Origin of the sequence: Thalassospira sp. CH_XMU1448-2 (genome assembly GCF_037027285.1) — a bacterium.
In the GTDB taxonomy this organism is placed as follows: Bacteria; Pseudomonadota; Alphaproteobacteria; order Rhodospirillales; family Thalassospiraceae; genus Thalassospira; species Thalassospira profundimaris_C.
Window position 1 is genome coordinate 57,672 of record NZ_JAYMEA010000005.1, and the last position, 57,671, is coordinate 115,342.

54 protein-coding genes and 1 riboswitch (2 of these 55 cut by a window edge) are annotated in these 57,671 nt (G+C 54.7%); of the genes, 32 read left to right on the plus strand and 22 right to left on the minus strand.

What is annotated here, in order from left to right; all coding sequences use genetic code 11:
* Positions 1 to 601: the final stretch of a hypothetical protein gene (locus tag WA318_RS16845; RefSeq protein ID WP_336082995.1), read on the plus strand. It extends 1,475 nt beyond the left edge of the window; the window shows 601 of its 2,076 coding nt (coding positions 1,476-2,076); its start codon lies off the left edge, out of view; its stop codon occupies positions 599 to 601.
* A 51-nt stretch (positions 602 to 652) separates the two neighbouring features.
* Here WA318_RS16845 and WA318_RS16850 read toward each other — a convergent pair whose 3' ends face one another.
* Positions 653 to 1,618, minus strand: coding sequence for a LysR family transcriptional regulator (locus tag WA318_RS16850; protein WP_114097130.1), 966 nt, complete (start codon positions 1,616 to 1,618; stop codon positions 653 to 655).
* 175 nt (positions 1,619 to 1,793) lie between these two features.
* Between WA318_RS16850 and WA318_RS16855 the strand changes: the two genes are divergently transcribed.
* Positions 1,794 to 2,756, plus strand: a complete 963-nt coding sequence (locus WA318_RS16855; protein WP_336082998.1) for a glutathione S-transferase family protein — start codon at positions 1,794 to 1,796, stop codon at positions 2,754 to 2,756.
* A gap of 114 nt (positions 2,757 to 2,870) precedes the next feature.
* Here WA318_RS16855 and WA318_RS16860 read toward each other — a convergent pair whose 3' ends face one another.
* From WA318_RS16860 to WA318_RS16900, 9 genes are all read right to left on the minus strand, one after another.
* Positions 2,871 to 3,374, minus strand: coding sequence for a F0F1 ATP synthase subunit B family protein (locus WA318_RS16860; protein ID WP_114097128.1), 504 nt, complete (start codon positions 3,372 to 3,374; stop codon positions 2,871 to 2,873).
* Positions 3,375 to 3,378: 4 nt separating this feature from the next.
* The gene (locus WA318_RS16865; RefSeq protein ID WP_114097127.1) at positions 3,379 to 3,864 is read right to left on the minus strand and encodes a F0F1 ATP synthase subunit B family protein; all 486 of its coding nucleotides are present in this window, start codon (positions 3,862 to 3,864) and stop codon (positions 3,379 to 3,381) included.
* 74 nt (positions 3,865 to 3,938) lie between these two features.
* Positions 3,939 to 4,163: an ATP synthase subunit C family protein gene (locus WA318_RS16870; RefSeq protein ID WP_033068123.1), complete on the minus strand. Its 225-nt coding sequence runs from the start codon at positions 4,161 to 4,163 to the stop codon at positions 3,939 to 3,941.
* A gap of 60 nt (positions 4,164 to 4,223) precedes the next feature.
* Positions 4,224 to 4,946, minus strand: a complete 723-nt coding sequence (locus WA318_RS16875) for a F0F1 ATP synthase subunit A (protein WP_114097126.1) — start codon at positions 4,944 to 4,946, stop codon at positions 4,224 to 4,226.
* Positions 4,947 to 4,980: 34 nt separating this feature from the next.
* Positions 4,981 to 5,334: an AtpZ/AtpI family protein gene (locus tag WA318_RS16880; protein ID WP_258548622.1), complete on the minus strand. Its 354-nt coding sequence runs from the start codon at positions 5,332 to 5,334 to the stop codon at positions 4,981 to 4,983.
* Positions 5,335 to 5,788: 454 nt separating this feature from the next.
* On the minus strand, positions 5,789 to 7,120 hold the full coding sequence (locus WA318_RS16885; RefSeq protein ID WP_147251939.1) for a class I SAM-dependent methyltransferase: 1,332 nt from the start codon (positions 7,118 to 7,120) through the stop codon (positions 5,789 to 5,791).
* Positions 7,121 to 7,225: 105 nt separating this feature from the next.
* Positions 7,226 to 10,759 carry a chromosome segregation protein SMC gene (smc, locus tag WA318_RS16890; protein ID WP_336083007.1) on the minus strand — a complete coding sequence of 1,178 codons (3,534 nt, stop codon included), beginning with the start codon at positions 10,757 to 10,759 and terminating at the stop codon, positions 7,226 to 7,228.
* A 73-nt stretch (positions 10,760 to 10,832) separates the two neighbouring features.
* Positions 10,833 to 11,429, minus strand: a complete 597-nt coding sequence (locus tag WA318_RS16895) for a thioredoxin domain-containing protein (RefSeq protein WP_114097123.1) — start codon at positions 11,427 to 11,429, stop codon at positions 10,833 to 10,835.
* Positions 11,430 to 11,672: 243 nt separating this feature from the next.
* Positions 11,673 to 12,296 carry a DUF721 domain-containing protein gene (locus WA318_RS16900; protein WP_336083010.1) on the minus strand — a complete coding sequence of 208 codons (624 nt, stop codon included), beginning with the start codon at positions 12,294 to 12,296 and terminating at the stop codon, positions 11,673 to 11,675.
* A gap of 70 nt (positions 12,297 to 12,366) precedes the next feature.
* Here WA318_RS16900 and mutY point away from each other — a divergent pair, with 70 nt between their 5' ends.
* The gene (gene mutY, locus WA318_RS16905) at positions 12,367 to 13,440 is read left to right on the plus strand and encodes an A/G-specific adenine glycosylase (RefSeq protein ID WP_114097121.1); all 1,074 of its coding nucleotides are present in this window, start codon (positions 12,367 to 12,369) and stop codon (positions 13,438 to 13,440) included.
* Between the two features lie 84 nt (positions 13,441 to 13,524).
* On the opposite strand, the gene WA318_RS16910 is transcribed toward mutY, so the two are convergent.
* Both WA318_RS16910 and WA318_RS16915 read right to left on the minus strand, forming a co-directional pair.
* Positions 13,525 to 13,734, minus strand: coding sequence for a hypothetical protein (locus WA318_RS16910; RefSeq protein ID WP_114097120.1), 210 nt, complete (start codon positions 13,732 to 13,734; stop codon positions 13,525 to 13,527).
* Positions 13,735 to 13,875: 141 nt separating this feature from the next.
* Entirely contained in the window at positions 13,876 to 14,976 is a 1,101-nt protein-coding gene (locus WA318_RS16915) for a site-specific DNA-methyltransferase (protein WP_336083015.1), read from the minus strand.
* A gap of 509 nt (positions 14,977 to 15,485) precedes the next feature.
* Between WA318_RS16915 and WA318_RS16920 the strand changes: the two genes are divergently transcribed.
* From WA318_RS16920 to WA318_RS16955, 8 genes are all read left to right on the plus strand, one after another.
* On the plus strand, positions 15,486 to 16,490 hold the full coding sequence (locus WA318_RS16920) for a BMP family protein (protein ID WP_336083018.1): 1,005 nt from the start codon (positions 15,486 to 15,488) through the stop codon (positions 16,488 to 16,490).
* Between the two features lie 230 nt (positions 16,491 to 16,720).
* Complete coding sequence (locus WA318_RS16925; protein WP_336083020.1) at positions 16,721 to 18,319, plus strand: ABC transporter ATP-binding protein; 1,599 nt, start codon at positions 16,721 to 16,723, stop codon at positions 18,317 to 18,319.
* Positions 18,316 to 19,383 carry an ABC transporter permease gene (locus WA318_RS16930; protein WP_114097115.1) on the plus strand — a complete coding sequence of 356 codons (1,068 nt, stop codon included), beginning with the start codon at positions 18,316 to 18,318 and terminating at the stop codon, positions 19,381 to 19,383. Before WA318_RS16925 ends, WA318_RS16930 begins: the two co-directional genes overlap by 4 nt.
* Positions 19,384 to 19,394: 11 nt before the next feature.
* Positions 19,395 to 20,336 carry an ABC transporter permease gene (locus WA318_RS16935; RefSeq protein ID WP_114097114.1) on the plus strand — a complete coding sequence of 314 codons (942 nt, stop codon included), beginning with the start codon at positions 19,395 to 19,397 and terminating at the stop codon, positions 20,334 to 20,336.
* A 53-nt stretch (positions 20,337 to 20,389) separates the two neighbouring features.
* Complete coding sequence (locus WA318_RS16940) at positions 20,390 to 21,679, plus strand: amidohydrolase family protein (RefSeq protein ID WP_336083024.1); 1,290 nt, start codon at positions 20,390 to 20,392, stop codon at positions 21,677 to 21,679.
* 47 nt (positions 21,680 to 21,726) lie between these two features.
* A complete protein-coding gene (locus WA318_RS16945) occupies positions 21,727 to 22,332 on the plus strand; it encodes a flavin reductase family protein (protein ID WP_336083026.1) in 606 nt (201 codons plus the stop codon).
* Between the two features lie 168 nt (positions 22,333 to 22,500).
* A complete protein-coding gene (locus WA318_RS16950; protein ID WP_336083028.1) occupies positions 22,501 to 23,802 on the plus strand; it encodes an esterase-like activity of phytase family protein in 1,302 nt (433 codons plus the stop codon).
* A 94-nt stretch (positions 23,803 to 23,896) separates the two neighbouring features.
* Positions 23,897 to 24,871 (plus strand): SAM-dependent methyltransferase, encoded by a 975-nt coding sequence (locus tag WA318_RS16955; RefSeq protein ID WP_336083029.1) that lies wholly within the window; start codon positions 23,897 to 23,899, stop codon positions 24,869 to 24,871.
* Here WA318_RS16955 and WA318_RS16960 read toward each other — a convergent pair.
* Entirely contained in the window at positions 24,862 to 25,272 is a 411-nt protein-coding gene (locus tag WA318_RS16960) for a GFA family protein (RefSeq protein ID WP_336083031.1), read from the minus strand. The two genes, WA318_RS16955 and WA318_RS16960, sit on opposite strands and share 10 nt — an antisense overlap.
* Before the next feature lie 246 nt (positions 25,273 to 25,518).
* On the opposite strand from WA318_RS16960, the gene nadB reads away from it, so the two are divergent.
* Entirely contained in the window at positions 25,519 to 27,165 is a 1,647-nt protein-coding gene (gene nadB, locus WA318_RS16965) for an L-aspartate oxidase (protein WP_114097110.1), read from the plus strand.
* Positions 27,166 to 27,190: 25 nt separating this feature from the next.
* A complete protein-coding gene (locus WA318_RS16970; protein ID WP_336083034.1) occupies positions 27,191 to 27,649 on the plus strand; it encodes an MOSC domain-containing protein in 459 nt (152 codons plus the stop codon).
* Between the two features lie 5 nt (positions 27,650 to 27,654).
* Here the strand turns inward: WA318_RS16970 and WA318_RS16975 are convergent, their stop codons facing one another.
* Positions 27,655 to 28,254, minus strand: coding sequence for a DUF4269 domain-containing protein (locus tag WA318_RS16975; RefSeq protein WP_336083036.1), 600 nt, complete (start codon positions 28,252 to 28,254; stop codon positions 27,655 to 27,657).
* A 153-nt stretch (positions 28,255 to 28,407) separates the two neighbouring features.
* Between WA318_RS16975 and WA318_RS16980 the strand changes: the two genes are divergently transcribed.
* Positions 28,408 to 29,364 carry an AEC family transporter gene (locus WA318_RS16980; RefSeq protein WP_336083038.1) on the plus strand — a complete coding sequence of 319 codons (957 nt, stop codon included), beginning with the start codon at positions 28,408 to 28,410 and terminating at the stop codon, positions 29,362 to 29,364.
* A 76-nt stretch (positions 29,365 to 29,440) separates the two neighbouring features.
* Here the strand turns inward: WA318_RS16980 and WA318_RS16985 are convergent, their stop codons facing one another.
* Both WA318_RS16985 and WA318_RS16990 read right to left on the minus strand, forming a co-directional pair.
* Positions 29,441 to 30,544 carry a YHYH protein gene (locus WA318_RS16985; RefSeq protein ID WP_336083040.1) on the minus strand — a complete coding sequence of 368 codons (1,104 nt, stop codon included), beginning with the start codon at positions 30,542 to 30,544 and terminating at the stop codon, positions 29,441 to 29,443.
* 99 nt (positions 30,545 to 30,643) lie between these two features.
* Complete coding sequence (locus WA318_RS16990) at positions 30,644 to 32,506, minus strand: ABCB family ABC transporter ATP-binding protein/permease (RefSeq protein ID WP_114097208.1); 1,863 nt, start codon at positions 32,504 to 32,506, stop codon at positions 30,644 to 30,646.
* 251 nt (positions 32,507 to 32,757) lie between these two features.
* Between WA318_RS16990 and WA318_RS16995 the strand changes: the two genes are divergently transcribed.
* From WA318_RS16995 to WA318_RS17020, 6 genes are all read left to right on the plus strand, one after another.
* Positions 32,758 to 34,044: a glutamate-5-semialdehyde dehydrogenase gene (locus WA318_RS16995; protein WP_336083042.1), complete on the plus strand. Its 1,287-nt coding sequence runs from the start codon at positions 32,758 to 32,760 to the stop codon at positions 34,042 to 34,044.
* Positions 34,045 to 34,067: 23 nt separating this feature from the next.
* Positions 34,068 to 34,649, plus strand: a complete 582-nt coding sequence (locus tag WA318_RS17000; protein ID WP_443082646.1) for a nicotinate-nucleotide adenylyltransferase — start codon at positions 34,068 to 34,070, stop codon at positions 34,647 to 34,649.
* Between the two features lie 55 nt (positions 34,650 to 34,704).
* The gene (rsfS, locus tag WA318_RS17005) at positions 34,705 to 35,094 is read left to right on the plus strand and encodes a ribosome silencing factor (protein WP_309471199.1); all 390 of its coding nucleotides are present in this window, start codon (positions 34,705 to 34,707) and stop codon (positions 35,092 to 35,094) included.
* A 90-nt stretch (positions 35,095 to 35,184) separates the two neighbouring features.
* The gene (rlmH, locus tag WA318_RS17010) at positions 35,185 to 35,643 is read left to right on the plus strand and encodes a 23S rRNA (pseudouridine(1915)-N(3))-methyltransferase RlmH (protein WP_114097103.1); all 459 of its coding nucleotides are present in this window, start codon (positions 35,185 to 35,187) and stop codon (positions 35,641 to 35,643) included.
* 199 nt (positions 35,644 to 35,842) lie between these two features.
* Entirely contained in the window at positions 35,843 to 37,624 is a 1,782-nt protein-coding gene (locus tag WA318_RS17015; RefSeq protein ID WP_336083051.1) for a methyl-accepting chemotaxis protein, read from the plus strand.
* Positions 37,625 to 37,672: 48 nt separating this feature from the next.
* Positions 37,673 to 38,446, plus strand: coding sequence for a DeoR/GlpR family DNA-binding transcription regulator (locus WA318_RS17020; protein WP_114097101.1), 774 nt, complete (start codon positions 37,673 to 37,675; stop codon positions 38,444 to 38,446).
* An 8-nt stretch (positions 38,447 to 38,454) separates the two neighbouring features.
* On the opposite strand, the gene WA318_RS17025 is transcribed toward WA318_RS17020, so the two are convergent.
* Positions 38,455 to 39,789, minus strand: coding sequence for an aspartate aminotransferase family protein (locus WA318_RS17025; protein ID WP_336083054.1), 1,335 nt, complete (start codon positions 39,787 to 39,789; stop codon positions 38,455 to 38,457).
* A complete protein-coding gene (locus WA318_RS17030; RefSeq protein WP_336083057.1) occupies positions 39,786 to 40,787 on the minus strand; it encodes a phosphotransferase enzyme family protein in 1,002 nt (333 codons plus the stop codon). The genes WA318_RS17025 and WA318_RS17030 overlap by 4 nt, the downstream gene beginning before the upstream one ends.
* A gap of 313 nt (positions 40,788 to 41,100) precedes the next feature.
* Between WA318_RS17030 and fabG the strand changes: the two genes are divergently transcribed.
* Together fabG and WA318_RS17040 are read left to right on the plus strand one after the other, a co-directional pair.
* The gene (gene fabG / locus WA318_RS17035) at positions 41,101 to 41,880 is read left to right on the plus strand and encodes a 3-oxoacyl-ACP reductase FabG (RefSeq protein WP_114097207.1); all 780 of its coding nucleotides are present in this window, start codon (positions 41,101 to 41,103) and stop codon (positions 41,878 to 41,880) included.
* 39 nt (positions 41,881 to 41,919) lie between these two features.
* Positions 41,920 to 42,639: a YajG family lipoprotein gene (locus tag WA318_RS17040; protein ID WP_336083060.1), complete on the plus strand. Its 720-nt coding sequence runs from the start codon at positions 41,920 to 41,922 to the stop codon at positions 42,637 to 42,639.
* A gap of 63 nt (positions 42,640 to 42,702) precedes the next feature.
* On the opposite strand, the gene WA318_RS17045 is transcribed toward WA318_RS17040, so the two are convergent.
* Together WA318_RS17045 and WA318_RS17050 are read right to left on the minus strand one after the other, a co-directional pair.
* Entirely contained in the window at positions 42,703 to 43,242 is a 540-nt protein-coding gene (locus WA318_RS17045) for a dihydrofolate reductase family protein (RefSeq protein ID WP_336083063.1), read from the minus strand.
* Positions 43,243 to 43,404: 162 nt separating this feature from the next.
* Positions 43,405 to 44,847 carry an L-serine ammonia-lyase gene (locus tag WA318_RS17050; RefSeq protein WP_336083066.1) on the minus strand — a complete coding sequence of 481 codons (1,443 nt, stop codon included), beginning with the start codon at positions 44,845 to 44,847 and terminating at the stop codon, positions 43,405 to 43,407.
* 201 nt (positions 44,848 to 45,048) lie between these two features.
* Positions 45,049 to 45,143, minus strand: a riboswitch (glycine riboswitch).
* 287 nt (positions 45,144 to 45,430) lie between these two features.
* Here WA318_RS17050 and gpmI point away from each other — a divergent pair.
* The 10 genes from gpmI (at position 45,431) to WA318_RS17100 (ending at position 55,825) form a co-directional block, all read left to right on the plus strand.
* Positions 45,431 to 47,023, plus strand: coding sequence for a 2,3-bisphosphoglycerate-independent phosphoglycerate mutase (gpmI, locus tag WA318_RS17055; RefSeq protein WP_336083068.1), 1,593 nt, complete (start codon positions 45,431 to 45,433; stop codon positions 47,021 to 47,023).
* Entirely contained in the window at positions 47,004 to 48,362 is a 1,359-nt protein-coding gene (locus WA318_RS17060; RefSeq protein WP_258548632.1) for a murein hydrolase activator EnvC family protein, read from the plus strand. Before gpmI ends, WA318_RS17060 begins: the two co-directional genes overlap by 20 nt.
* Positions 48,359 to 49,660, plus strand: a complete 1,302-nt coding sequence (locus tag WA318_RS17065; protein WP_336083071.1) for a S41 family peptidase — start codon at positions 48,359 to 48,361, stop codon at positions 49,658 to 49,660. Before WA318_RS17060 ends, WA318_RS17065 begins: the two co-directional genes overlap by 4 nt.
* A gap of 58 nt (positions 49,661 to 49,718) precedes the next feature.
* Positions 49,719 to 51,236, plus strand: a complete 1,518-nt coding sequence (locus WA318_RS17070; protein ID WP_336083073.1) for a divergent polysaccharide deacetylase family protein — start codon at positions 49,719 to 49,721, stop codon at positions 51,234 to 51,236.
* A 42-nt stretch (positions 51,237 to 51,278) separates the two neighbouring features.
* Positions 51,279 to 51,812 carry an RNA pyrophosphohydrolase gene (locus tag WA318_RS17075; protein ID WP_114097091.1) on the plus strand — a complete coding sequence of 178 codons (534 nt, stop codon included), beginning with the start codon at positions 51,279 to 51,281 and terminating at the stop codon, positions 51,810 to 51,812.
* Positions 51,813 to 51,894: 82 nt separating this feature from the next.
* Positions 51,895 to 52,083: a hypothetical protein gene (locus tag WA318_RS17080; RefSeq protein WP_114097090.1), complete on the plus strand. Its 189-nt coding sequence runs from the start codon at positions 51,895 to 51,897 to the stop codon at positions 52,081 to 52,083.
* Between the two features lie 76 nt (positions 52,084 to 52,159).
* Entirely contained in the window at positions 52,160 to 52,966 is an 807-nt protein-coding gene (locus tag WA318_RS17085; protein ID WP_336083077.1) for a methyltransferase domain-containing protein, read from the plus strand.
* A gap of 33 nt (positions 52,967 to 52,999) precedes the next feature.
* On the plus strand, positions 53,000 to 53,845 hold the full coding sequence (locus tag WA318_RS17090) for an alpha/beta fold hydrolase (protein WP_336083079.1): 846 nt from the start codon (positions 53,000 to 53,002) through the stop codon (positions 53,843 to 53,845).
* Positions 53,846 to 54,062: 217 nt separating this feature from the next.
* Entirely contained in the window at positions 54,063 to 54,725 is a 663-nt protein-coding gene (locus WA318_RS17095) for a hypothetical protein (protein ID WP_336083081.1), read from the plus strand.
* A 113-nt stretch (positions 54,726 to 54,838) separates the two neighbouring features.
* Positions 54,839 to 55,825, plus strand: coding sequence for a squalene/phytoene synthase family protein (locus tag WA318_RS17100; protein WP_336083083.1), 987 nt, complete (start codon positions 54,839 to 54,841; stop codon positions 55,823 to 55,825).
* 90 nt (positions 55,826 to 55,915) lie between these two features.
* On the opposite strand, the gene WA318_RS17105 is transcribed toward WA318_RS17100, so the two are convergent.
* On the minus strand, positions 55,916 to 57,112 hold the full coding sequence (locus WA318_RS17105; RefSeq protein WP_336083085.1) for a phosphoglycerate kinase: 1,197 nt from the start codon (positions 57,110 to 57,112) through the stop codon (positions 55,916 to 55,918).
* 189 nt (positions 57,113 to 57,301) lie between these two features.
* On the minus strand, positions 57,302 to 57,671 hold the 3' portion of the coding sequence (gene dapF / locus WA318_RS17110; protein ID WP_336083087.1) for a diaminopimelate epimerase. 512 nt of this gene lie beyond the right edge of the window; only the last 370 of its 882 coding nucleotides appear in the window; its start codon lies beyond the right edge, outside the window — the gene reads right to left on this strand; it ends in the stop codon at positions 57,302 to 57,304.

A 57,671-nucleotide genomic window follows, 5' to 3' on the forward strand; every position in this document is an offset into this window, starting at 1 on the left:
TGGTGGTCCGGTTGCCGAACTGTTGCGCCGCCTGTCACATTGGCTGATGAAGGAGCCTGCTCTTGACGAAAACACGGTTACGACGTCGCGCAGTGCCGACGGACAAAGCCTTATCCTGAACTGGCGCAAGATCGGAGCAGCACCGGATAGGGCAAGCGCCATCAATCCGGAAACCGGCGAGCAGATCAATGCCAGTTTCGAACAATTGCCCGACCAGTCGTGGCAGGCCGTCGTGCCGATTGCGGAACGCGGGCTGATCCGGGTCAGCGTTCTTGATCGCAATGAACGCCAGCAAACAGCCCTGCATGTCGATCGGGATGTTTTGACTGCAGAAACCCAGAACACCAACTCCACACCGGAACTTCTGGCCGGACTGGTGGCAGAAAATGGCGGTTATATAGGGCGGATCGAGGACGGTCTTCCGGATTTGCGCCATGTTCCCGATGATCGCATCTGGCATGGTGGCAATTGGGCAGGTTTCATTGAAACCGACAGCTACAAGACCGTGATTGGCGGTATCACCAACCTGCTGCCGATCCCGATCATTGCCCTGCTGATCGGGGCGATTTGCCTTCTTGGCTGGCGGGTGGAAAGCAAATAGCTTCTCTGTTGCGATGGACCAAAAACGCTAACAACCCTGTGCGAACACATATCAGGGGGCCAGACGCTGCCGCCCCCGACCTTCCTTGTATTCCTTGCAGGCAGCTTCGTGGAAATTGCAAAGCCCGCCACGGAATTTTTCGGCCAGAAAATCGATAAACACACGTACCTTGCTCGGCAGGTGGCGACGTTCCGGATATACCGCATAGATACCGCCATTATTGAGCGGATCATAATCCTTGAGAATGCGGACAAGCCTGCCTTCGCTGAGCGCCTCGGCAACGATGAATTCCGGCTCGCGCGCGATACCCAGCCCCCGGATGGCTGCAATTGATGTGAACTCACCGTTATTGCACGACATGACCGGATTGACCCGGACCGTGACCGGGCCGTCGGGACCTTCGAAATCCCAGATATTCGGGCTGGCAACGTTGGTATAGGCAAGCGTCTTGTGATCGGCCAGTTCCTGGGGTGTTTTCGGCTCGCCATGCTGTTCGAGATAAGCCGGTGCAGCAACGACGTGACCGGTAAAATCGGCCAGCTTGCGCGCAATCATGCTTGAATCCTTGAGACGGGTAATGCGGATCGCCATGTCGAACCCTTCGGCGACCAGATCAACCATATGATCGGCCAGATGAATATCGACATGCAGCCCCGGATACATTGCCATGAATTCCGTGACCAGTTGCGGCAAATACATTTGCCCGAACGTCAGGGGTGCCGAAATCCGAAGGGTACCACGCGGCGTCCCGCGCAAATCCGTCAGGGCATGTTCGGCTGTTTCGATCTCTTCGACGACACGTGCACAATGCTGATAAAAGGTCGACCCGGCATCGGTCAGACTAAGACGACGTGTCGTGCGGTTCAGGAGCCGGATGCCAAGACTGTCTTCAAGCTTGGTGACATGCTTGCTGACAGCGGATTTCGACATGCCGAGTTTGCGTGCAGCACCGGAAAAACTGGCTTCCTCAACCACGCGGGCAAAAACGGTCATACCGTCCAGATTACCGATCAACATCGTCGTTCTCCTGATCGCTTCGCAACACGACTGTTGCGCATTGGGAAACAAATAAATCTCACATCACCGGATTGTCTTCAACGCGGAAATCGCGACAATGAAAGAAACAGCATAATTACCGACCTGCCATGATCATCGTTAGGCGTGACGCGCAGGTCCGTGACGGAGGAACAAGATGGGTCAACTGGTAAATGGCGTATGGCAGACCGAAGCGCTGCTGGCCAAGAACAAAAACGGCAAGTTCAACCGGCAGGACTCGGTCTTTCGGCAATGGCTTTCTGCTGACCCCGATGCCGAATTCCCGGCCGAATCAGGTCGTTACCATCTTTATGTTTCCTATGCCTGCCCCTGGGCGCATCGCACCCTGATCTTCCGCTCCCTCAAAGGCCTTGAAGACATGATTTCGGTATCGGTCGTACATTGGCACATGGGTGACGATGGATGGCAATTCTCGCCCGATGAGGGGCTTGTTGATGACTTGGGCGGTCATGCCTTGCTGCATCAGGTCTATAGCGCGGCCAAATCCGATTACACCGGTCGCGTCACGGTTCCGGTCCTGTGGGACAAGAAAACAAGCCGGATCGTCAGCAACGAATCTTCTGACATCATCAGAATGTTAAATACCGCCTTTGACAGAGTTGGCGCCAAAGCGGGCGACTACTATCCCGAACATTTGCGTAGTGAAATTGATGCCGTTAACGAGCGTGTTTATCATGATGTGAATAACGGCGTTTACAAATCCGGGTTTGCCACCAGCCAGGAGGCCTATGAAGAGGCCGTTACGACCCTTTTTGACGCGCTGGACTGGCTTGAACACCGTTTGAGCAAACAGGCCTACCTGATTGGCGACACACTGACAGAAGCCGACTGGCGCCTGTTCCCGACCCTGTTGCGCTTTGATGCGGTCTATCACGGTCATTTCAAATGTAACCGCAAGATGATCCACGAATATCCCAATCTGTGGAACTACACCAAGGCGCTTTATCAGCATCCCGGTGTCAAACAGACCGTGCATTTCGATCACATCAAGAAACACTATTACCAAAGCCACCCGTCAGTGAACCCGTCGGGCGTTGTGCCGGTCGGGCCGGGCCTTGATTTTGACGGTGCCCATGATCGGGATCGTTTTTTACGTTAAGGCACGCCGGTTTGTCAGCCCCGACGAAATGACGAAGCAGGTTCCTGGCTGAACACAAACAAAAACCCCGCAAGCGATGCTTGCGGGGTTTTCAATTTCCGAAACCGGAAAATCTTAGTTCAGGCGAACTTTGATTTCCGCGATCGCGCCGTTCACCAACTCGTCTGCCTTGGCACCCGCGACCTTGTCAGTGACAAGGGCAGTGGTTGCCTTTGCTGCGATTTCGGCGACATGCGCACGAACTTCAGCAACAGCCTGGCTTTCCAGGTTGGAGATACGTTCCAGAGCCTGCTGCTCGCGGCGTTTAAGTGCCGCTTTCAGCTCAGCCTGGGCGCTTTCAAGCATACGATCGGCTTCCACCTTCGCATGTGCGCGGATCTCGTCAGCTTCCTTCAGGGCTTCGCGTTGTTTGGCCTGATAATTGGCCAGAAGCTCTTGAGCTTCTTCGCGAAGACGCTGAGCTTCGTCCAGCTCGTCAGAGATCTTCTGCGCACGTTTATCAAGTGCGCTCGAGATGCCTTTAACGGCCTTGAAACCGCCAAAACCGGCGACCAGGACGAAAGAAAGCGTAGTCCAGGTGTATGGATCGGTAAGGAAAGTAACCTCTTGGGTTGCCATTATCTTACTCTCCTACAATCGCCGAAACGGCCTTGTCGGCAGTTTTGGCCTGAACCTTGACACCGATAAGTTTTTCGGTTGCTTCGCGGGCAATTTCCGATGCTGCTTCTGCAACACCGCTCAGTGCATCCGTTTTGGCATCCGCAATTGCCTTCTCGGCATCAGATGTCTTTTTAGACAGCTTCTTGACCAGCGCTTCGGTTTTCTTGGCCTGCTCTGCAGCAGCCTTTTCCGAAGCTTCGCGAATGTCAGCCTGCGCGGCATCACGAGCTTCTGCCAGAGCAGCCTCGTATTTCGCGATGGCGGCATCGGTTTCGTCTTTCAACGCCCGGGCCTTGCCAAGGTTGTCTTCGATGGTTTTCTGACGGCGTTCAAGCACTTCACCAACTTTCGGCAGCGCGATTTTCGACATCAAGAAATACAAGACGGCGAAAATAACGAACAGCCAGAAGATCTGTGCTGAGAACGTCGCAATATCAAACTGCGGCATAGCCTACTCCCGAATTCAACGACACCGGCGAGGGTCTTCCTCGCCGGGCCGTGTATTCGCTCAAAAGGCGCCGATTAGACGAACAGAACGATCAGCGCAACGACGAGTGCGAACAGTGCAATAGCTTCGGTAACAGCAAAGCCGATCCAGCCATACAGTTCAACGTCGCCTTTTGCAGCCGGGTTACGGCCAACAGTCGCAATCAGGCTCGACCAGATGTTACCAACACCAATACCGGCACCAATCATGCCAATAGCAGCCAGGCCAGCACCGATCATCTTAGCAGCATCGAGTTCCATAACTTCACCCTTTCGAATTTCTTAAAGGCAATCAGAAGAGATCACACCAAACCACACACATTAGTGCATGTGGATTGCATCATGGAGATAGATGCAGGTGAGAATTGTGAACACATAAGCCTGAAGCGCAGCAATGCCGAACTCCAGAACAGTAATCCCCGTCAGCAGAGCGAACGGAAGCACGCCGAGAATGCCAATCAGGCCGACGAACCCACCGATAACTTTCAGCATGATGTGGCCGACGGTCATGTTTGCAAACAGTCGGATAGCCAGGCTGAACGGACGAGAGAAATAGGAGATGATTTCAATCGGGACCAGAATGATCGCAGTCGCAATCGGCGCACCTTCAGGGAAGAACATCCGAAGGTAATGCGTACCATGACGCATAAAGCCGATGACCGTCACACCGATGAAGATCACCAGAGCCAGCGCGAAGTTAACCGCGATGTGGCTCGTAAATGTAAAGCTGTGCGGGATCATGCCAAGCAGGTTCCCGAACATAACGAACATGAACAACGTAAAAATGAACGGGAAGTACTTGCGACCCGCGCTTCCAACGTTATCTTTGAGCATATTGGCGACGAATTCGTACATCACCTCGGCAGCACCCTGCCAGCGACCCGGGACCAATGCACCGCGACGCATGGACAGCGTCATGAAGCACGTTACGAGAACGGCTGCGATTACCATCCAAAGGGCGGAGTTGGTGAAGGAAATATCAATGCCACCAAGCGAAAGCTCGGCCAAGGGCTTGATTTCAAACTGCTCTAGCGGTCCAGCCACCGTAATCCTCGCTCAATATTATAAGGCTTCGGGGTTATTCCCCGTCCCCCTGCTTGTGCTCCCTTATCGCGCGACCAAGACCGACAGCACTGTCATAGCCTTTGGCAACACGATAAGCGTTCAAGCCTCCGGCACCTGCCCCGAGAAAAACGAACAGGACAAGAAGCCAAGGCGTCGTATCAAGCACCCGATCCAGCGCCCAGCCAATCAACAAGCCAACAAGAACAGCAGCGATCATTTCCGCCGAAATTCTCATGCCTAGTGCCATCCCTTGGGACGGTTTGCCAGTCGCCCGGTTCGGGCCGCGCGTCTCTTCGCGTTTGCCTGCTACAGCTGCCAGCTTGCTTTCCAGCTCTTCTAATGAAGCGCGATCTTTATCATCGCTCATTGTCGTGAACCCCGCTTTGGCAACCTCGCAAACGTCGCAAGGAAATGCGCGGGCAACATACTTAGCACCCCATGGGCTGTCAAGCTGTAAAACCCCGCCTCGCAAGCGGGATCAAAACAGGCATAAGTCTTTTTATAACAATATCTTATATTGAATAATGTGAAGGAAAACACTTTTACACTTAGGCAATAGTCGCAGACGATTAAGCTGCCATTTTTAGAAGCAGGTCGGCTGCAACCGGCAGTTTCCCTTGGTTATCATGGATTTGGCAGCAAAGAGAGCAACATATTACAATGTGATCTAATTTCACATGCACCTGCGATTTTCAGTGATTCTGGTCGATATTTTACGGTGTTGGCGTAGTTTTTCCCGACCAGTTGCACCACAGGTTGGTCGATTCACCCCGGGTCGCTCAAAACACAATTCACAAACGAGAATCTCGACGATCACAGCGTCAAAGTTTGCGGATGCTCAATCGACGTTCGCTTTCGGATTTTTGCCAGCCATCGGGACGGCTTGCCAGCATCCAGTCAAACTTGTGGAACAACGCCCAGACAGCTCCAAGCGTGTTGATGGCAATCGAATTCATATCGATGGGCTGTTTGACCAGAATCTCGTCACGCAGAATCCGGACCAGATCGGCCACCGTGTTCTTGCCATCAAACACCGATAACAATCGCGCCAGATCAGGACCGCCTGTCAGGTCAACGGCATTGCCACTGCCATCTTCGATCAGGACCGGCTTGCCTGCCAGGGCAACCAGATCATCAAAGAATGTGTCATCCGGTTTGACAAAGAAATATGGTGCAAGTTCCCCATCCGGCAGCATTTCTGCCACCTGCGCACGGTCTTCACGGGTCAGATAAAACGCATGGAGCGGCATGGCCCCGCTGTAACGTTCGCAAAATGCCTGCTGATCGCGGAGTGGCTTGGCCGAAAGTTCCCGCAACAAGACCGGATCTCGTACCAGATTACCAACCGCGTAATGCGCCTTGCCCGTCCCACCGAACCCGAAAAATCCGGTAAAGGCTGCAACATGCAAACCCGCTGATGCGGCAAAGTCATAGACCCCGTGAACGTCATAGGCACATTCGACAGGATGAAGCAGCAAATCAACAATTTCAGGATCGTTTTCAAGCAATCCTTTGATGAACCCCGGACCACCGCCCATCTTGAGCAGCATATTGTCGTCGGGCAGATTGCCCAGCAACGTGCGCGTCATGGCAAGTTGTTCGGACAAACTTTTGTTGACGAGAAGCGGTTCGATCATCTTGCGCCATTCGGTCACCGCAAGACGACCATGTTCGCCATACACCATAACGCCCATCGCCCCGTCAGGCTTCAAAACCGAAGTCAGATCACGAAGCCCTTCTGGCGGGTTTTCAAGATGGTGCAAAACGCCGGCGCAATTGATGTAGTCGAACGGTTCGGGCTTTGATCGCGCAAATTCGGCAATCGTCGCCTTAACATAGGTAACATTCGCAAGACCGCGCGCCTCGGCACGTGCACGTGCCACCCTGGTGCTGGCTTCGGACGGTTCAAGATATGTCACCGAGCCACCGACATCGCGGAGCTGTTCGGCAAGCCAGACCATGGCATCACCCGTACCGCCTCCGGCAACGAGGGCACGGAATGATCCGTCGATCCCCCCGGCTCCCCCAAAACAGTAGTGATTAACCCGGGACAGATTGTCGAGCGGCGGCATCAACAAACGGTCTTTTTCGTCCTGCGGGTCTCGCAGGGGATAAGGAAACTGTTCGTAAAGCTCACGCACTTTCTGGGACATCAATTCTTCACCGTCATTGAATTTCAATCTCGGTTTAACATTGAGCACCCTATCAGTTTATTAACTTCGGATAATCTAATCGCACCTGAAAACGCGACGGCGACCCTAGCTTGTAAAATCGAGCTCGGTCTGTTCTTTTTTGGAATAGACTTCGGCCTGATGAAGGTCGACCGATACCAGCGACGACACGCCACGTTCTGCCATTGTCACACCAAACAGACGGTTCATGCGGGCCATGGTCATACGGTGGTGGGTGATGACAAGGAAACGGGTATTGGCATGGCGCCCGATCGCTTCAAGCAGCTTGCAGAAGCGGTCAACGTTGGCGTCATCAAGCGGTGCATCGACCTCGTCAAGCACGCAGATCGGGGCTGGGTTGGTCAGGAACACTGCAAACAGCAGTGCGACCGCCGTCAAAGCCTGCTCCCCACCGGAAAGCAGGGAAAGATGCTGAAGCTTCTTGCCCGGCGGGGACGCCATGATTTCAAGTCCGGCTTCAAGCGGATCATCTGCATCGGTCAGCATAAGATGCGCGCCACCGCCACCAAACAGGCGCACAAACAGTTGCTGGAAATGTTTGTCGACCTCGTCAAACGCGGTTTTAAGGCGCGCACGAGCTTCGCGGTTGAGCTGATTGATGCCATTGCGCAGCTTGTCGATGGCAGCAATCAAATCATCGCGTTCAGACACCATCGTGTCTTTCTGTTCCTGCAATTCCGCCAGTTCGACTTCGGCACGCAAGTTAACCGCGCCAAGATTTTCGCGTTCGCGTGACTGGCGTTGCAGGCGCGCTTCGATATCGGTTTCGGACGGCAATTCCTTGGTCAGGTCAATCTGACCAAGTTCGACCAGTTGATCGGGCGTGGCATTGACGCGTTCGCGGATACGCTCGATCAAATCGCGGCGATGCTGTTCGGCCTGTTCGAGCAATGCTTCACACCGCACACGGCCTTCGCGGGCTTCGGCCAGCTTCTGTTCAGCTTCCTTAAGGTTCTGATCCGCTTCACGCTGGGCGTTTTCGGCCTTTTGCAGCTCATCTGCCGCGTCCTTGCGGGTCTGGTCAGACAGCTCGATCCGGTCAGACAGGATCGCCCTGCGTTCTTCGATTTCGTCGGGCTTAAGCTCAAGCTCCTCGATCTCCATGCGGGCTTCTTCCTGACGGTCGCGCAATTCGGCAACACGTTCACCCGCACCCGATGCACGTTCGTTCCAGGTGGCAATTTCGTTTTCAACAAACTCAAGCCGCTTGCGACGGCCTGACATCGCACTTTGCATGCGTTCAAGCAGACTTCTTGCTTCCATCTGATCTGCGCGCGCATCGGAAAGATTGGCACGCTGTTCGATCAGTTCGGCCTTGATTTCCATAAGGCCTTCGCTGCTTTCCTCAGGCAGGGCAGAGAGCTCTTCCTGTTCGGCGATGACTTCATCAAGGTCCTGTTTGGCGCGTTTTTCGGCCTCTTCGGCGTTTTGCAGACGGCTTTCGATGGCACTGGCATCGCGCTTGATATTGGCGATTTCCTCGCGGGCCCGCGACAGGGTGCCTTCTGCCTCACGCACAGCACGATGGGCTTCCTGTTCGGCAGTGCGCGCAGCTTCGATTTCTTCATCAAGCCGTTCGACATTTCCGCTGGCAATTTCGGACTGCTCAAGGGCAGCTTCGACAACGCCGTCGGCTTCTTCAAGTTCACCGCGCAGCTCATCAAGCCGGTTACGCTGACGCAAACGCACAGCCGCCGGAAGTTCGGCACCGGCCAGAATGCGATAGCCATCCCAACGCCAAAGCGCACCTTCGCGTGACACCAGTCGCTGACCGACTTTCAAATTCTTCGACAGGAAATTACCGGTCGCCTCGTCATCGACAATACCGATCTGCCACAGGCGACGGTTCAGAAGTGCCGGTGCCTCGACAAATTTGGCAAGGGCACTTACCCCGTCAGGCAAGGCCGGATCGTCGGTCGCCGGATCAATGGCCGACCAATGCATCGCGGCATCAGGTGCATCAGGCGCATCAAGGTCTTCGCCAAGGGCCGCTGCCATTGCCAGTTCAAGACCGCTTTGCACGGTGATGTCTTCGATCACGCCGGGATATTTATCGTCATCCCCGCCCTTAAGCAGACTTTCAAGCGCCTCGATCTCGGCCACCAGGCGCGCCTTGCGGCTTTCGGCATCACGCAGGGCATCGCGGGCGTCGCTTTCGGCGGTTTTCAGGCCGTCCTCGCGGTCGCGCATTTCTGCCAGACGCATCTCGGCTTCTTCGACCGCCATTTTGCGTTGCTCGCAAAGCTCTTCGCATTCTTCAAGATGCATGTTTGCTTCTTCAAGGGCCTCGGTAAAGTCGGCCTCGATGCGAATATCATCAAGCTTTGCAACCGCCTCGTCGTGACGTTCGGTCAACCGGTTGCGGCGGGTATTAAGCTCGCTTAAGCGCTGCTGGACGGATTTAAGACGGGCTTCTTCCTCGGCGACCTTGTTGGTCAGGGCATCGACCGCACCTTCAAGCTCTTCAACCCGGATGGCCTTTTCGGCGACCCTTTCCTTGGCTTCATCAAGCTCGTCATCCTCGCCACCCTGGGCTTCGCTGAGTTCTTCACGTTCACGTTTCAGCTTTTCAAGCGCACCCTGTGCATCGCTTGCCAGTTCAGCTTCACGCGCAAGGTCGGCATCAATCTGCTGGATGCGGGCGCGAAGCTGGCTCATCTGGGTTTCGATCTGGGCCTTGTCTTTATCAAGGCCTTCGCGTTCGATCAAAAGACGTTGTAGCGCTGCTGCGGCGTCGGCTTCTTTTTTGCGCAAATCCGGAAGGCTTGCCGCAATATGAGCCTGAACCGTTGTCGCCTCGGTCACCGAGGATGTCAGATCACGGACCGCACTTTCACCCGCCACCAGCAATTCACGCGCATCATTCTGACGTTTCTGCGCCTCGGTCCAGCGGATATGGAACAGTAATGCCTCGGTCTCGCGGATGCTGTCGGAAAGCTTGCGATACCGTTCGGCCTGACGGGCCTGTTTTTGTAAACTCGCAAGCTGCGCATCAAGCTGCACAAGAACGTCTTCAAGACGTTCCATATTCTGTTCTGCGTTTTTCAGGCGCAGCTCGGCCTCATGACGACGCGAATGCAGACCGGTAATGCCCGCGGCCTCTTCAAGAATCAGACGACGCTGGATCGGTTTGGCCCCGATCAGTGCACCAATCTTGCCCTGTGAGACCATGGCATTGGATCGTGCACCGGTCGCCGCATCGGCAAACAGCAACTGGACATCGCGCGCACGGACATCCTTGCCATTGACCTTGTAATTCGATCCGCCACCGCGCTCGATACGACGGGTAACTTCAAGAAGCTCGAAATCGTTGAACATGGCCGGGGCCTTGCGTTCGCTGTTATCGAGCGTCACAGAAACTTCGGCCACATTTCGGGCAGGACGGGACGATGTCCCGCCAAAGATAACGTCGGACATGTCAGAACCGCGCATCTGTTTGGCGGACGTTTCGCCCATCACCCAGCGCAGTGCTTCAACAAGATTGGATTTGCCACAGCCATTCGGGCCGACAACACCTGTCAGCCCGTCTTCAACCAGTAAGTCTGTTGAATCGACGAAGGATTTGAACCCCGTCAGCTTTAGCGATTTAAACTGGACCAATCATGTCCCCCGGTCCGACCTCTGCCCCTGATGCCGGACACCGTGACCACGGTATCCGGCAGATTTGTTTTATTTAGTCGATAAGGTCTTCGACTTTTTCGATGAAGAATTCAGCGTCACGCGAACCGGCAATGGTTTCACCATCAAGGACGAAACTCGGCGTCGAGGAAACATTGTATTCCTGTTCGCCTTTCATGCGCGAAGCAACGATTGCATCAATCATGTCCTGATCAGCCAGACACGCATCAACGGCATCCCCATTCATGCCACCGAAACGGACAACCTGCTTGATCCCGTCTATCGGGTCTTGTGAACGGGCCCAGGTCAGCTGCGATTTGAACAGCATGCTCAGCACACCGAAATAACGGTCATCGCCCGCACATTGCGCAACAGCTGCTGCACGCAGGGCAACCGCATCAAGCGGATAATCACGGAAAACCAGTTTAAGTTTTCCGGTATCAATCAGCTTTTCCTTGAGTTCGGGCAGAACTTCATTGTGAAAGGTCGCACAATGAGGGCAGGTCAAAGATGCATATTCAATCATCGTGACCGGTGCATTCTCATCACCCAGCACATGTTCTTTCCATTCTGTTGCATGTGCCTGTTGCGTACCAGCGACACCGATCGCAATCAGAAACGCACCTGCAAGAAACTTAACCGCCTTTAGCAAGGAAACCTCCGTTAAAACAAAGTTTTGTGATTACAAGCCTGTTGCAGCGCAGGAGTCAACACGCCCCCCAAAACTGCTATTGCACCAACGAGTCGCCAAGCTGCCGGGAAAATGCGGCAAGACCGTGTTCGTTCATTTCAGGAAACTGATTCGATAATCGCCCCCCAAAACAGGTGGCAATCAACGTCCGTCAGCAACACCAAAACACCGTGATTTGACGGACTTGCCCATATCCCCGGGGGACTATTTTTTGCCAGTGCCCGGCTTTGCAGCACCGTTGGCACCGGCGATGTGACGCCCCAGTCGGGTCAGGACTTCGCGCAGATGCGGGTCTTCGATCTTGTCGATATTGATCTGGCTGGCTTGGGTGATGTCGCCTTCGGGCACAATAGTCGGACGGTGAACGGTGCGTTCAGGACGGGAAATATCGCCCTGCATCATCTTGATCCGGTCAACCGCCCGATACCCGAAATAGGTATTCACCCGATCAATGATCTGGGGCATCCGGTGTTGCAGCTCGATTGCGACAGGTCCGGTTACGCGGATGACAAGCGTCCCGCCCCCGGCATTTTCGCCGCGTGGCGGGGAATATTTCACCGGCATCGTGAATTGTTCAAGATCACGTCCGACGATTTCCGCCCAATGCAGGATGATTTCCGTCTGGAAAAAGCCGCGCTTGCGCACCAGTGGACGCGTCAGGTTGCCAACCAAGGGGGCAACATTGCGCAAGCCCATCCGGCGTTCAGAACTGCCCATCGGGGTAATTTTCTGGCGCTTTTTGACCGCGTTTTTGGCGTCAACCGACGAGGATGTCTGATCCATCGCAGCAGCAGTTTTCGTACCAGTCATATCTTTTTGCTTGCTCACGCCCGGTTCTTTCGTAGGGTCGGTCTGACTTTACCCGTAAATCGTAATCACAACATAACACGGGAACGCCGTGCATTTCACCACTGACGATATCGCCCGCCTCGGTCAGACCATGCTTGAATGGTATGACCGACATCACCGCACATTACCGTGGCGCTCGGAACCGGGCGAAACGCCTAATCCCTATCACGTCTGGCTCAGCGAAATCATGCTGCAACAAACCACGGTACAAACCGTCGGTCCGTATTTCGCGGCCTTTCTGAAACGCTGGCCGACTGTGACCGATCTTGCCAGTGCCGAACTTGATGACGTGCTTCATGCCTGGCAAGGCCTAGGATATTACGCGCGAGCGCGCAATCTGCACAAATGCGCCAAAGTGGTCGCTAGCGACTATGCTGGCATTTTCCCCGATACCGAGGAAGGATTGCTGAAACTGCCCGGCATTGGTCCCTATACCGCCTGCGCGGTCGCAGCCATTGCCTTTAACCGGCATGCAAGTCCGGTGGATGGCAATATCGAACGGGTGATTTCACGCCTGTTTGCACTTGAAACGCCACTTCCTGACGTCAAACCGGAAATCAAGGAAAAGTCGGCAGCCCTGACACCGGCCAATCGGCCCGGTGACTATGCCCAGGCCCTGATGGATCTGGGCGCCACAGTGTGCACACCGCGCAATCCGGCTTGCGGCATCTGTCCCTGGCAGGCTGATTGCGAAGGCCGCAAATCGGGCATCGCACCAGATCTTCCGAAGAAGCGGAAGAAGGAAGCCAAGCCGACCCGTGTCGGATATGCCTTCTGGATCCGGCGCGAGGATGATGGACGTATTCTGATACGTCGACGCCCCGAAACGGGACTGCTGGGCGGCCTTTATGAAGTACCGGGGAGTGACTGGCGCGCAATCGAAACCCCCGATGACGTCATGTTGTCCGAAGCACCGATCTCGGCAAAATGGTCCGAACTTGACGGAACGGTCGGGCATACCTTTACCCACTTCCATCTCAATGTCAGTGTTCTTGCGACCACCGTTCCCGCCGATCAGGCAGACCGGATGAATGGCAGTTGGACCACCATTGACGGACTTGCCGATTTTGCCTTGCCGACAATCATGAAGAAAATTGTCCGCCACGCCCTGAAATACCGCTAAACCAGCGTTGACGTATTGCCCGCACGTGAAAAGGCCCGTGATTGCTCACGGGCCCTTTTTGTTTTTAACCTTGCTACGGTGCGATCAGGCGTAAATATCGATTACCTGTCCACGTCCCCCGGTCGGGGCCGGCGCTGCCTGCTGCGAGGTTTCTGTTTCTGCTGTTTGCTCAACCCGCTGTGTCGGCGGCGAATTCAGGTCATTGTTGCCCGCTTCAGCAATCGGGGCGGTCGCCTGCTGAATCTGAACCGGGTTGGGTGCGTATCCTGCACCGCCTACTGCGCCTGCTTGCATGGCCTACTCCATCTATCCTTGCGGATAATATTTGGTCTGCAAGTCATAGCAAGTTTTTGGGCAAAAAGCAAAAGCCGGTGCAATTTTTCAATCGCACCGGCCTATGGGCATCAATGATTTAATCGGTTTTTCCGATCAGAATCAGGCGGGGACCGGACCCATTTCCTTGCGCAGCTGGCTGCGCAAATTATCGATCGAAACCAGACGTCCGTCACACTTGTAATGCCAATAAGTCCAACCATTACAAGCCTGTGCGCCCTGGACATGTGCGCCGATCTGATGGATCGAACCCGCATTGTCCTTGTGGCTGATCGAGCCATCGGCACGGACCATCGCAGCCACATTGCCACGGTTGTCATAGATTTTGTCGCCCGGCGACAGCAGACCGCGTTCGATTACCGCACCGAACGGAATCCGCGGCAAAGAGCGTTTCGATTCGGTCAGTTCAAGGCTGTCGCCATCAAGCATCTGGACCTTGGCAATACGATCACGCGCGGCTTCGGCATAGGTTTCTTCGCGCTCAAGCCCGATGAAGTGACGGCCCAGACGACGTGCCGCAGCACCGGTCGTACCCGTCCCGAAGAACGGGTCAAGAACCACATCCCCCTGACGGGTGGTTGCCATCAGCACGCGCTGAAGAAGGGCTTCGGGTTTCTGGGTCGGGTGGACCTTTTTACCCTTTTCATCCTTGAGACGTTCCGAACCCGAGCAAATCGGCATCAGCCAGTCAGAACGCATCTGAAGGCCTTCATTCAGCTGTTTCATCGCTTCATAATTGAAGGTGATGGCTTTCTGCTCTTCGCTTTTCGAACACCACAGAAGCGTTTCATGCGCATTGCAGAAACGTTTGCCGCGGAAATTCGGCATCGGGTTGGTTTTACGCCAGACAATGTCGTTGAGGATCCAGTAACCGATGTCCTGGAGCATGTTACCAACGCGGTAAATGTTGTGATACGAACCGATCACCCAGATCGCGCCGGTATCCTTCAACACCCGGCGCGCAGCCGTCAGCCAGTCGCGGGTGAATTCGTCATAATGGCGGAAACTGTCAAACTGGTCCCAATGGTCGTCAACAGCGTCGACCTTGGAGTTGTTCGGACGCAGAAGATCGCCGCCAAGCTGAAGGTTATAGGGCGGATCGGCAAAAATCAGATCAACCGATTTTTCCGGCAAGCTGTTCATCAGCTCGATGCAATCGCCGACCAGAACCTGATCAAGTGGTAAAGTTGCTTTTTTAGTCATGATGCCTTCTAGGTTCCCCCTTGAAATCTTGAGGAAAGCATCAACCGAAATAGTTAATGAAAGGGTTAACCAGCTTCGAAATTTTTCTTTGGCGACTCCGAAATTTTTCAAGGATTCGCATTGTGTTAGAAAGTGTGTGATCTGTTTAGACAATATTAACCGGTCTGCTCCAAAAACCGGAAGATTTTGGGTCGGTAATCCACCCCGCCCCCAATTGCCCGATCACGCGGTCAGACCGGCCGGACTCCGCAGGGCTGCTTTCTGTTTGATCCCCCGAATGTCACACATCAAAAGCGCAAAATCACCTTTTGGGTGAATAAACAATAACTTATACACGCCAAAAGCCGGTTTTATTGCGCCAAAGGTCCGGTTTTCCGGGTAAAATAACAAAAACTGACCATTTGGACAGAACACCCTTTGCCTCATTTCTGATCGTGTATACAATCTGCCCACAATCTATGCACAAAAGTTGAACTTCGCATAACGGCAATAACCTTCAGGGGGACAAAATGAAGTCAGGCACTTTTAGCCTTTCCCGCCGTGCATTGCTTTCGGCCATGGCGGCCGCAGCAGCAGTGGTTTCCTTTGGCTTTGGCACGCCCGCACAGGCAGACCCGCTTAAAGTTTCGGCCATTTACACCGTTCCGGTCGAACAGCAATGGGTTTCGCGCATTCACAAGGCGCTGAATGCAGCCAAGGAACGTGGCGATATTTCCTATGAGTTTTCTGAAAACGTCGCCAATACCGACTATGAGCGCGTCATGCGCGAATATGCCGAAAACGAATCTGACCTGATTGTTGGTGAAGTCTTTGGCGTTGAACGCGCAGCCCGCAAGGTTGCTGCTGATTATCCGAAAACGGCCTTCCTGATGGGATCAAGCTTTGCCCCGGATGGCGACAATTTCTCGGTCTTTGACAACTTCATTCACGAACCGAGCTATCTTGTCGGCATGGCTGCCGGTGCGGCGACCAAATCGAACAAAATCGGCATGGTTGGCGGTTTTGCCATCCCGGAAGTCAACCGCCTGATGCATGCCTTCATGGAAGGTGCAAAATCGGTCAATCCGGATGTTGAATTCATGGTGACCTTCATCAACAGCTGGTACGACCCGCCCAAGGCCAAGGAAGCATCCTTTGCGATGATCGACAAGGGTGCGGACGTCATGTATGCGGAACGTTTCGGCGTATCTGATGCAGCCAAGGAACGCGGCATTCTGGCAGTTGGCAACGTAATCGACACGGCTGCTGATTATCCGGGCACCATTCTTGGTTCGGCGCTCTGGCACATGGAAGCAACCATTGATCACGCCATCGAAGCGGTCAAAGCTGGCAACTTCAAAGCCGAAGATTACGGCAAGTTCAGCTACATGGAATTTGGCGGCGGCAGCGTCGTTCTTGACGCAAGCCTCCTTCCGGAAGGCACTGTTGCCAAGGTCGAAGCCAAACAGGCTGAAATCCTTGGTGGCAAGTTCACCGTCACCGTGAATGACGAAGAACCGAAATCTTCGATGTAAGATTTGCTTAAAATGCGGGGGCAGTTCGGTGTAGAAGCCGGACTGCCCTTTGCCGTTTGACCCTGTTTCCCGGGTTTGAACCAATCGGGGCCGTCACCGCACCCCATCATGCCAGTGCTGTAAATCCGATGCAGACATCTTGTCGCCAAGCTTGCTCTTTGCGTTCGGGTCCCGCACCATCGGCACTTCGCCCTACAGCGTGACGCATAAAAACAAAACGGATTACCCGGATGTCATCTGCTGCGCAAACATCACCTGAAATATCCCAAGACCTGCTGCTTGCGCTTGCAGGCATTACCAAAAGATTTGGCCCGCTTATCGCCAATGACGCCATCGACCTGACGGTCCACAAGGGCGAAATTGTTGCCTTGCTTGGCGAAAATGGCGCGGGCAAGACCACGCTCATGAACATCCTGTTCGGTCACTATGTCGCAGACGAAGGCACCGTCACGGTTGCTGCGCGCGATGGAAACCTTGAACAGCTTGAACCGGGCGCCCCGCAGGCTGCCCTTGATGCCGGGATCGGCATGGTTCATCAGCATTTCACCCTGGCCGAAAACCTGACCGGTCTTGATAACATCGTTCTTGGCACCGAGCCGATTTTCCGGCTGCGCCGCGACCGCACCAAGGCACGCGCCAAACTGGCCGAATTGATGGCCGGTTCGGGCCTTAATGTTGACCTTGATCAGCCGGTTCACAAGCTGACCGTTGGTGAAAAGCAGCGCGTTGAGATCCTTAAGGCGCTTTATCGCGACGCACGACTTCTGGTTCTTGATGAACCAACTGCGGTTCTGACTCCGCAAGAAGCCGACAGCCTGTTTGCCATCCTGCGCAAACTGGCCCAGAACGGGCTGGCCGTCATCATTATCGCCCACAAACTGGCTGAAGTTCTGGCCGTATCGCACCGTATTGCTGTTCTGCGCGGCGGTAAAAAGGTCGGTGAAATGATGACAAGCGATGCTGATCATCGCTCGATTGCGGAACTGATGGTTGGTCGTGAAGTTCCGGTCAGCCGCCGCGTCGCGCACGAGCCGGGCAAACCAGTCATTACGCTAACCGATATCACGATTGATCGCGGGGATTCACGGCGGTCGCTTCATGGCGTTTCCATCATGGCCCGCGAAGGGGAAATTCTTGGGATTGCCGGCGTCTCGGGCAATGGGCAGGCTGCCCTTGCGCAACTGATTGCGGGCCTTGATAAACCCGATCAGGGTTCGGTCGAGATTTTCGGTGAAAAGGTCGAAAAATTCGACGCCCACAAATTTGCGCAAAACGGCATCGCCCGCATCCCCGAAGACCGCCATCATGATGGCATGGTCGGATCGATGACGGTGGCTGAAAACATCGCCATCGAAGATGTCCGTAATGCCGGTTACCAGAAATTCGGCTTCCTTGATTTCGACGCTATTCGCAAACGCGCTGAACACGCGATCAAGGATTATGATGTCCGCTGTCCCGGCCCGGATGCGCCAGCGCGCCTTTTGTCGGGCGGTAATATCCAGAAACTTATTCTGGCGCGTGTTCTGGAAAAATCACCCAAACTTATTCTGGCCAATCAGCCGTCGCGTGGCCTTGACGTTGGCGCGCAATCCGAAGTCCATCGCCGCCTGCTTGAAGCGCGTCAGAATGGTTCTGCCGTAATTCTGATTTCCGAAGATCTTGATGAACTTCTGACCATTTCAGATCAGATTGCCGTTATCCATGCCGGTCACGTCACACCGGCAATGGCAACCGACACCATTGATCGATCCGAACTGGGATTGATGATGGCCGGCCAAAAGAAAGTCCATCATGCCTCTACCAACGCACATTCGGGAGAAACGGCATGATCCGCTTTGAACCCCGCACCAATCCAGGCCCGGTTCTGACCTATGGCGTGCCGGTCATTGCGGCTGCCATTGCCATTTTGCTTGCCGCCATCCCGCTTGCCCTTGCCGATGCCCCGATTATCAAGGCCTATGGTCTTATGATCACGGGTGCCTATGGTTCGGTTTTCTCGATTTCGGAAATGCTGACACGCGCTACGCCCCTGATCCTGACGGGCCTTGCTGCTGCCATCGCATTTCGCGCCAAGCTTTGGAATATCGGTGCTGAAGGACAGCTTTACATGGGGGCCATGGCCGCCGTTGCCATCGGATCGGGTGCGATTGATGGCCCAAGCTGGGTCATGATCCCGATTATCATGATTGCCGGTGCAGTTGCCGGTGCGCTGATGCTGATCGGGCCGACATTGATGAAAACCCGTCTGGGTGTCGATGAAGTCGTCACCACGCTGCTTTTGAACTTCATCGTTCTGTTGTTTGTGCAAATGATGCTTGAAGGCGCGCTTAAAGATCCGATGTCGATGGGCTGGCCGCAGTCCGAACCGATCATTGACAGTGCCGTGTTCCCGCCACTTCTGGAACGGATGCGTGTTCACTTGGGTCTGATCATTGCACTGATTTCGGCGATTGCGCTTGCGATCTTTGTCAAACGCACCGTCTGGGGGTTTGAAATCCGTGCCGTGGGTGAAAACGCCGCCGCCGCCAGGTTTGCAGGCATCTCTGTCACCAAAACCATGATCCTTGTTGCCGCCCTTTCGGGGGGGCTGGCCGGACTTGCAGGTGTTGCCGAAGTTGCCGGAACGCGTGGGTATCTCGCAACCGATCTTTCGCCCGGATATGGCTATGCCGGAATTGTGGTTGCCATGCTTGCCCGTTTGTCGCCGGTTGGCGTCATTGCATCGGCGCTGTTTGTGGCATCGGTCTTTGTCGGTGCTGATTCCATGAGCCGTGCCATTGGTGTTTCAAGCTATCTCGCGGATCTGATCGTCGCGATGGCGTTGCTTTGTGTTTTGATTGGCGGCTTCTTGACCCGGTTTACGGTTCATTTTGATCGCAAGACGGCCGGTTAAGGGGAAAAGACATGGAAATCATTGATATTCTTCTTGCCGCCAGCTTCTGGGAAGCCGCCATTCGTATCGCGACCCCGCTGATATTCGGGGTTCTGGGCGCACTTGTGTGCGAACGCGCCGGGGTTCTTAACCTTGGCATCGAGGGTATTTTTACCGCCGGTGCCATGGCGGGCTGGATGGCGGTATGGCTAGGTGCCGGACTTTGGGGCGGTGTTCTTGTCGCAGCCCTTGCCGGGGGCTTCTTTGGCCTGATCCATGCGATCCTGACTGTGCCGTTGGGGCTAAGCCAGCATGTGTCGGGCATCGGGGTGACGTTGCTTGCGACCAGCCTTTCCTATTTCACCTATCGCACAGCCTTGCCTGATGTATCTTCGCCACCGCGCATCGAACCGTTCCGGCCGCTTGATATTCCGTTCCTGTCAGACTTGCCTTTCATCGGCCAGGCGCTGTTTTCGCAAACCGCAATGACGATGCTGGCCCTTGTTCTGGTGTTTGTCACCGGCTGGGTTCTGTATCGCACCCCGCTAGGTCTTGCCATCCGTGCAGTTGGCGACAATCCGTCCTCGGTCGAGGCACAGGGACTTTCGGTTTATGGTTTGCGCATCGGCGCCGTTGTTGTTGGATCATCGCTGATGGCCTTGGGCGGGGCTTTCCTGACCATGTCGGCCTTTGACGCTTTCTTCTTTGGCATGATCAATGGCCGTGGCTGGGTTTGCATTGCGCTGACCGTCTTTGCAAGCTGGCGCCCCGGAAAGGCATTGATCGGCGCCCTGTTGTTCGGGGCCTTTGATGCGTTTCAGGTTCGCCTGCAAACCGAAGTCGGGGCATTCCTGCCCTCACAGGTCTTCCTGATGATGCCCTATATCCTGTCGATCATCGCCCTGATTGTTGTTGCCCGTAAGGCCGATTACCCCAAGGCACTTCTGGTGCCATGGTTCAAGGGCCAGCGTTAAGTATCACTTCCAAACGTCTCTGATTTTGCGACCACCACACCAAGGATGACGCCATGCAAGCCGATCTGATTTTGAAAAATGCCAATATCGCCAATGGACAGGCGGGCGTTGATATCGCTTGTAGCAATGGAAAGATCGTCGAGATTGGCGAAAACCTGAACATCCCCGCGACCGAGGAAATCGATTGCGGCGGCATGCTGGTCAGCCCACCCTTTGTCGACAGTCACTTCCACATGGATGCGACCTTGTCCCTTGGTCTACCGCGCATGAATGAGTCGGGCACTCTGCTTGAAGGCATCGCCCTTTGGGGGGAGCTCAAACCACTTCTGACGCCGGAAGCCGTAATTGAACGTGCCCTTAAATATTGCGATCTCGCTGTGTCCAAGGGCCTGCTTGCAATCCGCAGTCACGTCGATGTTTGCGATGACCGTTTGCTGGCCGTTGATGCGTTGCTGGAAGTCAAGAAACAGGTCGCACCCTATATCGACCTGCAACTGGTTGCCTTCCCGCAAGATGGCTATTTCCGCAGTGCCACGGCCAAGGAAAACACCATTCGTGCGCTCGACAAGGGTGTCGATGTTGTTGGCGGTATTCCGCATTTCGAACGCACCATGGCCGATGGTGCACAAAGCATCAAGGAGCTTTGCGAAATGGCTGCGAACCGCGGCCTGATGGTTGATATGCATTGCGATGAATCGGATGATCCACTGTCGCGGCATATCGAAATGCTGACCTATGAGACCCAGCGTCTGGGTCTTCAGGGTCGCGTTGCCGGATCGCACCTGACATCCATGCATTCGATGGATAACTATTACGTCTCCAAGCTGATCGCCCTGATGGCCGAGGCCGAGGTTTCCGCCATCGCCAACCCGCTGATCAACATAACCCTTCAGGGCCGTCACGACACCTATCCGAAACGTCGCGGCATGACCCGTGTGCCGGAACTGCGCAAGGCGGGACTGACGATTGCCTTTGGTCATGATTGCGTTATGGATCCTTGGTATTCGATGGGATCGGGCGACATGCTTGAAGTCGCATCGATGGGACTTCATGTTGCACAAATGACCTCGCGTGATGATATCCGGGCCTGCTTTGACGCCGTAACGGTCGAACCTGCCAAAATCATGGGACTTGAAGGGTACGGGATCGAAATCGGTAACAATGCCGATTTTGTCATCCTGCAAGCCAGCGATACAATTGAAGCCATTCGCATGCGGGCAAACCGTCTGTTTGTCATTCGGCGCGGTAAAATCATTGCCGAAACCCCGATGACCCAGACCCGCCTGCATCTGGCTGATCGCCCGGACCATGTCCGCGAACATGAATACGCCCCCGGTCAGTAATCAACCTGACCGGGCATTGGATACATCACTACTGAACGGACGCTGCCATGTTCTATGAACCCGGAAAAACGCCACATAACCTGCCGCATGATCCGTTCAAGGCCTGTGTGGCGCCGCGTCCGATTGGCTGGGTTTCCACGCTGGATAAAAACGGGCGTCCGAACCTGGCGCCCTATTCGTTTTTCAATGCCGTGCATGGCAATCCGCCAATGGTGATGTTTTCATCCGGCGGATCCATCGACAGCCTCAGAAACGCGCGTGATACCGGCGAATTCGTTGTCGGTGTCGCTCCCAGGGCCATGCTGAAAGAGTTGAATTTCAGTTCGGCCCCGCTGCCGCCCGAAGACGATGAATTTGAGTATGCCGGTCTGGAAAAGCTCCCCGCCAAATGCGTGAAACCATACCTGATCAAAGGCGTTCCGATCCATATGGAATGTGAAGTGTTCCAGATTGTCGACCTGCCCAGTTCCAATCCGGAACGTCCGTGTGCCATGGTGATCGGAACCGTAATCGGGCTGCATATTGATGACGCCATCATTCGCGATGGTATGGTCGATATCACCCTGTTTGAACCGCTCGCGCGGCTCGGTTATCAGGAATATACCAGCGTATCGGAGACCTTTACGGTACGACGCGAAGATTTCTGGAAATAGAAAACCGTTAACCAACAGATCGGTTTCATCAAAACGACGCCCAAGCGCAAACAAACTGTCACAGAGACTCTCTAATGTGATCAGGAACACAGTTCGATCGAACATTTCCGGGCTTGAGCTGTGCCTTTTTTTACATTTTTCAGATTTTTCTGTGGGGGGAATCATTCCATGAAACGGACGTTTGCAGCGGGCGTCGCCGGCTTTGCGGCATTGCTGCTTGCCAGCTCGGCAATGGCTGGAGAAGCCAAGGTTTTCGAAACCAAAAGTGCGATCAACAATCTTTCGACCGTGATGGTTGAGGGTGGCAAGGCCCGTGACCTGACCGTTGGGCTGGGATCTGGTGCCTATCGCCGTCCGGGCGACCCCGCCAATATGTTCTATGCGGTTTCCGACCGTGGTCCGAACTTCGTTTGCGGTGACGTTCAGGATGTCCTTGGTGTATCCGAAGACGTCGTCTGCAAAGGCAAGAAAGTCCGTATCTATCCGACCCCGGATTATTCCCCGTCGATCTACACCATTTTCCTCAATGGCGATGGCAGCTTTGACATCAAGGATGTCATCACCATCAAGGATCAGAAAGGCGTTCCACTGAGCGGCCTGACCAACAAGCTGACCGTTGCCAAAACCGAAAAACCGGTTGATGCCAACGGCAATGCGCTTGAACAGTCAGTATCCTCGATTGACGCCGAAGGCATCATTCGCCTTTCGGATGGCTCCTACTGGATTGGTGAAGAAAACGGTCCGTCCGTACTTCATGTTGCTGCCGATGGTACCGTGATCGAACGCATCGTTCCGGCCGGTTCGGAAAAAGACTTCGAAGGCGCTGCATACAAAATCACCGGCGGTCTTCCGGCAATTCTGGTTACCCGTCAGACCAACCGTGGCATTGAATCCATGGCGGTTTCCCCTGATGAAACCAAACTGTATTTCATGGTTCAGAACCCGCTGGCCAACCCGAATGCCGATGCCTACAAGGCGGCCAAGAACACCCGCCTGTTCGTTTATGACCGCGTAGCCCAGAAGCTTGCCGGTGAATATATCTATCAGCTTGATGATCCGCAGACCTTCCGTAACGATCCGTCCAAAAAGCAGAATGCCCCGCGCATTTCCGAAGTTCTTGCTCTTGGCAATGATCGTCTTCTGGTTCTCGAACGCACCGACAAAACCACCAAGCTTCACGAAGTCAAGCTGGATGGCGCAACCAATATCCTCGCATCGCGCTGGGATGACATGTCCACCAGCCCGACACTTGAACAGGAAAACGATCTTTCCAGAATTGATCTGGTTGCTGTTTCCAAAACCCTGCGTTTTGACAGTGCTGATTATCCGGAGGCACCAAACAAGCTCGAAGGGCTTGCCATCATGGGTGACGGCGCGCTTGCGATGATCAATGACAATGACTTTGGCATCAAGGGCGACCCGACCAAGGTGATCCTGATCGATGGTCTGGTTCAGGCCGATAAATTCTGATTTGCCTTTTCCCGGATTGGCACATCAAAGCAGGAAAGCTGTTATGCAGCTTTCCTGCTTTTTTATTGCCTGAAATGGGCGTAAAAGCAGGCCCATGATGACAAACACACAGACATTCGACACCCCGGACGGCATTACCGCCGTCATCGAGCCCATGGATGCAACCGGCTATCTCGCCCCTGTCGGGTTCGAGGAGCAGTTGTATAACGAACTGGGCGACGTCATTGAGCGCCACGACCGGTTGATGTTCGCACCCGGTCCCGAACGGCGTGTTTTCTGGGCACAGAATGTCTGGCGCAATCCGGTTCGGATCGCCATTCCGTCGATCAAGGGTGCTGCCAAAATCCTGAAATTCAATCAGCGTAACTGGGCTCTGTTCAAGTTCGATCATTTTTCCCGCGCCAAACTGATCGAGGGGCATTTGCCCCATGTATCGGCGAAGCGTCAGGTATTTGGTGAACCGGCCCCGACCGCACCGCTCGGGTCCTGGACCCTGATTGATCCTGATACGATCATCGCATCGGCAGATTGCTCAAGCCCCTGGAAAAACGGCGAAATCGAGTTTGAGGAAGACAAGGTTACCCCGCCAAACCGCGCCTATCTGAAACTGTGGGAAGCCTTTACCCGTCTTGGTGCCGCGCCGCAGGCCGGTGATCGTACCATGGATCTGGGTGGCAGCCCCGGCGGCTGGACATGGGTGCTTCATGAGTTCGGCACCGATGTCATTTCCATCGACAAGGCGCGCCTTGACGCCAAGATCGCCAGTCTGCCACGTGTTGATTTCCGACAGGAAAGCGCCTTTGGCCTCAATCCGGAAGAAATCGGCTATATCGACTGGCTGTGCTCGGATGTGATCTGCTATCCGGATCGCCTGTTTACACTGGTCAATCAGTGGATGGATGCAGGCATGGCGACCAACTTTATCTGCACCATCAAATTGCAGGGCGATACAGATTATTCGGCGATCACCCAGTTTTCCGATATCCCCGGATCAAAGGTCGTGCATCTCTATAACAACAAGCACGAACTGACCTGGATGAAGGTGCCGGGCGTTACCGATCAGGATTGATCCAGCTGCCTGATCGTAGGATCAATCGGATAGTAATCGCCTTTGTCGGCACAGAAAATCTGCCCGGCTGTCCTGATTCCTCCGGTCTGGTCAAGCGTGCCGGGCATGACCGCCATATGCTCGGTACGCACAGGACGCCAGAACAGCCCGGTCCCGCATTCCTTGCAGAAGCCCCGGTCCGTCTTTTCAGACAGACGATACCAGCGTAATCCGTCATCACGCACCAGTTCGAGATCCTGCCGATCAAACCGCGCATAGGAACTGACATGACCGTGCAGCTTGCGACACAGATTGCAATGACACATCACGGTATCATTGATCGCTCCGTTGATTTCAAATCGAACCGAACCGCAATGACAACCGCCTTGATAGGTCGGTTTCTGTGTAGAATTTTGGGCCACCCTGACCTCCCCTGACCGGTGATGTGTGGTTCATCTTAATCTGTCTTGCCTTGCCCAAATTGCAAGCACAGCCGCAAACACGACCATCCGGACACCTGTTCAGCACGAATTCATCACACCATTTCAGACAAATATGTTTGAGATTGCCGAAAAGCAGTCCTATTCTGCGCGTCTGTTCGGAGCCAGATGATGACGCCACCGCGCCAGTTCCTGCCATCTGGCACCGCCCGAAAGTGATGGGATAAAATGTCCGAAAATTCTTTCCATTATGATGTGCTTGTCATCGGTAGTGGTGCTGCCGGTCTGTCCACCGCCCTTAAACTTGCCCCGCATGTAAAGGTCGCAGTCCTGTCCAAGGGCAAGATTGATGACGGCTCCACCAACTGGGCGCAGGGCGGGATTGCCGCCGTTCTTGATGCCACTGACAGCATTGAAAACCATGTCCGCGACACCCTGATTGCCGGGGCGGACCTGTGTAAACGCGAAACCGTCGAATTCGTCGCGGCCAATGCACCACGCGCGATTGCATGGCTTGATGAACTCGGGATTCAACTGACCCGCGATCCTGACGGGGATAACAGCCAGCCATTCCATCTGACACGCGAAGGCGGACACAGCCACCGACGCATCGTCCATGCCGCAGACGCCACCGGGCGCGCTGTGCAGACCACCTTGCAAAGTCAGGCGGTCAATCATCCCAACATCAAGATTTTTGAAAACTACCTTGCGATTGATCTGGTGACGGATCGCAAGTTTGGCGGCGAAGGTCGTCGCTGTATCGGTGCCTATGCCCTTGATCTCGATACCGGCACCGTCAAATCATTCAATGCCCGCACGGTCGTTCTGGCTACCGGTGGCGCAAGCAAGGTTTACCGTTTCACATCCAATCCGGATGGCTCCACCGGGGATGGCATCGCCATGGCATGGCGTGCAGGTTGCCGCGTAATGAATATGGAATTCAGCCAGTTCCACCCGACTTGCCTTTATCACCCGCAAGCCAAATCATTCCTGATTACCGAAGCCGTACGCGGCGAAGGTGGCAAGCTTTTGCTGCCTGATGGCACACGTTTCATGGACCGGTTTGATGAACGTGGCGAACTGGCACCGCGCGATATTGTTGCGCGCGCGATTGACCATGAAATGAAACGTCTGGGGGCCGATTGCGTTTATCTTGATATCACCCATAAGGGTGCGGATTTCATCAAGGAACATTTCCCGACCATTCATGAAACCTGTCTTGGTTATGGCATCGACATGACCAAACAGCCGATCCCGGTTGTCCCGGCGGCCCATTACACCTGTGGCGGGGTTCTGACCGATCTGCGCGGCCGGACTGACCTGACCGGGCTTTATGCCATCGGCGAATGTGCCGGTACCGGTTTGCACGGGGCAAACCGCCTTGCATCGAACTCGCTTCTTGAATGTCTGGTATTTGGCGAATCTGCCGCAAATGACATTATTGAAGCCCTCCCGGTCGAGGATCACTTCAAGCCGATCCCCGACTGGGATGAAACCGGCATCACCGATTCCGACGAGGAAGTCATTGTTGCCCATAACTGGGAACAGTTGCGCAACGTTATGTGGGACTTTGTCGGGATTGTCCGCACCACCAAGCGTGTTCAGCGCGCGCAACATCGCGTTGACTTGCTGCTGTCCGAAATCGATGAATATTACGGCAATTTCCGCGTCACCAATGACCTTCTTGAACTTCGCAACCTGTCCGTGGTTGCCAAGCTGATCATTCAATCCGCCTTGTGGCGTCGCGAAAGCCGTGGCCTGCATTACACCACGGACTATCCGGACCTTGATCAAAGCGGCTCGCCGCGCCAGACCATTCTGGTGCCTGAAAACTTTGCCGGTCGCTGGGTGATTTCCGGCCAGTGGAAGACCTGATCTGTCACAGCATTCGGGAAGAACCATGACTGTCAAAGCAGAACTGATCGGCATTGCCCGCAAGTCAAAATCGCGCGCGCCAATGGAATCACTTGATCAGGTTACGGCAAGCACAGATCTTGGCATTGACGGCGATTACCGGGGAAAGCTGCGTCGTCGTCAGGTGACAATATTGGCAGAAGAAGGCTGGCAGGCAGCCATCAATGAAATCAACAGACCTGATCTGTCATGGACAACCCGCCGGGCAAACCTTTTGGTGCGCGGAATTGATCTGCCACGTGAAAAGGGCAGTAAACTTGTGATTGGTACCGTAACTTTTGAAATCACCGGGGAAACCGATCCTTGCAGCCGGATGGATGACGCCGCTTCCGGGCTCATGGATGCCATGACGCCGGATTGGCGTGGCGGGGTGACCTGCCGGGTGATTGAAGGGGGGGAACTTCGCCTTGGCGACAGCGCCTTTGTTATTGAAACTACGGGCTAACTCACCTATCGCGGCTTTGCCGAAAGATACGTCGCAAGTTCGACCGGATTAAGCTCCACAAGGTTAGCCAGCGCGATATAGGGATCACCATCGATCTCCAGCAATTTTGCAAAGGCTGGTTCGGTTTTGACCCCGGTTTCCTTTAACGCACGCACGTCATCGGCAAACCCATCGCCCATCAGATGAAGAATACGCGCCTCCACCAGCATATGGACAAAGCCATATTGCAAGGTCGCCGGGCAGTCGGTTGCAAAGATCTCGACAGGCAAATCATCACATGTAAAGCGCACAACCAGCGCCGGCCGGACATTCCGCGTCGCTTGGCGTTCATAACATGTAAAGCCCGACATCGCCCCGAATGCGCGCAAGGCAAACTGTTCGAACGCAGTTAAATCAGATGCATGGCAAAGAATATCGATATCTGATTGCGCGGTATCAATGCTGATCGGCAATGTCCCCGCGATGACCGGATCAAATTCAGCCAATGTCTCCAGAATGCGATAATCGCGCAGAATTCCGGCGGCGGAGAGCCCCCGTGACGACGCCTGTTCCAGACCATCAAGACCACGGAAATGATCGATACACAGTTGGTCTGGCCAATTCATTACTGTTTGGTTCATTTACAAAACCATTCTGTTTCTTGACCCGATTGAACATTGCGGGGATATCTGATTGTTGCAGCCATTCCAACAAGATGGTTCTGACCCGCCACCTGCGCACTTCCTTGATCGCGCCAAACCCGAAAGCCCGTACGCCCCATGATTGATATTCTGGCGATCACGTCACCGATCTTCATGATTATCGCAATCGGATATTTCGCCGTCTATCGCAACATCGTTCCGCAAAGCATTACCCGCGGTATGGGGGCGTTTGTAATGAATTTTGCGTTGCCTTGCCTTCTGATTCGGGCATTGGCGCAACGCGATCTGACCGAAGTCATTGAACCGGTTTATCTTCTGGCTTATGGCGGTGGATCGCTTTTGGTTTTTGCCTTTGGATATCTTTATGCGCTTAAGGTCGCCGGGAAAGGACAGGCGAATGCCACCTTGCAGGGACTTGGCATGTCGATGTGCAACAGCGGCTTTGTCGGTTATCCCGTCGCGTCGCAGGTCTTTGGCCCGACCGCCGAAATTGCACTCGCCCTGTGCGTTATTATTGAAAACCTTGTGATGATGCCGCTTGTTCTGGTGTTGGGCGACAGTTCACAGAATAACGGCCAGACCCGCATGCAGGTTCTGGGCAAGGCATTCCTCAATCTTGGCCGTAATCCGATCATTATCGGTATCATGATCGGATTGGTAATTTCGCTTTCCGGGATCACGTTACCAACGCCGGTCTTCAAGGTTGTTGATATGCTGGCATCTGCGTCCGGGCCGGTTGCATTGTTTGTTATTGGCGGCGGCCTTGTCGGGCTTAAGCTTAAAGGTCTGCGTGCGGACATGGCCCGCATCGTCAGTGCGAAACTCGTCCTCCATCCAATTGCAGTCTTCGTTCTGGTTTACTTACTGCCCGGTTTCGACCCGACTTTGAGGATCGCGTGCGTCGCATTTGCCTGTTCCCCGATGCTGAGCATCTATCCGATTTTCGGCCAGCGTTATGGCCATGAAGGACTTTGTGCAGCGTCCCTTATGATGGCAACGTCCCTGTCCTTTATCACCATCAGCACGGCGTTGTGGTTGCTTGATACAACAAGTGTCTTTGGCCCGCTTCCCTAGGAAAATCGGCAATCAACAAGGGCGGTCAGAACATGCATGACCGCCCTTGTTGTTTAATGTCGTCCAAGTACCGGTTTTAACCCGGCCGCTGACCAAACGGAGGACGCTGTCCCGGGAAACCACCACCCGGAGGAGGGCCGCGACGACCATCTGGTCCACCGCCACCGGGACCTCCGCCGCCCGGGCCACCCGGCTGCATTCCGCCCGGTCCCTTGTCAAAGCTTGGATCTGGAATCCCTGCAAGCACGCGCGGAATGAACGGGAAGCTTTCAGTGACGAAATAGGCATAGGTGCCTTGCGGGTATTCCGGCGTCACGGTTTCACGCCCATTGGCTTCATCAAGATCGCCAAGGCCGGGGACAAATTCGAAATCCTCGCCATAGGTACCATCGTATTTCCCGCCCGGACCACCTTGGCGCGTTCCGTTCTTAACCCGCCATGAACTCCGCAAAGCGGTTACCGGCGATCCCGGATCATTGGGATTTGAATAGCCGAACATCGCATAGACCGGGAACCCGTCAGCCGCAAAACCGATGCGAATGGAATGCTGGCTTGGTGACCAGCTTGTGATCAGGCCTTTTGGCACACCATGATAGTGATAGGTCCCGTCGGGCTGCACATGGGCATTGTTCTGATCAAGGCCCAGATCAAGCGTGGGTGAAATCGCTTCGTAGCGCCAACCCGACTGACGATCACGGTTCCAGAACTCGCCCGTAAACGGATCAAACGGCACACCGTTCACAGCAACCCCGAAAAGATTGCGCGGATTGGGCATGAAACGTCCGCTGCGCTGCGGATTGATCGGCATACGGAATTCAAGTGACTGGGCCTTGATCGAATTGGGATTCCGGCGATTGGGAAAACTGCCCGTTGCGTGATCGGGGATCGCATTCGACGTGATATAGCGATACCGGCCATCTTCACGAACACTGATTTCGTTTGAAAGTGCCCAGGCTTGCCGCGTCGGGTTCAGGACCATGCCGGCAAGCGGCAACATTCCCAGTCCGACCAGAATGTTGCGGCGCATCCGGTCGACTTCTTCGCGCGTATCACCGGCATATTTGCCTTCATCCATCGGTTCATGATGATGGTGATGGTGGTGGTGGTGGTGGTGGTGGTGGTGGACATGTGCATGTCCAAGCTGTTGATCCTGAAGCGCATGAAGCTCGCTTCTTGTCATTTTCGGCACTGGACTTCCCCCCAAAAGTAATCGTGACGTTATCCCTTTTATCTGGCGATAACGTCACGATGTTCCAGAGAAAAATGCACCCGATCCAAATTAACCGGGAATTCCCCCCGCATGGGCAAGGATTTCCTCGGCCTCGCGGATTTCCTGTTGCTGTGCCCACATTTCGGAATAGAGACCTTCCATCGCCAGCAATTCCTGATGACGGCCGCGTTCGGCCACCTGACCATCACGCAGGACAATAATTTCATCAGCATCAATCACGGTCGACAGACGGTGGGCAATCACAAGGGTGGTGTGACCACGCGATACTTCGCGCAGGGCCTGCTGAATGTCTTTTTCCGTTCTTGTATCAAGGGCAGATGTGGCTTCGTCAAAGATCATGATCTTGGGCCGTTTCAGCAACATGCGCGCAATGGAAACACGCTGCTTTTCGCCACCTGACAATTTAAGGCCACGTTCCCCGACCATGGTTTTAAAACCGTCTGGCAAGGCCGCAACAAAACCATCGATGCTGGCAAGTTTCGCAGCATTTTCGATTTCGCTCTGCTCTGCGCCGGGGCGGCCATAGGAAATGTTATAGGCAATGGTGTCGTTAAACAGCACCGTGTCCTGCGGAACGATACCGATGCTTTGACGCAAGGAATTCTGGGTAACATCGCGGATATCCTGACCATCAATGGTGATCCGGCCACCCGACACATCATAGAACCGGAACATCAGTCGGGTCAGGGTCGATTTACCCGCCCCGCTTGGGCCGACAACGGCAACCGTCTTGCCCGCCGGAACGTCAAAGCTCACACCCTTAAGGATGTTGCGATCAGGATTATAGGAGAAATGCACATCCTCGAACCGGATCGCGGCATCCTGACAGGCCAGCGTATCGGCACCTTCCTTGTCTTCAACCTCCTTGTCGACATCCAGCAACGAGAACATCCGCTCCATATCGGTCAGGGATTGCTTGATCTGGCGATAGACAAAGCCAAGGAAGTTAAGCGGCATGTAAAGCTGCAACAAATAGGTATTCACCAGCACAAAGTCACCCACTGTCATGGTGCCGTCTTTGACACCCTGAGCCGCCAGCAGCATGTTCAGGACAAGCCCCACCGCAATAATCGCACCCTGCCCGACATTGAGCTTGGAAAGTGACACCTGTGACTGAACGGCGGCAACCTCATAGCCACGAAGGGCTGCGTCATAACGCTTGGATTCATGGGCTTCATTATTGAAATACTTGACCGTCTCGTAATTGATCAGGCTGTCGATGGCCTTGGTGTTTGCTTCGTCATCGCGCTTGTTCATTTCGCGACGGAACTTCATGCGCCATTCGGTCACGACCAGCGTAAAGACGATATAAATCACGATGGTGACAAAGGTAATCAGCGCAAACCAGACATCATAAAGTGCCCACAGAATCGCCGAGACCATGAAGATTTCAAGCAAGGTCGGCAGAATATTGAACAGCATAAAGGACAGAAGGAATTCGATGCCTTTAACACCGCGTTCAATCGCCCGCGAAAGTCCGCCCATCTGGCGGTCCAGATGGAACCGCAATGACAACCCGTGAAGATGTTCAAATACGCTAAGCGCCGATCTGCGAATGGCGCGCTGGGCCACCTTGGCAAAGACCGCATCGCGCATCTCGCCAAAGGCCGACACAAGAATACGCACAAGACCATATCCAATGATCAATGCCACCGGCACGACAATCAGGGATGTGGTATCGGTACCAGATGACTGGACCGCTGCCCCGGCCTTGTCTCCACCGCCAAGCGCATCGACCGCATATTTGTAAAGAACCGGGATGTAAACGTTTGCGACCTTGGCACCGACAAGAAACATCAGTGCAATAACAACACGCGCCTTAAGCTCGAACTCGCCACGCGGCCACAAATAGGGCAAGAATGTTTTGACGACGCCGAACTCTGCGCGTGCAGTCGGCTGATCGGAACCCATATTTTTCAATTTCTTATCCCCAAACAGGTACCGAACGGCATTGCGGGATGCGCGCGGTATATCTTTTCCTTCTGTCATCAACAGATGGACCGGGAAGCCGCGTTTGGCAAGCATCGTCGATTGTTTATCGACTTAAGGTCATTGCAGAGCGCGGGTTTGATGTCTATTTTGTCAATTTGTTGATAAAATCTCAAAACAACGGGTTTGAGACATGTGTGTTCAAATCATTTTCTAGGAACGGAATCAGGACCATGACGGCGCTTGCCAGTATCGAAAGCCAGGACATCGCTGCACTTATGCGCGAAATGGGTATGAATGCCCGCAAAGCTGCACTCGAACTTGCACAGGTCCCGGCCGAACCAAAAGTCGCTGCCCTCAAAGCGGCGGCTGCGAAACTGCGCGAAAACGCCGAAACCATCCTTGCTGCCAATGCCAAGGATATGGAAGCAGGCCGTGCAAAGGGCCTGACCGCCGCCCTTCTGGACCGTCTTGCCCTTGATGCAGGTCGCATTGAGGGTATTGCATCGGGTGTCGAAGCAGTCGCAGACCTTCCCGATCCTGTTGGTCGCGAACTGGCACGCTGGAGCCCCGAACATAACGGGCTTGATATTGCCCGCGTTTCCGTACCGCTTGGCGTGATCGGCATCATTTATGAAAGCCGCCCGAACGTTACCGCCGATGCCAGTGCGATGTGCATCAAATCGGGCAATGCTGCGATCCTGCGCGGCGGGTCGGAAAGCTTCCATTCCTCACGCGCAATCTTTGATTGCATGGTTGCAGGTATCATTGAGGCTGGCCTGCCTGAACATGCCATTCAGATGATTCCGATCACCGATCGCGCAGCCGTCGGTGAAATGCTGAAACTGTCCGATTATATCGATGTGATTGTTCCGCGCGGCGGGAAGTCACTGATTGCGCGCATCACTGATGAAAGCCGCATTCCGCTGTTCAAGCATCTGGAAGGCCTTTGCCACACATATGTTCATGCCAGCGCTGATCCGCAAAAGGCTGTCGATATTGTCGTCAATGCCAAGATGCGTCGCGTCGGGATTTGCGGTGCCACCGAAACCATCCTGATTGACAGTTCGGTTGCCGGACGCCTGTTGCCGCGTATTGCCGAGGCACTGGTCGCCAAGGGCTGTGAACTGCGTGGAGATGAAACAGCGCAGGCGGTTGATGGGCGGATCAAAGCTGCAACGTCAGAAGACTGGGTCACTGAATATCTTGATGCAATTGTGTCGATCAAGGTGGTTTCGGGCGTTGAAGAGGCCGTTAATCACATCAACACCTATGGCTCGCACCATACCGATGCGATCATTGCCGAAAATGCCGCCGCAACCACAACCTTCCTCAACGGAGTTGATTCGGGGATCGTGATTGTCAATGCCTCGACCCAGTTTGCCGATGGTGGTGAATTTGGCATGGGTGCGGAGATCGGCATTTCGACCGGGAAGCTTCATGCGCGCGGTCCGGTCGGAGTCGAACAGCTGACCAGCTATAAATACATCGTTCGCGGTCAGGGTCAGACCCGTCCATGACCTTACCTGCGCCAAGATCGCATGTGGCACCAAAACGCGTCGGATTGCTGGGCGGGTCGTTTAATCCCGCCCATGAAGGGCACCTGCATATCTCGCTGGAAGCCTTGAAACGCCTGCAGTTGGACGCGGTTTGGTGGCTGGTGTCACCGCAGAACCCGTTAAAGCCGACAACCGGTATGGCCGATCTTGCAGATCGCTTTGATTCTGCACTGATGATGGCAAAGCATCCCCGCATTGTTGTTTCTGCAATTGAAACCGAGCTCGGAACCCGCTATACGGCCGACACTCTTGCAGCCTTGCAGCGTCGTTTTACCCAAACACGGTTCGTTTGGCTGATGGGAGCAGACAACCTGGCCCAGTTCCATAAATGGAAATGGTGGGAAAGGTTGATTTTACGTGCTCCCATTGCGGTTATCGACCGTGAGGGGTATTCTAACAAGGCATTGTCCGGGACCGCTGCGCGCCGTATGGAACGCTGGCGTATTCCCATGGACAGGGCGGGTTTGCTGGCCGATCTGGATGTTCCGGCTTGGGTATACCTGCCAATCAAGCGCCATCCGGCTTCTTCGACCGCAATCCGCGCCGAAGGCAGATGGCAGGTGTAAGCAAACGGTGATCTGGGCATTCGGTTCAAACCGGTCCAGCACGTGGAACATTAAGGTGGCGACCATAGGTACCGCAAAACAAACTCTTCAGTCTGGCGAAATGCTTGCACTGATCAAGAGTACCCTCGAAGACGACAAGGCCGAAGACCTTGTCATCATTGATCTGACCGATAAAACCTCTCTTGCCGATCATATGATCATTGCAACTGGCTCGTCCTCGCGTCGCGTGGCTTCCATGGCAGAACATATTGTCGAGGCAATCAAGGATGCCGGTCAGGGCCGTGCAGCGGCAGAAGGCAAGGAACAGGGTGACTGGGTTCTGGTTGATACCGGCGACGTCATTGTCCATCTGTTCCGTCCGGAAGTCCGCGCCTTCTACAACATCGAAGAGATGTGGGGCGTTGAAAACCCGGCACTGAAACAGCAGGCAGCGCGACTGTACTAACAGTCCGCGCAGCCCGGCTGCGCCCGACTGATATCATTTCATTCGGGCGCATATCTGACCGATTGCAGCATAACGGCCAGGATCATAACCATGCAAATCACCCTTGCAGCCGTGGGCCGGATCAAAGCCGGGCCCGAAAAAGATCTGTTTGACCATTATGCTGCCCGACTGCGCTGGCCCTTTGTCGTGCGCGAAGTCGAGGAAAAGAAAAAGCTCCCGCCCAATCAGCTTAAAGACCGCGAAGCAGAATTGCTGCTTGGCGTCATTCCCGACAACGCCTTCCTGATCGCGCTTGACGAACATGGCAAGGAATATGGCTCCATCGAGTTTTCGCAAAAACTTGAAGGCTGGATGGATCAGTATGCCGGAAATATCGCCTTTGCCATTGGCGGGGCAGACGGCCATGGCGCGGCACTGAAATCCCGCGCCAACACGCTTTGGTCGCTTGGCAAGGCAACATGGCCCCATATGCTGGTCCGCGCATTGATCGCCGAACAGCTGTTTCGGGCCCACGCCATCCAGACCAATCATCCCTACCACCGCGAATAAGGTCTTTACGCTTCCCTGTTCGTGACCGGCCCTTCCAAAATTCAATGACAGCAACTGATGACCGAGTGAAGAAACAACTTCTCTCGTTTTTCGTGTATGTTGCCTTGCAACATAACGCCACACTCGCTAATCTTTCCCCATAAGAAAAAAACATTCCCAAAATCAAAAATACTCTTGGGTAGTGGCGAGGCTTTAAAAAATGGAACAGACCGTCCTTTCGGCACATCATGTCGCCGATGACGCAAACAGTAGCGTTGTGGCCAAAGCACAGATCAAAGATCTGATGCGCGGTATTTCAACCGCGCTTGATTACATCCAGCACCTTCTGGAATTTGCCAACACGGCTGGCGAAAGTCAGGATAGCCTGATGCGCGAGATCGATGTCCGGTCTAACAATCTGCGCGCCGGTCTTGATGAAACCCGTCGCGAAATTGCCAATAGTACCGACGTCGCCCGGGATATTCAGAACACCACGCGCTCTACCGTTGCCAGCAAGACCGAGGCCATCAGAAGCGACCTTGAACGCATCAGCGCGGAACTTGAAACCAAGGCCGAAGGTGCCAACAAGGTTCTGGGTGCAATTGAAGATATCGGCAAGGGTATCAAGCTTCTGGCTCTTAATGCCGCGATTGAGGCGGCGCGTGCCGGTGACCATGGCCGCGGCTTTGCAGTTGTCGCCAAGGAAGTCGGCAATCTGGCGCAAAGTACCATGCAACGCACCAACGAGGCCGTCGATCTGATCGACCTGTCCGATGTGACCCGTGCCTTACGCCAAAGCATGGCCAATATCGGTAGCGACCTTGACAGTCTGGGCAACGAGATCGAGGCATCCCTTGCCACCTTGCAGGAACGCTTTGCCAATATGTCAGATCGTCTGGCTGACATTTCCGAACATAATCAGGTGGTATTTGAACTGCTTGCGGGAAGCAAGGATGCGTCCGCACGAACCCGCAACAAGGTCACATGGGCCCGCACGGATACCAGAAACCTTGCCGGAAGCCTTACAGACACGGGCTCGGCTCAACAGAAACTCGCGAGCTTCCTTAAGACCAATCATCTTCATGATGACCCGACCTATGATCGGCTGGCCGACATCAAGGCACGTGGCAAAATCCGGATCGCCATTGAACCGGCCTTTGTCGGTCTGTCTTTCCGCCTGAAACCGGGTGACCCGCTGCGCGGTCTTGATGCCGATTATGCACGCGCACTGGCGAAATGGCTGGGCGTTGAGTGCGAATTCGTTGAACATCCGTGGGACTTGCTGACCGAACTTCTGTTTGTTGGCAGCAAACCCGGAACCCCGGCCGCCGATGTGGTCTGGAGCGCCCTTCCCCCAAGCGAGTTTTATAAGGGAGTGGCCTATTCGGATACCTATACATATCTGAATTTCGCTCTGTGTCGCCGGGCGGGAAATACCGGTATTAACCGGCTTTCCGATCTCAATGGCAAGGTACTTGGCATCATCAATGACCCGGTCGCCTTCATGGTGCTTGAAGAACAGGGGCTTCGCTGGGCAGGCAATGAAAACAAGCCCGGTGGCATTGCCAAACTTTCCAACCTGATCGCCTATAGCGACCAGACGCGCCTGCATGATGCACTGGCCGACGGGGCCGTTGATGCCTTTGCCGTTGATCAGCCGATCTTTCACTGGGCCGCAAACAATCCCGAAAGTCCCTGGCATGGCCGTATTGAGGTCCTGCCAGGCAGTATCCTGCCACTGCCATACTATTACACCGCCGCTGTCGCCGCCGATCCGGCTTCGTTCAATCTGCTTGGCGCGATCAATCAGTTCATCGCCGAATTCCGAAAAACGCCGGAAAGGGCCGAAATTGAAAAGCTTTGGCAGGGGCAGGCGATCACTCATCATCTGACCTACAAGGACGAGACCGGCAATCTGATCGGGGCTGATGAGCTTGCCAGCAGCTATCATGCACATTGCAGGAAATTCGGCCTCAATCCGGTCGATCCGTCATCATTGTAACGCATTAAGCCTCTGGCGCGATGAGGGTATCGGCACTATCATCGCGCCATGGCAGCAAACAAAAAATCCCTGCGACAACAACGCATTCTAGGCGAACTGGATCATGAACCGTCCTTGCGGATCATTGATCTGGCAGAACGTCTTGGTGTCTCGACCGAGACCATTCGTCGTGACTTTGACGAACTGACCCAGCAGGGATTGATCAACCGGACCTATGGCGGTGCGGTACGTCGGCAATCAAGCGAGCCGGGCCTGAATGAACGACACAAGCTTCACATTGCCGAACGCGAACTGATTGCCCGTCAGGCGATGCCGGTTCTGGCCGGTGCCCGCCATATCATGATCGGGTCCGGTGCAACCACGGTGCATGTCGCCAAGCGTCTGGCTGTGACCATGAATGATCTGACCGTGATCACGCATTCCTTCGGGGTCGCGACCGTGCTTGCGATCAATCCGACCATTCGCGTGATCATGGCACCCGGTCTTTATCACGCCCAGGAAGGTGCGATGCATGGTGCACAGACCATCCGGTTTCTGGAAAACTATCGGGTGGAATGGGCAATTCTTGGGGCCAGCGGCCTTGATGGTGACGGCGCAAGCGACGCCATGATTGATGCATCCGAGGTTTACGCCGTAATGATGGAACGCGCCACGCGCAGCATGATCGTCGCCGACCACACCAAATTCAATCAGTCCTTCCCGGCGCGCTATTGCGAATGGAATGGTGTGGATGTTCTGGTCAGTGACCAGAAGCCGTTGGGCGCACTGGGTGAAACCATTCGTGCCGCCGGTTGCGTGATCAAGGCCAAACAACCCGACTGAACACTCATCTAGCCACAGGCGCGAAGCGACTTGCCCAGTGCCTCGATAAAGAAATCGACTTCTGATCGTTTCAGGCAAAGGGGCGGACGAATTTTCAATGTCTGCCCATATTTTCCGGCCGCACCGATCAGAACGCGATGACGGCGCATCGCATTGATCACATCCCCGACCAGTTGCCCGCTTGGCTGTGCCGGGTCCCCGTTAGCCGACAGATCAACCCCCAGGAAAAGACCGGCACCGCGAATATCACTGATGCGACCATCAATCTCGGCCAGATGCTGCAACCCTTCGCGCAAATAGGCGCCGCACACGGTCGCATTGTTTTGCAAGTTCTCGTCACGAATGACGTCAAGCACGGCAAGCCCTGTGGCTGCGGCAACCGGACTTGCCGCAAAGGTGTTGAAATAACCGACATCCTCGCAAAAGGCGGTCAGCAATTCCGGCCTGACCGCAATGCCCGCCATCGGAAAACCATTGCCCATCGGCTTGCCCATACTAACGATATCGGGAACAACATCGTGACGCGCAAAACCCCAAAAGGCATCACCGGTCCGGCCAAATCCGGGCTGAACTTCATCTGCAATAAACAACCCGCCCGCACGATGGACAACCGCCACGGCCAGTCGCAAAAAGCCCTTGGGATTTGAAAAGACCCCGTCACTCGAAAAGATGCTGTCGACAATAAGGGCGGCAACACCGCAACCACGTTCTTTCAGCGTTTCAATCGCCGAATGCACAGCATCGGCAAAACCGGCCGCAATATTATCGCCATAGGCCTGCTTGCCAGGTGGCGGGATCGCAATCACGTGATCGGGCAACCCGCCGCGCTTGATCGCCGATGGTGATATCTCGGTCACGGCCGCAGTATTCCCGTGATAGGCGCTTTCGGTAACGATCATGCCCCGTGCCCCGGTCGTGCGTTGTGCTATCCGGATAGCAAGGTCATTGGCCTCGCTGCCACTGCATGTCAGAACAATATTTTCCAGATGATCAGGAAACGTCTCCTTGAGACGATCCAGATAGGTTTCCACCGTCTGATGCAGATAGCGGCTATTGATATTCAGGCGCGCGGCTTGGTCGGCCATTGCGCTGACCACCTGTGGATGACAATGCCCGACCGAGGGCACATTGTTATAGAAATCAAGATAGTTGGTGCCGTCTGCGGCAGTCATCCAGCATCCCGATGCGGATACCATTTCAATCGGGTCACGGTAAAACAGCACCGATGCCGCCCCGACATTACGCAACCGGCGACTTAAAAGATCAGGTCGCGCCGGGTCATTTCTGCCCGGGACAGAACTGTCATAGGCATTCATATCAAGGATGGGGCGCACCTCGGTCATGATATCCCCTCTGCCACAAGATAGGTTTCCGCCATCGCAAGGGTTCCGCTGGTGAAATCAGTTCCCATTTCCTGGGCCGTTGGTGTTTCCGGATGACTTGCAATCCATGCCGTCAGCAACAACCGTCTCAGCATCACGAAACTGTCGAGCATCTCGTGATCTGCTTTGGAAAATGGCGCGATGGTTCGATACCCCTCCACCCAGGCTTCCTTGAGCGCCGGAATGATCGGGTCCAGTTCGATAAAGCTGATGGCTGCGGCAAAGTCATAGCCAAACCAGCCAAAGCCACAATCGTCAAAATCAATGACACCAAGCCGGTCGCCATCGGCCAGCAAGTTGGCAAGACGCAAATCCGCATGGATCAGTCCAAACCGCTCACTCCCCATCCCGAAGGCCATAAGTTTCTGATCCAGATGGCGACAAACCTGTTCCAGACGAGCCAGCCCGTCCGGGTCCAGCCCCGGTGCAGCACGCCAGTCCCCCCAATGCGGTGTTGCGCCAAGGGTGGTGTCAAATGTCCAGCTTTTGCGCACAAAATTCACCGAACGCGACCATTTCCGGGCATGACCATGCAACCGGGCACTAATCGCACCCAGCTTGGAAAAACCGTCGATCAAGGCATCATCGGCGGATGGTTCATCGCCCTTCATGAAATCAAAGGCCACCACATGGCGGGTAACGCCATCCTGATCAAAACCGGCCACCAGTGATCCGTCACTGCGCAAGCGCGGTTTGGGCGTATCAACCACGTCAGCCGCGCGCAAGGCATTGATCCAGGCAAGTTCGGACTCGATTTCGGAACGGGTGTGATAACCGGGCCGGTGTACCCGCAAGATCATCCTGGCACTCGTATCCGGATCGGTCGCAAGAAAGGTGGCGTTTTCCGAAACCGTCAAAAGCGACACGATGCTGTCAGGCCCCATACCCCAGCCGCCCAAAACCGATATTGCACCAGCCTTAAGGGCAGCAATCAGCTCGTCATCGTAAATTCCGCCCAATATTGGCCTCCCTCATTCCCTAGCTGAAACCGTCTCGAAACCTGATCGGGTGACCGCCATCAAAGCCGTTGAAAACTGTCGGCATTGGCCCAAGGCATCCGTCACGCATTTCACCGGATAAGCCGTTTTAGACGGCCTTCTGTGAATATTGCGCTCTAAAATGTGTAACTTGCAACATTTTTTGTTGCATCACGGAAAAATTGCCCCGATCATCTGAAAAACATAACGCACTGCACAATCAGGGACGACGCACCCGTCAGACGCTTTTCAAATGCATCGACCGGCGTGCCGTGACTTCATGAAAGGATCCCTCATGCTGACTTCAATTTCCGGAAAAAGCGTCATCGTTACCGGTGGCTCCAAGGGCATTGGCAAGGGCATCGCCAGCGTCTTTGCAAAACAGGGCGCAAAGGTCATGGTTGTGGCCCGCACCGAAAAGGATGCGGTCGTAACGGTTGAGGAAATCAAGGCTGCCGGTGGTACAGCGGATATGTTTCTGTGTGATGTCGCAGATTGGGATCAGGTCATGGGCATGGCGGAATACACCGCAAAGACCTTTGGCGGGATTGATATCCTGTGCGCCAATGCCGGTATCTTCCCGCAGGTCAAAATGATTGAAATGGGTGCAGATGACTGGGATCAGGTCATGTCGACCAACCTCAAAAGCAGCTTTCTCTGCGTAAAGGCCTGCATTCCCTATTTCGAGAAAGCCGGCAAAGGCCGGGTCGTGATCACCTCGTCCATAACCGGTCCGGTCACCGGCTATCCCGGTTGGGCGCATTACGGTGCGTCCAAGGCTGGTCAGCTTGGTTTCATCCGGACTGCCGCAATGGAACTGTCGCGCTATAACACGACGATCAATGCCGTGATGCCGGGCAATATCATGACCGAAGGTCTGGCTGATCTTGGACAGGATTACCTGGACTCGATGGCGAACTCGATCCCGCTCAAACGTCTGGGCAGTGTCGAGGACATCGCCAATGCCGCCCTGTTCTTTGCATCCGACGAGGCCGCCTATATCACCGGCCAATCCATTATCGTCGATGGCGGACAAATCCTGCCTGAATCGCTTGATGCACTGGGCGAGATCTAAGCAAAAACGAGATACTCACCTAGGAAACACAATTTAAATTTGCATCCCCTTTCCCCTTTGGATACTGATATTTTCAGTATTCAGAGGGGATTTATCATGAAACTTCATCACCTTAAGATTCTCGCAGTGCTCGGCTGCGTTGCGTTCCTCGGGGCTTGCGCAACATCACGAAGTGTCGTTCAAATCGAACAACCAGACACCATTGAAAACCCCGCCGAAGGAACCGAGGTCAGAATTCTGGAAGTGAATGACAACCGTCAATTCCAGATTGACCCGCCCAGTCCGGATATCCCCTCGCTTGCCAATGACGAAATTGATAACAAGTCGATCACGTCCCGCGCCTATGCGCGTAAACGCAACACCTATGGCATGGCCTTGGGCGATGTGCTGATCCCCGAAGGCAAGACCGTCGCCGACGCCATTGCCAAAACGGTCGAAAACGGATTCCAGGCAGCCGGATACCGTGTTTTGACACCAGAAGATGCGAATTACGCCAGTGCCGCCGATGTCAAAGTTGATATTTCGGAATTCTGGTCATGGTTTGAACCCGGCTTCTGGCAAATCACCATACACAATCGCAGCGACATAACCTTAACTGCCGACAATATCACCCAGTCTGGCCCTATCAGGATCAAAGAGCAGTACAACGAGAACATGCAAATGGCGCTCGATAGCGATTGGCAGAAAAGTGCAATCAACGCTTTAAAGCAGGTTCGCGAAAAAATCACCGAACAGCTCTTGGCGCTTTCAGAAAAATGATCGGCCTTTAAGCCGAAACGTGGTGAACCAAAAACCGCGCCGTTTGGGCGCGGTTTTTGTCATTCAGATATCATGCAACCCATACTGGCTGCGGACCACGCCGGAACTATAGCGCTCTGACGCCAGAAGTCGGGGTTTGATGCCACCGGCATCGCGCCCGAACAGCGATATGCCATCGCCGAGCACTTCGGGAACCGTAAAGATATCAAGCTGGTCGGCAAAGCCGCCAAACAGGAACTGCGTCACCACGCTGCCCCCGCCAACAACCCAGATATCCCCGTCCCCGTTCCGACTGTCGCGAAGCTGATCGACAAGTTCGATAATGCTGCCGCCATAGGCCTCGATATTTGCCGGGCGGTCTTCGGGAAGATCGCGTGATGTCAGAACGATGGTGCGGCGAGCCTCGTACGGCCAGTCACCAAATTCCATGACCTGATCAAAGGTGTTTCTGCCAATGATCAATGTGCCAACGGAGTCCAGAAAGTCATCAAAGCCAAACTCGGCCGGATCATATTGATCCAGCCAGTCAACCGCGCCATTGGTGCGTGCAATGAAGCCATCCAGACTGACCGCGATATATATGCGGAACAGCTTTTTGCCCATGTCTATGTCCAACCTTTGATGGGGTCTTTGCCCCTTTTTTTGGTTCACCGATCATAGCAGATTATCAACCGGGAGTGACAAGAAAGCAGAAACCGGCACTGTTTCCATCACCACCCGATTGTCAGAAACCGCTGTTTTCCGCCCTATTCTTCCGAACAGGGGTTAACATTCGACAACGTTGACATTAACCGCAAGCCCGCCCTGACTGGTTTCCTTGTACTTGCTTTGCATGTCGAGTCCCGTCTGGCGCATGGTTTCGATCACACGATCAAGCGACACGGTGTGCTGTCCGTCGCCGCGCAATGCCAGACGTGCGGCATTGATCGCCTTGACCGCCCCCATTGTATTGCGTTCGATACAGGGCACCTGCACCAAACCGCCAATCGGATCGCAGGTCAGGCCAAGGTTATGCTCCATCCCGATCTCGGCGGCATTTTCGACCTGTTCGGGTGTGCCGCCCAGAACAGCACAAAGTGCGCCCGCTGCCATCGAACAGGCCACACCGACCTCGCCCTGGCATCCGACCTCGGCTGCCGAGATCGAGGCACGCTTCTTGTAGATCGAACCGATTGCAGCAGCGGTTAAAAGGAATTCGCGAATTTTGGCCTGACTGGCATTGGCCCCAAACCGTTCATAATAGCGAAGAACGGCCGGGATCACCCCGGCTGCCCCGTTGGTCGGAGCCGTCACGACGCGGCCGCCTGCGGCATTTTCCTCGTTCACGGCAAGGGCATAAAGATTGACCCAGTCAATCACGGTCAAAGGATCGCGAAGGCCCGCTTCGGGTTTATCCGTCAGTTCGTGATAAAGCTTGGATGCACGCCGTTTCACATTCAGCCCGCCGGGCAAAATACCGTCCGTTTTGCAGCCACGATCAATACAATCCATCATCGCCCGATGCACGCGATCGACAAATTCATATGTCTCGTCCGGGCTGCGCCAGCTTTGTTCATTTGCCATCATGATTTCGGCAATCGAACGCCCTTCGCGCTTGCAGATCGCCATCAATTCATCGGCTGATCCGAACGGATGGGGCAATGTGATGTTATCACCGGAATATTCCGCCCCGCGATCATCACCAGACACAATAAATCCGCCGCCAACTGAAAAATATTCCTGTTCGTGGATTTTCACCCCGTCACGATCAAAGGCGGTGATCCGCATGCCATTGGGATGTTGCGGCAAGGTCTCGGTGAAATGGAAAACAAGATTGGTCTCGCGGTTAAAGGCCACCGGATGCTGCCCGTAAAGTTGCAGCTCGGAACTGGCATCAATTGCCGCCATGGTCGGGGCCACATCATCGGGATCCACACTGCGCGGACGTTGCCCTGAAAGGCCCATGATCACAGCGGTATCGGTCGCATGTCCCTTACCCGTCAGGGCAAGCGATCCATAAAGATCGACGACCACGCTGCCGGTTCTGGTCAAAAGATTGCGAGCTTCAAGTTCAAGGCAGAAGCGGTAACCCGCCCGCATCGGACCAACCGTATGCGAACTCGATGGGCCAATCCCGATGGTATAAAGATCAACAACAGAAAGGTTTACGTCTTGCACAGATCCGTCTTGCGATCCCGAAGCGGGACCGGTGGCGGTATGGGTGGTCATAAGGGCCTCCTTCACGGCTCTTGAACGCGCGAAATCTCGCGCCGTTTGCGAACCGGTGTCTTGCCCCCTCTGTCCCTTGACCTGAGATTGTGCGCCTGCCTGCCAAAAACAATGTCAGCCAACAGGTTTTCATCCTTCGGTGGAAACCGGGTGTCGGGCACAATGAACATGCACGCCATCCGGTTTCTCTCTCCAGAGCCTCTATCCGCGACGGTCCATCTGCCTGAGAGTTTTATGGGGCTATTGCTCCTTCGGCGCCGGTCATGCGGATGACCGGGCTCTCCCGTCGTGGTGCGAAACGCCATTTCTGCCGTCTCTGAGGATCACCGTTGGAACGCAGAGTATCTGTGTCTGCAAACCCTGTCAAAAAGCAGCTTTGCACCTGCAAAAAATTCCCGGCACGGGTACTGTTTCGCGGCCACATTCATGCTAAATTGCCGGAATTACACATGTGCCTGTTGCGAGTAACGGTTGACCCACCCTGCCTGCGCAACAGGATTGATGGCGAACCGTCCCGTAAGTCACCATATTTACTGGTAATTATTTACGGGTAATTCAGCCTTTATCTCTATCAGTGGGGTTTATGAACGTGACTGTATCGAATTCCGTAAAGCGCCCGCGCCCGGTGGTGCTGTGCATTCTGGACGGCTGGGGTTATCGCGAAGAAACCAAGGACAACGCCGTTGCCTTGGCCAATACGCCTGTCTGGGATGCGCTTTATGCCAATAACCCGACCGGTTTCCTCAAGGCGTGCGGTCTGGATGTTGGCCTGCCCGAAGGCCAGATGGGCAATTCGGAAGTCGGTCACATGAATCTTGGGGCGGGCCGTGTGGTCATGCAGGAACTGCCCAAAATTGATGAAGCCGTCAAAACTGGCTCCATTGCCGATACCGACACCGTCAAAAAGATTATCGCGACCCTGAAAGACAGCAATGGCGTCTGCCACATTGCCGGTCTTCTGTCCGAAGGCGGCGTTCATTCCCATCAGGCCCATATGGCCGCCCTTGCGAAAATCATCGCGGGCGCTGGTGTACCGGTGAAAATTCACGCCTATCTTGATGGTCGCGACACGGCACCGAAAAGTGCTGCCAAATTCCTTGAGAAATTCCGCGCCCTGATCGGCGATGCCGACGTTGAAATCGTGACCGTTACCGGGCGCTATTACGCCATGGACCGCGACAACCGTTGGGAACGCGTCAGCCAGGCCTATTTCACGATGGTGCAGGGCAAAAATTACGCCGATGGCCGTACGGCTGAAAGTGCCGAAGCCGCCATTGCCAATGCCTATGCCAAAGACACCACCGATGAATTCGTTCTGCCGACAGTGATTGGTGATTTCGATGGCATCAAGGATGGCGATGGCCTGCTGATGACCAACTTCCGTGCCGATCGCGCCCGTGAAATCCTGGCAGCCCTGTGCGCTCCGGAATTCGATGGCTTTGATCGTGGCACGCCGGTCAAGTTCGCAATACAGGCTGGCATGGTCGAATATTCGTCCGAACATGCCAAATACATGGATGCGATCTATCCGCCCCAGACCCTGCCGAACATCTTTGGCGAAGTGGTTTCCAAAGCCGGTCTGAAGCAGCTTCGTATTGCCGAAACTGAAAAATACCCGCATGTCTCGTTCTTCTTTAACGGTGGCGAAGAACAGGTCTTCGAAGGCGAAGACCGTATTCTGGTCGCATCACCAAAAGTCGCGACCTATGACCTTCAGCCGGAAATGTCCGCCCCCGAAGTGACAGAAAAACTGGTTGCTGCGATCAAGTCGGAAAAATACGACGCGATCATCCTGAACTTTGCCAATCCCGACATGGTCGGCCATAGCGGCATTCTGTCTGCGGCCATGAAGGCGGCCGAGGCCGTTGATACCTGCCTTGGCAAAGTGATTGATGCGATCAAGTCGGTTGGTGGTGTCGCCTTTGTGACTGCCGATCACGGCAATTGCGAAGTCATGGTCGATCCTGAAACCGGCGAACCGCACACGGCACATACCCTTAATCTCGTTCCGACCATTCTTGTTAACGGTCCGGAAGGGGTAACATTGGAGAATGGGCGTCTTGCCGACGTTGCGCCGACCTTGCTGCAACTGCTTGGCGTCGCCCAGCCAGCCGAGATGACTGGCAAACCGTTGCTTAGGGGCCTGAAACAGAATGATGCGCTTCTTGCGAGCTAAATTTGCTTACAGGATAGCCCTGCCTGCGCTGACCGTTTTTGCGGTTCTTGCAGCAGGCGGGGCAGCGCCTTCTTTTGCCCAATCGCTGCAGAAAGTTGACAAGAAGCTTGATCAACTCGAAAGCCAGCTTTCCGAACAGCAAAAACAGGAAGAGTTCCTGTCGCGTAAATCGCGCGAACTCTGGACCGAGGAACAGGCCCTGCAATCCGAAGCCATTTCGGTTGCCCGGCGGACCCAGCGTCTGGAATCGACCCTGACCGAACTTGAAGATCAGCTTCAGACACTCGAAACCCGTGAAAAGGTTGCCGCGACCAGTCTCGAAGACAAGGCAGGGCAATATGCCCGCATCCTGATGGCGCTACAGCGTCTGTCAACAACACCGCCCGAAGCCGTCATTGCCCTGCCAACATCACCGCAGGATACCCTGCGTTCGGCGGTGTTGCTCAAAGCAGCGCTTCCCGGCGTGGAACAGCATGCGCGCGACCTGCGCAAGGAATTGTCTGAAATCGCCACACTTCGCGAAGATATCCGCGACCGTCGCGCCGATGTCGCCAAAGCGACCAAGGAATTACAGCAGGACCGCGCATCACTGGCCGCCCTGCTGGGTGAAAAACGCCGCTTGCGCACCGAGACCGAGGCCGAAGCACACGAAGCCGCCAAAGCCGTGAGCGCCCTTGCCGACGAGGCCAAATCACTTGGCGAGTTGCTGAGTACGCTTCGCAAGCGTGCCGAAGGCCTGCCAAAACCGCGTTCCCGCCCGGAAATTCAGCTTGCCAGCCGGACCGAACCGGACGCCGACACGCTTGGCGCAACGACCATTGCGCGCAACCCGCCGCCGGAACCCCCGGCGCGAAAAGATGACGCACCCAGCGCACCAGACAAAAAAGATGGCACCAGCGACGAGGAATTCGCTGTTGGCAGTTCAATTACGCTGGCACACGGGCATTTACGAATGCCCGCCAGTGGCAAAGTCGTCACACTGTTCGGGGAAAAATCACGTGGCCCGGACGGATTGACAGTCACAAGATCCAAAGGAATTGAGATCAGCACACGTGCAAATGCGCAGGTTGTCTCGCCCTTTGACGGCAAAGTTGTCTTTGCCGGACCCTTCCGCGGTTACGGCCGACTCTTGATTATCGAACACGGCGAAGGATACCATAGCCTTATCGCCGGTTTTGATCGGCTCGACAGTGTGGTAGGACAATATCTATTGGCGGGCGAACCTGTTGGTATTATGGGTGAAACGGCGCCTAAACTGTATCTGGAGATGCGCCAGGACGGAGAAGCGATTAATCCGCTTCCCTGGCTGGCCTCGAAAAACGGCAAGGTAAGTGGATGAAAACCTCTCGATTGGCAGTACTCGCACTCGCGACCGGCATGACTTTCGGCCTTGCGTCCCCAAGTCTGGCGCAATCTTCAACGTCCTCGGCTGAAACGTATCGCCTGCTGAATTTGTTTGGCGATGTCTTTGAACAGGTCAAAGCCAAATATGTCGAAGAAGTCGATGACAAGCAGCTGATCGAAGCTGCCATCAACGGCATGCTGACCTCGCTTGATCCGCATTCCTCCTATCTGAACATGGATAATTTCGAGGAAATGCAAGTCGATACCCGCGGCGAATTTGGCGGGCTTGGGATCGAAGTCACGATGGAAGACGGCTTTGTCAAAGTCATCTCGCCGATCTATGACACACCCGCGGAAAAGGCCGGCCTGCAACCGGGCGACTTCATCACCCATATTGATGGCACTGCCATTCGCGGCCTGACGCTTAACGACGCGGTCGAAATGATGCGTGGCAAGGTCAATACCGACATCGTCCTGACCATCATCCGCAAGGGTGAACAGGCGCCGTTTGATGTCACCCTGACCCGTGCAGTGATCAAGATCCAGTCGGTTCGCGCCGAGGTAAAGGAAGATATCGGTTACATCCGCATCACCAAATTCAACGAACAGACCTTTAGCGGCTTGCAGCGCGCCATTACCGACATGCGCGATCAGATCGGCCCGGAAATCAAGGGTCTGGTGATTGACCTTCGCAACAATCCGGGCGGTCTTCTTGATCAGGCGATTTCGGTTTCCGATGCCTTCCTTGATAAAGGCGAAATCGTATCGACCCGTCCGCGTGACACCCAGAATACCGAACGCTACAACGCCCGTTCCGGCGATCTGGCCGAAGGTCTTCCGATGATTGTTCTGATCAATGACGGTTCTGCATCGGCATCCGAAATCGTTGCCGGTGCGCTTCAGGATCACCGCCGGGCGATCATCATGGGCACGCGCAGCTTCGGCAAGGGATCGGTACAAACCATCCTTCCGATGCCGGGCAATGTCGCACTGCGTCTGACGACAGCGCGCTATTACACCCCGTCGGGCAAATCGATTCAGGAAGTCGGGATCGTTCCCGATATCATCGTGCCACAGGCCCGTGTCGAAAGCATCGAAGGTGACACCCGCCGTTCCGAAGCATCACTGAATGGTGCGCTTCGCAACGAGGACGCACACACCACCGATACCGAAAAGGATGCAAATTCCCGCCGGGATCAGGCCGAGCAGCTTGCGATTGACGATTACCAGCTGTCGCGTGCACTTGACATGATCCGGGGCATTTCCCTGTTTGGTTCTCGCCCGCAAGGGTAAGGACCAACCGGACACCGTGAGAGACTAGCTGTTCGTGTTCAGGAAAATCCTAAACTCCTTGCCATTCAGAAAGAAGAAGAATGGCGATCTCGACGAGGACATGGCTGGCGCGCTGGCTGACGACCTTGGCGACGGGATGTCTGACGCCGAACACGATGTTGATCTCGATGACCTGCCCTTCAATGAACTGCCCATCGATGTTCAGTTCAAAAGACTTCCCAAGCGGCCGAAATCAAGGCGCAGCTGGTTGTCAAAGCTTCTGATCATTACGCTGTTCCTGTCGCCCTTCGGGGCGACAGCTGTGGCCATGATCCCGGTTCTTGATCCCGAAACCGGCTGGCGACTGTTTCATACCGGCGGGCCCGAGGCACTGGTTGCCGTGCCGGGTTCTGAGCGCGAACTTCAGGAAGAGATTGCTCGCGGTGTGCGTGACATGCAGGAACGTGAACGCGCCCAGCAAAACACCAATATGCCAACCGACGGCACGAATAGCAGTCCCGAAGAAATCGCCAGTCAGCTATCGGGTATTTCCGATCTGATCGGGACACCCGAACAGGGTGATGGTGCAACTTCAGGGGACCAGCCATCCCCCGAAGAACTCGCAGCCCTGATCGCCGAGGAAGGATCGCTTGACGATCCCATCGAACCCGATCCCTTGCGACAGGCCCCGCTTCCCGGCCTTGACGAGGAAGGAAGCTTCGGACGTATTCCGCGTATTGCAGATGACGGGACAACCCCGTTTGATGCCTATAAACGCCCGTTCGAGAAAACCGACGGACAACCTTATGTCGCCATCATTCTGACCGGTGTTGGCTTGAATGATGAACGCACCCAGACCGCGATCAATGATCTTCCCTTGAACGTGTCATTGGCGATTTCGCCTTATGGGCGCGACATCAAATCGGTCGCCAGTCAGGCCCGTGCAATGGGACATGAAGTCTTCCTTGAACTGCCGATGGAACCCGTCGACTTCCCGCTGTCTGATCCCGGTCCGCGCGCACTTTTGACATCCCTGTCCGAGGGGGAAAACCTTGTGCGGCTTGAATGGTTACTTGCACAGTTCCCCGGCTATGCCGGACTGGTCAGTCACGAAGGATCAAAATTCGGCAGCCTTGATAGCGCCATCCGGCCGATCATCGAATTCATTTCCCGATCCGGTCTGATGTATGTCGAAGGCACACGCAGCGGCATGGCAAGCTACGGCGCACAACTGGCATCGAATGCCGGAACACCCAATGCAATCGGCAATGTCCTGATTGATGAAATCCCGAGCCGCCGCCAGATCGATGCGAGACTGACCGAACTGGTGAAACTTGCAAAGCGCAACGGCGCGGCAATCGGATTTGCCCAATCCTATCCGGTCACAATCCAGCGTCTGCGGAACTGGGCATTGCGTTTAAAACGTCAGGGGGTCGAACTGGCCCCGGTCAGTGCAATTTCCGGGATGCAAGTCACACCGCAATCCGTCGCCGAGGCCGAAGCATCGCGCCTTGAAGCTGAAAAACGCGAAATCGAAGCGATGGCGCAAGATGCTGCCAACAACACAGAACCCGCCGCCACCATCGAAGGTCAGTGACGGCAAGCCGCCAATTCCGGCCCCGGTCACGCAGGAGAAATCATGGCTGACAAATCCGCAAACCCGTCCGAAACCAAATCAAAGGTCCGTGCCGAAGACCTGCCATACCGTCCGTGCGTCGGCATTGCTCTTTTCAATGCGGATGGTCTGGTCTGGATGGGCAACCGTCTGGGCTTTGAAGGTGCCTGGCAGTTGCCACAGGGCGGTATCGATGATGGCGAAACACCGGTTGAGGCCGCCCTTCGCGAACTCAAGGAAGAAATCGGCACCGACAAGGCTGAAATCATCGCAGAAACACCTGACTGGCTGACCTATGACCTGCCCGACCATCTGGTCGGCAAAGCATTCAAGGGCAAGTATCGCGGCCAGAAACAGAAATGGTTCGCCATGCGCTTTACCGGTAAGGACAAGCACATCAAGATTGATGTTCCCAATCCGGAATTTGATGCCTGGCGATGGAATGATCTTGCCACACTGCCCGATCTGATCGTGCCGTTCAAACGGCCTGTTTATTTGCAAATTGCTGATGCGTTTCGTGATGTACCGCAAAGAATTCGTGAAATCAAACAGGCATAAGGCGACTATGCGGCTTGATCGCTGCGTTCTTTTCGCTAAATTTCAAGAATCAATAACACCTACGGCTTAGAGGAGTTCCAATATGGGTGCGGATCGGATTATCTTTGGTGTTTTGACCATTGCGGTCGGTATTTTGGGCCTGTTCTATGCATCTGGCTCACAAGACGGCTATTCCTATTTTGTCGGTTTGGCCCTTTTCATTGGCGCTGTGCTGTTCATGTTCCATCTGATCAAGGGTTATTATGATCAGCTCGAAGCAGCCGATCATTAATCAACCTTGTGCCTGACGCAGCCGTAACCGGCATCTAATGCTTTAAAAACACCCGAGAAAGCTCTAGGAATTGTCTATGAGCAATACATATTGGGACCCTGCCCGTTACGGTCTGTTTGGCAATGAGCGTTTGCGACCGGCCATTGATCTGATTACCCGCCTGCCCAAAGCAGCAAGCGGATTTTCACCCCGTCACATCGTTGATCTGGGCTGTGGCCCGGGATCGGTAACAGCTGTCCTTGCCGATGCATATGCGGATCAAGGCGACGATACCCCGCGAATTATAGGTGTTGATTCCTCTGACGAGATGCTTGAGACCGCACGCAAACGGTCGGAAAATATCCGTTGGCAAAAGGCCGATATCGCAATATGGCAGCCTGATGATCAGGTTGATTTGCTGTTTTCCAATGCCGCCCTTCAATGGGTCCCCGATCACTCACACCTGTTTCCGCGCCTGATGAGTTTTGTCCGCCCCGGCGGCATGATTGCCATTCAGGTGCCCAATAATTTCCTGGCCCCCAGCCATCAGCTGATCGGTGAAGCCGGGATCGAGTGGCGCAAGGAAGTCGCCGAAGCCATGCATGCCGCACGCATCATGCGACCTGGCGACTATTTTGATGTTCTTGCACCATCCTGCGACGAGATTGACCTCTGGCAGACACAATATTGCCATGTGCTCAATGGCCCGGACGCGGTTTATAACTGGACCAGCTCGACCATCCTGCGCCCGGTTATGGCAGCCCTTCCTGATGACGCGGCACGTGCGAGCTTTACCGCGAAATACAAGGAACGCCTTAATCAGGTTTACCCGATACGCGATGATGGACGCACATTGTTCCCATTCAATCGCCTGTTCATGATCGCCCGCAAACGGGCCAGCTAATCCCCGATCACTTCCCTGACAAGGAGCCTTCCCATGGCAGATTTTCGCGAACATTTCGTCAAATGCTGTGGGTATGAAATCCATGTCAGGGCATGGGGTGATCCAGCAAAACGCCCACTGATCATGATGCATGGTCTGGCGCGGCTTGCCGATGATTTTGATCATGTTGCCCCGCATTTCACCGATCAGTATTACGTACTCTGTCCAACCATGATCGGGCGTGGTTTTTCCGGCTGGGCCAAAGATCCGGACCGCGAATATACCGTCCCTTTCTATGTCGCCCAGATGTTTGAACTGCTTGACCATTTCGGGGTCAGCACCTGTGACTGGATCGGCACATCCATGGGCGGGCTGATTGGCCTTTATGCCACTGCCGAAGTCGCTGGACGGATCGAAAAGCTGGTCCTCAATGATATCGGGCCGGAACTTGATCCGAATGCGGTTGCCCGGATCAAATCCTATGTCGGGGCATCACCGGAATTCGAAACCATCGATGATGTTGAAAAGCTGGTCAGGCTGGTTTATGCCCCGTTTGGCGTTGCCGATGATGCCACCTGGGCATTTTTAGCTTCACGGTCCGTGCGACGCCTGCCGAATGGCAATTTCATGATGCATTACGACCCCGAAGTCATGCGCATCTTTGCCGAACACATTGATTCCTTTGATGCCTGGGATGTTTTTGATGCCCTGCCCTGTCCGGTAATGCTGATCAGCGGCGAACAATCTGATCTGATCCCCAAGGCCATTGTTGATAAAATGAAAAATAAAAAACCTGAAATGCCTGTTTTTGCAGTGGCGAACTGCGGACATGCTCCCCATCTGAATGACAAAGCGCAAATCAACGCAATCAGGGACTTTCTGGGAAGCACAAGCCAATAGGCCGCAATCGTCACGCGGTCCCATTGACGTCCCCCTTCTTCACAAGTGACCTGATCAGGTTCGATCCGCGAAAAATGCCACGCATAATGTGGCGGCGCGGACAATACATGGTTGGTATGGGACCGACACCGAAGACGTATATGACCTCCTACGCAGAGGTCCCAAATCCAATGCGCTGATTGCTGTGGCTCTGTGATCACCTGTGGGAACAGGCGGCATGATGAAACTGCATCTGGCAAACTTTTCGCTCTATAGCGCATTACTCGCTGCCCTCATCACTGTGGGCATGGGTCGGCTTTCTTCTGCCTATGCGCAATCAGATGACGTTCCTTCGATCAGTTCGGCACCGCGTCTTGCCTTTGGCAGTGATCTGGGGGCCGCGATCTTGCCGCCGGCGGGTCACAACGGTATCAGCCGGTATTTTTCCGGACGCACGCGCAGCAGTTTCCTGCTTGGCCCGGAACACGATGACACCGGACAAAGCAGCCAGTTCTGGCTTGAAATGGACGGGACCCGGAACACCCACAACGGGCTTAGCGCCCAGATCGGGCTGGGCTATTCACCGACACCGGGTCTTGGCATTGCCGTTGGACCGTTCCTTGATCTGAGCGCATCGAAATCGGAAAATATCGGCATATACCAGACGGGCGGCTATGCTTTTGAGCAACCACGCAGGCCACTTCTGTTATCTGAAAGCGACAATGACATAAACGATGCCGGTCTTGCCGCGTCGCTTTCCTACATGCCGCTTCAGGATATCTGGATCGGCTTGCATGGCAGTGTGTCGCGCAACCTGACGCCTTCCCAACCCGATCAAAGCGTCCTTGACGGTATTGATGCCATGCTGGGCCTGACCGCGCGCTATCGAATCGAATTCTGATCTGACCGATAGATATTTGCATTTACAGGCCGATGGGCAAATACCCTGTTGCACAGGACGGGCAGTCCTGTATGACTCTTTGAAAGGCAACCCAAAGGGACATATAGACGCGTATGAGCCATTCGCTCCCACCTGAAAATGCCGTACTTGGCGCACCGTTTAATGCCTGCAATGAACTTGCTGCGGCCAAAAACGCCAATCTTTATCGTGCGGCTATGCGTCTTTCCCCGGAACGCCAGCGCTTCTTTCTGGCAAGCTACGCCTCGATGCGCGTCATTGACGATATCGTCGATGACGGTTTTCTTGAGTTGCCCGACGCCGAACGCGATGCTCAGCGCGAAACAGTTATCGAAACCATCAATCAGTGGCAGGCACAAATCATCTCGGCCAAGGCCGGGGCGAAAAATCCGCTGCCCGAAACCGGACCGCTTAGCGGTGATGTCTATGAGGCACTTCGCCTGACCCTTGGCCGCAGTGATCTTGCAACCGATCCATGGATCGAACTGGCTGACGCCCTTCATCGCGACGTTGCCGAAGAACCGATGGATGAATGGGACGATTTCATCGCCTATTGCGAAGGCGCGACTGCTGCGCCTGCATCGATCTTTGTCTATCTGCTATCTGCGCGCTTTGACCCGGAAATCGGCTATACCTCGCCCCTGACCAATCCGCCGATCTATCACGCGCGGGACATGGCAATTTTCTGCTATATTATTCACATCCTGCGCGATCTGCCCGACGATATCAAAGGCCCCGACCGCCTTGTCACCATTCCGTCCGAAATGCTGATTGCAGCCGACATCACCCTTGGCGAAATTCGCAATGCCATCGGTCAGGGCAAGTATGAAGAGCTCGATTATCTCGGGAAAATCATGCTCGAACATGCCTGGGAGCATTTCGAAACCGGTCAGGCCCGGTCTGGCGAACTTTTGTCTGTCCTTGACACTGACGAGGCCGACACCCTGTCACGCCTGTTCACGGTTTATATCGAGTTGGGCGGGGCAATGATGGAAAACGGCTATGCCAATTTCCTCAAAGATCGCAAATCGATCATGGAAACCACCGCCCAGAACAGCCTGCCTGATGTCAGCAACGACTGACCATTCTTGATGGGCGCGACACCATCAAGGCAAAAGAAAACCCCGCCAAACTGGCGGGGTTTGTCATTTTCAGGTCGGACCTGATGGATATTATTTGGCGCTAAGGGCTGCAACACCCGGAAGGGTTTTGCCTTCAAGCCATTCAAGGAATGCGCCGCCCGCAGTCGAGACATAGGAAAATGCCTGATCAGAATCGGCGTGGCGCAATGCGGCAACCGTGTCACCGCCACCGGCAACCGACAGAAGCTTTCCTGCCTTAGTCAGAGCTGCTGCATGCTGGGCCACTGAAACCGTTGCCGTGTCAAACGGCGTGATTTCAAAGGCACCGAGCGGGCCGTTCCAGACCAGCGTTTCGCAGGTTTCAAGGCGCTTGTTCAGATCCTTGATGGTTTCCGGACCGGCATCCAGAATCATGCCATCACTTGCAACATCATTGATGTCGGAAACATCATGCGGTGCGTTGGCGGCAAATTCCTTGGCAACCAGACCATCAACCGGCAGAACGATTTCGCAATTGGCGGCTTCTGCCTTTTTGAAAATCTCGCGCGCGGTTTCAAGCAGGTCATGTTCGCACAGTGATTTGCCGACATTGACACCCTTGGCCGCAAGGAAGGTGTTGGCCATGCCACCACCAATCACCAGCTGATCAACCTTGGCAACCAGATTGCCCAGAAGATCAAGCTTGGTGGAAATCTTGGCACCACCAACAATCGCCATCACGGGATGTTTCGGTGCCTCAAGCGCGTTGCCAAGCGCTTCAAGCTCAGCCTGCATCAAACGCCCGGCATAGGCCGGAAGCGCACGTGCCAGACCTTCGGTCGAGGCGTGCGCACGGTGCGCGCATGAAAACGCGTCATTAACGTAAACATCACCCAGCTTGGCAAGTTCCGCGACAAAAGCCGGATCGTTCTTTTCTTCTTCTGCGTGATAACGCAGGTTTTCCAGAAGCGCGATCTCGCCATTTTCAAGGCTGTTGACAACGCTTGCTGCTGCTTCACCGATGCAATCATCGGCAAATTTCACCGGACGGCCAAGCTGCTTGGCAAGGGCCTCTGCCACCGGCTTAAGCGACATTTCGGGAACGCGCGCGCCTTTCGGGCGGCCGAAATGGGTGATCACCACAAGCTTCGCACCGGCATCGGCCAGTTCAATCAGGCCCGGAACGGTACGGTCGATACGAGTCGTATCACCAACCACACCATCCTTCATCGGAACGTTAAGATCAGCGCGCAGCAAAACGCGCTTGCCAGCGACATTGACACCGTCAAGCGTATTAAAGTCAGCCATTATCTGAACCTGCTTTTGAGTTTCACAAAAGACGGGAGGCGGGCGTCCCGACATGGATCGAACCAAATCCTGTTGGGCCCTGTTTTGCCTGATCAGGGCAATCGACGCAAGGCCCGAAGCGGTCCGTAAAAGTACCTGTAAAAAATAACCGGCCGGTCATGATCCTGACGGCCGGTTATCGAATTTCGATCAATGCTGTCCCAGAAGGGATGAATGCAAAAAGCCCTGGAAACTGGTCGCTACCGGCCCGGTCATCAAAACATGGTCATCTGGCAACCATTCGATGGTCAGTTTGCCACCATCCAGAATGATTTCGGTCTTGCGTCCGGTCAAACCGCGGCGCGCAGCTGCCACGCCAACGGCACAGGCCCCGGTCCCGCAAGCACGGGTTACGCCAACGCCACGCTCCCAGACACGCATCCGGATCTGGTTTTCGCCAACGATGCTGCAAACTTCGATATTGGCGCGTTCCGGAAACATCTCGTGATGTTCAAGAACCGGACCAAGCTTTTCGATATCAATCGCTTCGGCGTCCTCGACAAAGAACACCGCATGCGGG

Bases quoted from the DNA above. Each gene is read 5' to 3' on its own strand.
- WA318_RS16850 (WP_114097130.1), bottom strand. From the start codon at position 1,618: ATGTTGATCGGTAATCTGGACGGTATGACCGTTTTTGCCCGCGTGGTT.
- WA318_RS16855 (WP_336082998.1), top strand. From the start codon at position 1,794: ATGGGTCAACTGGTAAATGGCGTATGGCAGACCGAAGCGCTGCTGGCC.
- WA318_RS16860 (WP_114097128.1), bottom strand. From the start codon at position 3,374: ATGGCAACCCAAGAGGTTACTTTCCTTACCGATCCATACACCTGGACT.
- WA318_RS16865 (WP_114097127.1), bottom strand. From the start codon at position 3,864: ATGCCGCAGTTTGATATTGCGACGTTCTCAGCACAGATCTTCTGGCTG.
- WA318_RS16870 (WP_033068123.1), bottom strand. From the start codon at position 4,163: ATGGAACTCGATGCTGCTAAGATGATCGGTGCTGGCCTGGCTGCTATT.
- WA318_RS16880 (WP_258548622.1), bottom strand. From the start codon at position 5,334: ATGAGCGATGATAAAGATCGCGCTTCATTAGAAGAGCTGGAAAGCAAG.
- WA318_RS16885 (WP_147251939.1), bottom strand. From the start codon at position 7,120: ATGTCCCAGAAAGTGCGTGAGCTTTACGAACAGTTTCCTTATCCCCTG.
- WA318_RS16910 (WP_114097120.1), bottom strand. From the start codon at position 13,734: ATGCAAGCAGGCGCAGTAGGCGGTGCAGGATACGCACCCAACCCGGTT.
- WA318_RS16915 (WP_336083015.1), bottom strand. From the start codon at position 14,976: ATGACTAAAAAAGCAACTTTACCACTTGATCAGGTTCTGGTCGGCGAT.
- WA318_RS16920 (WP_336083018.1), top strand. From the start codon at position 15,486: ATGAAGTCAGGCACTTTTAGCCTTTCCCGCCGTGCATTGCTTTCGGCC.
- WA318_RS16925 (WP_336083020.1), top strand. From the start codon at position 16,721: ATGTCATCTGCTGCGCAAACATCACCTGAAATATCCCAAGACCTGCTG.
- WA318_RS16930 (WP_114097115.1), top strand. From the start codon at position 18,316: ATGATCCGCTTTGAACCCCGCACCAATCCAGGCCCGGTTCTGACCTAT.
- WA318_RS16935 (WP_114097114.1), top strand. From the start codon at position 19,395: ATGGAAATCATTGATATTCTTCTTGCCGCCAGCTTCTGGGAAGCCGCC.
- WA318_RS16940 (WP_336083024.1), top strand. From the start codon at position 20,390: ATGCAAGCCGATCTGATTTTGAAAAATGCCAATATCGCCAATGGACAG.
- WA318_RS16945 (WP_336083026.1), top strand. From the start codon at position 21,727: ATGTTCTATGAACCCGGAAAAACGCCACATAACCTGCCGCATGATCCG.
- WA318_RS16950 (WP_336083028.1), top strand. From the start codon at position 22,501: ATGAAACGGACGTTTGCAGCGGGCGTCGCCGGCTTTGCGGCATTGCTG.
- WA318_RS16955 (WP_336083029.1), top strand. From the start codon at position 23,897: ATGATGACAAACACACAGACATTCGACACCCCGGACGGCATTACCGCC.
- nadB (WP_114097110.1), top strand. From the start codon at position 25,519: ATGTCCGAAAATTCTTTCCATTATGATGTGCTTGTCATCGGTAGTGGT.
- WA318_RS16970 (WP_336083034.1), top strand. From the start codon at position 27,191: ATGACTGTCAAAGCAGAACTGATCGGCATTGCCCGCAAGTCAAAATCG.
- WA318_RS16975 (WP_336083036.1), bottom strand. From the start codon at position 28,254: ATGAATTGGCCAGACCAACTGTGTATCGATCATTTCCGTGGTCTTGAT.
- WA318_RS16980 (WP_336083038.1), top strand. From the start codon at position 28,408: ATGATTGATATTCTGGCGATCACGTCACCGATCTTCATGATTATCGCA.
- WA318_RS16985 (WP_336083040.1), bottom strand. From the start codon at position 30,544: ATGACAAGAAGCGAGCTTCATGCGCTTCAGGATCAACAGCTTGGACAT.
- WA318_RS16990 (WP_114097208.1), bottom strand. From the start codon at position 32,506: ATGGGTTCCGATCAGCCGACTGCACGCGCAGAGTTCGGCGTCGTCAAA.
- WA318_RS16995 (WP_336083042.1), top strand. From the start codon at position 32,758: ATGACGGCGCTTGCCAGTATCGAAAGCCAGGACATCGCTGCACTTATG.
- rlmH (WP_114097103.1), top strand. From the start codon at position 35,185: ATGCAAATCACCCTTGCAGCCGTGGGCCGGATCAAAGCCGGGCCCGAA.
- WA318_RS17015 (WP_336083051.1), top strand. From the start codon at position 35,843: ATGGAACAGACCGTCCTTTCGGCACATCATGTCGCCGATGACGCAAAC.
- WA318_RS17020 (WP_114097101.1), top strand. From the start codon at position 37,673: ATGGCAGCAAACAAAAAATCCCTGCGACAACAACGCATTCTAGGCGAA.
- WA318_RS17025 (WP_336083054.1), bottom strand. From the start codon at position 39,789: ATGACCGAGGTGCGCCCCATCCTTGATATGAATGCCTATGACAGTTCT.
- fabG (WP_114097207.1), top strand. From the start codon at position 41,101: ATGCTGACTTCAATTTCCGGAAAAAGCGTCATCGTTACCGGTGGCTCC.
- WA318_RS17045 (WP_336083063.1), bottom strand. From the start codon at position 43,242: ATGGGCAAAAAGCTGTTCCGCATATATATCGCGGTCAGTCTGGATGGC.
- WA318_RS17050 (WP_336083066.1), bottom strand. From the start codon at position 44,847: ATGACCACCCATACCGCCACCGGTCCCGCTTCGGGATCGCAAGACGGA.
- gpmI (WP_336083068.1), top strand. From the start codon at position 45,431: ATGAACGTGACTGTATCGAATTCCGTAAAGCGCCCGCGCCCGGTGGTG.
- WA318_RS17060 (WP_258548632.1), top strand. From the start codon at position 47,004: ATGCGCTTCTTGCGAGCTAAATTTGCTTACAGGATAGCCCTGCCTGCG.
- WA318_RS17065 (WP_336083071.1), top strand. From the start codon at position 48,359: ATGAAAACCTCTCGATTGGCAGTACTCGCACTCGCGACCGGCATGACT.
- WA318_RS17075 (WP_114097091.1), top strand. From the start codon at position 51,279: ATGGCTGACAAATCCGCAAACCCGTCCGAAACCAAATCAAAGGTCCGT.
- WA318_RS17080 (WP_114097090.1), top strand. From the start codon at position 51,895: ATGGGTGCGGATCGGATTATCTTTGGTGTTTTGACCATTGCGGTCGGT.
- WA318_RS17085 (WP_336083077.1), top strand. From the start codon at position 52,160: ATGAGCAATACATATTGGGACCCTGCCCGTTACGGTCTGTTTGGCAAT.
- WA318_RS17090 (WP_336083079.1), top strand. From the start codon at position 53,000: ATGGCAGATTTTCGCGAACATTTCGTCAAATGCTGTGGGTATGAAATC.
- WA318_RS17095 (WP_336083081.1), top strand. From the start codon at position 54,063: ATGATGAAACTGCATCTGGCAAACTTTTCGCTCTATAGCGCATTACTC.
- WA318_RS17100 (WP_336083083.1), top strand. From the start codon at position 54,839: ATGAGCCATTCGCTCCCACCTGAAAATGCCGTACTTGGCGCACCGTTT.
- WA318_RS17105 (WP_336083085.1), bottom strand. From the start codon at position 57,112: ATGGCTGACTTTAATACGCTTGACGGTGTCAATGTCGCTGGCAAGCGC.